Annotated in this window: 52 protein-coding genes and 1 tRNA gene (1 of these 53 running past the window's edge); 38 read left to right on the top strand and 15 right to left on the bottom strand. The window is 42.6% G+C overall.

The features are described 5' to 3' along the window. A partial coding sequence (locus KUG63_RS08735; protein ID WP_287554853.1) for a tyrosine-type recombinase/integrase occupies window positions 1-184 on the top strand: 184 nt, incomplete at its 5' end. 8 nt (window positions 185-192) lie between these two features. Here the strand turns inward: KUG63_RS08735 and KUG63_RS08740 are convergent. Further along, window positions 193-852: a DUF4126 domain-containing protein gene (locus tag KUG63_RS08740; RefSeq protein WP_015006869.1), complete on the bottom strand. Its 660-nt coding sequence runs from the start codon at window positions 850-852 to the stop codon at window positions 193-195. 133 nt (window positions 853-985) lie between these two features. Here KUG63_RS08740 and hslV point away from each other — a divergent pair, with 133 nt between their 5' ends. From hslV to KUG63_RS08785, 9 genes are all read left to right on the top strand, one after another. After that, window positions 986-1,537 (top strand): ATP-dependent protease subunit HslV, encoded by a 552-nt coding sequence (gene hslV, locus KUG63_RS08745; protein ID WP_035851044.1) that lies wholly within the window; start codon window positions 986-988, stop codon window positions 1,535-1,537. Window position 1,538: 1 nt separating this feature from the next. Beyond that, the gene (gene hslU, locus KUG63_RS08750) at window positions 1,539-2,861 is read left to right on the top strand and encodes an ATP-dependent protease ATPase subunit HslU (protein WP_015006867.1); all 1,323 of its coding nucleotides are present in this window, start codon (window positions 1,539-1,541) and stop codon (window positions 2,859-2,861) included. A gap of 7 nt (window positions 2,862-2,868) precedes the next feature. Next, entirely contained in the window at window positions 2,869-3,225 is a 357-nt protein-coding gene (locus KUG63_RS08755; protein WP_015006866.1) for a gamma-butyrobetaine hydroxylase-like domain-containing protein, read from the top strand. A 26-nt stretch (window positions 3,226-3,251) separates the two neighbouring features. Next, the gene (gene ubiE / locus KUG63_RS08760; protein WP_015006865.1) at window positions 3,252-4,001 is read left to right on the top strand and encodes a bifunctional demethylmenaquinone methyltransferase/2-methoxy-6-polyprenyl-1,4-benzoquinol methylase UbiE; all 750 of its coding nucleotides are present in this window, start codon (window positions 3,252-3,254) and stop codon (window positions 3,999-4,001) included. Between the two features lie 5 nt (window positions 4,002-4,006). Next, on the top strand, window positions 4,007-4,642 hold the full coding sequence (locus KUG63_RS08765; RefSeq protein WP_041932861.1) for an SCP2 domain-containing protein: 636 nt from the start codon (window positions 4,007-4,009) through the stop codon (window positions 4,640-4,642). 1 nt (window position 4,643) lies between these two features. Continuing rightward, window positions 4,644-6,290, top strand: coding sequence for a ubiquinone biosynthesis regulatory protein kinase UbiB (gene ubiB, locus KUG63_RS08770; RefSeq protein ID WP_016390881.1), 1,647 nt, complete (start codon window positions 4,644-4,646; stop codon window positions 6,288-6,290). A gap of 52 nt (window positions 6,291-6,342) precedes the next feature. Next, window positions 6,343-7,134 (top strand): DUF429 domain-containing protein, encoded by a 792-nt coding sequence (locus tag KUG63_RS08775; RefSeq protein ID WP_287554857.1) that lies wholly within the window; start codon window positions 6,343-6,345, stop codon window positions 7,132-7,134. A gap of 94 nt (window positions 7,135-7,228) precedes the next feature. Then, a complete protein-coding gene (locus KUG63_RS08780) occupies window positions 7,229-7,591 on the top strand; it encodes a YajD family HNH nuclease (RefSeq protein ID WP_015006861.1) in 363 nt (120 codons plus the stop codon). A 63-nt stretch (window positions 7,592-7,654) separates the two neighbouring features. Continuing rightward, window positions 7,655-8,086 carry an ester cyclase gene (locus tag KUG63_RS08785; RefSeq protein WP_015006860.1) on the top strand — a complete coding sequence of 144 codons (432 nt, stop codon included), beginning with the start codon at window positions 7,655-7,657 and terminating at the stop codon, window positions 8,084-8,086. Between the two features lie 117 nt (window positions 8,087-8,203). On the opposite strand, the gene KUG63_RS08790 is transcribed toward KUG63_RS08785, so the two are convergent. After that, the gene (locus tag KUG63_RS08790) at window positions 8,204-8,737 is read right to left on the bottom strand and encodes an aromatic-ring-hydroxylating dioxygenase subunit beta (RefSeq protein ID WP_015006859.1); all 534 of its coding nucleotides are present in this window, start codon (window positions 8,735-8,737) and stop codon (window positions 8,204-8,206) included. Continuing rightward, window positions 8,737-10,092 (bottom strand): aromatic ring-hydroxylating dioxygenase subunit alpha, encoded by a 1,356-nt coding sequence (locus KUG63_RS08795; protein ID WP_015006858.1) that lies wholly within the window; start codon window positions 10,090-10,092, stop codon window positions 8,737-8,739. Before KUG63_RS08795 ends, KUG63_RS08790 begins: the two co-directional genes overlap by 1 nt. A 190-nt stretch (window positions 10,093-10,282) precedes the next feature. On the opposite strand from KUG63_RS08795, the gene KUG63_RS08800 reads away from it, so the two are divergent. The 18 genes from KUG63_RS08800 to cobB all read left to right on the top strand — a co-directional run bounded on the left by KUG63_RS08800 (window position 10,283) and on the right by cobB (window position 33,346). Continuing rightward, window positions 10,283-10,456: an oxidoreductase-like domain-containing protein gene (locus KUG63_RS08800; RefSeq protein ID WP_083857000.1), complete on the top strand. Its 174-nt coding sequence runs from the start codon at window positions 10,283-10,285 to the stop codon at window positions 10,454-10,456. A 99-nt stretch (window positions 10,457-10,555) separates the two neighbouring features. Next, window positions 10,556-12,559, top strand: a complete 2,004-nt coding sequence (tkt, locus tag KUG63_RS08805) for a transketolase (protein WP_020931954.1) — start codon at window positions 10,556-10,558, stop codon at window positions 12,557-12,559. A 12-nt stretch (window positions 12,560-12,571) separates the two neighbouring features. Continuing rightward, a complete protein-coding gene (locus tag KUG63_RS08810; RefSeq protein WP_020931955.1) occupies window positions 12,572-13,543 on the top strand; it encodes a type I glyceraldehyde-3-phosphate dehydrogenase in 972 nt (323 codons plus the stop codon). Between the two features lie 19 nt (window positions 13,544-13,562). After that, complete coding sequence (locus tag KUG63_RS08815) at window positions 13,563-14,738, top strand: phosphoglycerate kinase (protein WP_020931956.1); 1,176 nt, start codon at window positions 13,563-13,565, stop codon at window positions 14,736-14,738. 192 nt (window positions 14,739-14,930) lie between these two features. Further along, the gene (locus KUG63_RS08820; protein WP_287554862.1) at window positions 14,931-16,496 is read left to right on the top strand and encodes a vWA domain-containing protein; all 1,566 of its coding nucleotides are present in this window, start codon (window positions 14,931-14,933) and stop codon (window positions 16,494-16,496) included. A gap of 62 nt (window positions 16,497-16,558) precedes the next feature. Beyond that, window positions 16,559-17,275 (top strand): hypothetical protein, encoded by a 717-nt coding sequence (locus tag KUG63_RS08825; protein WP_015006852.1) that lies wholly within the window; start codon window positions 16,559-16,561, stop codon window positions 17,273-17,275. A gap of 299 nt (window positions 17,276-17,574) precedes the next feature. Next, a complete protein-coding gene (locus KUG63_RS08830; protein WP_015006851.1) occupies window positions 17,575-18,660 on the top strand; it encodes an alkane 1-monooxygenase in 1,086 nt (361 codons plus the stop codon). A 385-nt stretch (window positions 18,661-19,045) separates the two neighbouring features. Further along, window positions 19,046-21,481: an efflux RND transporter permease subunit gene (locus KUG63_RS08835; RefSeq protein WP_287554864.1), complete on the top strand. Its 2,436-nt coding sequence runs from the start codon at window positions 19,046-19,048 to the stop codon at window positions 21,479-21,481. 34 nt (window positions 21,482-21,515) lie between these two features. Next, complete coding sequence (locus KUG63_RS08840; protein ID WP_015006848.1) at window positions 21,516-23,813, top strand: efflux RND transporter permease subunit; 2,298 nt, start codon at window positions 21,516-21,518, stop codon at window positions 23,811-23,813. Further along, window positions 23,810-24,586, top strand: a complete 777-nt coding sequence (locus tag KUG63_RS08845; RefSeq protein ID WP_015006847.1) for an outer membrane lipoprotein-sorting protein — start codon at window positions 23,810-23,812, stop codon at window positions 24,584-24,586. Before KUG63_RS08840 ends, KUG63_RS08845 begins: the two co-directional genes overlap by 4 nt. Before the next feature lie 17 nt (window positions 24,587-24,603). Beyond that, window positions 24,604-25,791, top strand: a complete 1,188-nt coding sequence (locus tag KUG63_RS08850; protein ID WP_015006846.1) for a hypothetical protein — start codon at window positions 24,604-24,606, stop codon at window positions 25,789-25,791. Between the two features lie 138 nt (window positions 25,792-25,929). Further along, window positions 25,930-26,268, top strand: coding sequence for a P-II family nitrogen regulator (locus KUG63_RS08855; protein WP_015006845.1), 339 nt, complete (start codon window positions 25,930-25,932; stop codon window positions 26,266-26,268). Next, a complete protein-coding gene (locus KUG63_RS08860; RefSeq protein WP_015006844.1) occupies window positions 26,269-27,567 on the top strand; it encodes an ammonium transporter in 1,299 nt (432 codons plus the stop codon). A gap of 86 nt (window positions 27,568-27,653) precedes the next feature. After that, window positions 27,654-28,277: a glutathione S-transferase family protein gene (locus KUG63_RS08865; RefSeq protein WP_015006843.1), complete on the top strand. Its 624-nt coding sequence runs from the start codon at window positions 27,654-27,656 to the stop codon at window positions 28,275-28,277. 133 nt (window positions 28,278-28,410) lie between these two features. Next, window positions 28,411-30,495, top strand: coding sequence for an elongation factor G (gene fusA, locus KUG63_RS08870; protein WP_015006842.1), 2,085 nt, complete (start codon window positions 28,411-28,413; stop codon window positions 30,493-30,495). Window positions 30,496-30,568: 73 nt separating this feature from the next. Beyond that, entirely contained in the window at window positions 30,569-31,807 is a 1,239-nt protein-coding gene (locus tag KUG63_RS08875; protein ID WP_287554878.1) for a glycosyltransferase, read from the top strand. Window positions 31,808-31,809: 2 nt separating this feature from the next. Then, window positions 31,810-32,655, top strand: a complete 846-nt coding sequence (locus KUG63_RS08880; protein ID WP_287554880.1) for an NAD-dependent epimerase/dehydratase family protein — start codon at window positions 31,810-31,812, stop codon at window positions 32,653-32,655. After that, entirely contained in the window at window positions 32,642-33,346 is a 705-nt protein-coding gene (cobB, locus tag KUG63_RS08885) for a Sir2 family NAD+-dependent deacetylase (RefSeq protein WP_015006839.1), read from the top strand. The genes KUG63_RS08880 and cobB overlap by 14 nt, the downstream gene beginning before the upstream one ends. Here cobB and KUG63_RS08890 read toward each other — a convergent pair. The 4 genes from KUG63_RS08890 to KUG63_RS08905 all read right to left on the bottom strand — a co-directional run bounded on the left by KUG63_RS08890 (window position 33,338) and on the right by KUG63_RS08905 (window position 38,093). Further along, on the bottom strand, window positions 33,338-34,861 hold the full coding sequence (locus KUG63_RS08890) for an FMN-binding glutamate synthase family protein (RefSeq protein WP_073023200.1): 1,524 nt from the start codon (window positions 34,859-34,861) through the stop codon (window positions 33,338-33,340). The genes cobB and KUG63_RS08890 overlap by 9 nt on opposite strands. 7 nt (window positions 34,862-34,868) lie before the next feature. Continuing rightward, window positions 34,869-35,462, bottom strand: coding sequence for a DoxX family protein (locus tag KUG63_RS08895; protein ID WP_287554882.1), 594 nt, complete (start codon window positions 35,460-35,462; stop codon window positions 34,869-34,871). Between the two features lie 48 nt (window positions 35,463-35,510). Then, window positions 35,511-36,458 (bottom strand): bile acid:sodium symporter family protein, encoded by a 948-nt coding sequence (locus KUG63_RS08900; RefSeq protein WP_016390901.1) that lies wholly within the window; start codon window positions 36,456-36,458, stop codon window positions 35,511-35,513. A gap of 372 nt (window positions 36,459-36,830) precedes the next feature. Continuing rightward, window positions 36,831-38,093 carry a 6-phosphofructokinase gene (locus tag KUG63_RS08905; protein WP_287554884.1) on the bottom strand — a complete coding sequence of 421 codons (1,263 nt, stop codon included), beginning with the start codon at window positions 38,091-38,093 and terminating at the stop codon, window positions 36,831-36,833. Window positions 38,094-38,360: 267 nt separating this feature from the next. Here KUG63_RS08905 and KUG63_RS08910 point away from each other — a divergent pair, with 267 nt between their 5' ends. Both KUG63_RS08910 and KUG63_RS08915 read left to right on the top strand, forming a co-directional pair. Further along, window positions 38,361-40,265, top strand: a complete 1,905-nt coding sequence (locus tag KUG63_RS08910; protein WP_287554885.1) for a LapD/MoxY N-terminal periplasmic domain-containing protein — start codon at window positions 38,361-38,363, stop codon at window positions 40,263-40,265. Between the two features lie 24 nt (window positions 40,266-40,289). Beyond that, on the top strand, window positions 40,290-40,991 hold the full coding sequence (locus KUG63_RS08915; protein ID WP_015006833.1) for a transglutaminase-like cysteine peptidase: 702 nt from the start codon (window positions 40,290-40,292) through the stop codon (window positions 40,989-40,991). Between the two features lie 96 nt (window positions 40,992-41,087). Here the strand turns inward: KUG63_RS08915 and KUG63_RS08920 are convergent, their stop codons facing one another. The 4 genes from KUG63_RS08920 to KUG63_RS08935 all read right to left on the bottom strand — a co-directional run bounded on the left by KUG63_RS08920 (window position 41,088) and on the right by KUG63_RS08935 (window position 46,704). Then, window positions 41,088-42,473: a TolC family outer membrane protein gene (locus KUG63_RS08920; protein ID WP_287554887.1), complete on the bottom strand. Its 1,386-nt coding sequence runs from the start codon at window positions 42,471-42,473 to the stop codon at window positions 41,088-41,090. Between the two features lie 85 nt (window positions 42,474-42,558). Next, window positions 42,559-43,152, bottom strand: a complete 594-nt coding sequence (locus KUG63_RS08925; RefSeq protein ID WP_287554888.1) for a response regulator transcription factor — start codon at window positions 43,150-43,152, stop codon at window positions 42,559-42,561. A gap of 116 nt (window positions 43,153-43,268) precedes the next feature. Next, window positions 43,269-44,540: an HlyD family type I secretion periplasmic adaptor subunit gene (locus KUG63_RS08930; RefSeq protein WP_287554889.1), complete on the bottom strand. Its 1,272-nt coding sequence runs from the start codon at window positions 44,538-44,540 to the stop codon at window positions 43,269-43,271. Between the two features lies 1 nt (window position 44,541). After that, window positions 44,542-46,704, bottom strand: coding sequence for a type I secretion system permease/ATPase (locus tag KUG63_RS08935; RefSeq protein WP_287554890.1), 2,163 nt, complete (start codon window positions 46,702-46,704; stop codon window positions 44,542-44,544). A 40-nt stretch (window positions 46,705-46,744) separates the two neighbouring features. Between KUG63_RS08935 and KUG63_RS08940 the strand changes: the two genes are divergently transcribed. From KUG63_RS08940 to KUG63_RS08955, 4 genes are all read left to right on the top strand, one after another. Further along, the gene (locus tag KUG63_RS08940; protein WP_287554891.1) at window positions 46,745-47,164 is read left to right on the top strand and encodes a hypothetical protein; all 420 of its coding nucleotides are present in this window, start codon (window positions 46,745-46,747) and stop codon (window positions 47,162-47,164) included. Window positions 47,165-47,285: 121 nt separating this feature from the next. Further along, a complete protein-coding gene (locus tag KUG63_RS08945) occupies window positions 47,286-47,693 on the top strand; it encodes a response regulator transcription factor (RefSeq protein WP_041230539.1) in 408 nt (135 codons plus the stop codon). 9 nt (window positions 47,694-47,702) lie between these two features. Further along, a complete protein-coding gene (locus KUG63_RS08950; RefSeq protein WP_015006826.1) occupies window positions 47,703-47,939 on the top strand; it encodes a type I secretion C-terminal target domain-containing protein in 237 nt (78 codons plus the stop codon). 103 nt (window positions 47,940-48,042) lie between these two features. Next, window positions 48,043-49,917, top strand: coding sequence for a retention module-containing protein (locus tag KUG63_RS08955; protein WP_287554892.1), 1,875 nt, complete (start codon window positions 48,043-48,045; stop codon window positions 49,915-49,917). Between the two features lie 531 nt (window positions 49,918-50,448). Here KUG63_RS08955 and KUG63_RS08960 read toward each other — a convergent pair. Further along, window positions 50,449-50,525, bottom strand: a tRNA-Arg gene (locus tag KUG63_RS08960). A 122-nt stretch (window positions 50,526-50,647) separates the two neighbouring features. Here KUG63_RS08960 and KUG63_RS08965 point away from each other — a divergent pair. Beyond that, window positions 50,648-51,127, top strand: coding sequence for a c-type cytochrome (locus KUG63_RS08965; protein WP_287554894.1), 480 nt, complete (start codon window positions 50,648-50,650; stop codon window positions 51,125-51,127). A gap of 1 nt (window position 51,128) precedes the next feature. Here the strand turns inward: KUG63_RS08965 and KUG63_RS08970 are convergent, their stop codons facing one another. From KUG63_RS08970 to KUG63_RS08980, 3 genes are all read right to left on the bottom strand, one after another. Beyond that, entirely contained in the window at window positions 51,129-53,132 is a 2,004-nt protein-coding gene (locus tag KUG63_RS08970; protein WP_287554895.1) for a UvrD-helicase domain-containing protein, read from the bottom strand. Between the two features lie 62 nt (window positions 53,133-53,194). After that, complete coding sequence (locus KUG63_RS08975) at window positions 53,195-54,709, bottom strand: YifB family Mg chelatase-like AAA ATPase (RefSeq protein WP_287554896.1); 1,515 nt, start codon at window positions 54,707-54,709, stop codon at window positions 53,195-53,197. 42 nt (window positions 54,710-54,751) lie between these two features. Beyond that, entirely contained in the window at window positions 54,752-55,000 is a 249-nt protein-coding gene (locus KUG63_RS08980) for an accessory factor UbiK family protein (protein WP_020162663.1), read from the bottom strand. Window positions 55,001-55,210: 210 nt separating this feature from the next. On the opposite strand from KUG63_RS08980, the gene KUG63_RS08985 reads away from it, so the two are divergent. From KUG63_RS08985 to KUG63_RS08995, 3 genes are all read left to right on the top strand, one after another. Continuing rightward, the gene (locus KUG63_RS08985) at window positions 55,211-55,903 is read left to right on the top strand and encodes a TorF family putative porin (protein ID WP_287554897.1); all 693 of its coding nucleotides are present in this window, start codon (window positions 55,211-55,213) and stop codon (window positions 55,901-55,903) included. A gap of 298 nt (window positions 55,904-56,201) precedes the next feature. Then, entirely contained in the window at window positions 56,202-56,540 is a 339-nt protein-coding gene (glnK, locus tag KUG63_RS08990) for a P-II family nitrogen regulator (protein ID WP_015006817.1), read from the top strand. Window positions 56,541-56,564: 24 nt separating this feature from the next. Beyond that, a protein-coding gene (locus KUG63_RS08995) for an ammonium transporter (RefSeq protein WP_015006816.1) crosses the window boundary here: on the top strand, window positions 56,565-57,671 show its 5' portion. The gene runs 171 nt beyond the window's last position; only the first 1,107 of its 1,278 coding nucleotides appear in the window; it begins with the start codon at window positions 56,565-56,567; its stop codon lies off the right edge, out of view.

The following is a 57,671-nucleotide window of genomic DNA, read 5'->3' on the forward strand; positions in this document are numbered from 1 at the left end:
ACATATGTTACGACACTCATTTGCGAGTCATATGTTGGAGTCAAGCCAAGACCTTCGAGCGGTGCAAGAATTATTAGGTCACAGTAATATTAGTACCACGCAAGTATACACCCACTTAGATTTTCAACACCTAGCGTCGGTTTACGATAAAGCGCACCCAAGAGCTAAGCCGAAAAAGAAATAAGTTTTGGTTTAGTCTGGCTTTGGCAATTTACCATCCGAGGGTGTCTCTAAGATATCATTGTTAGAGGGGCCAAATAGCTTGCCTAAAAATGTAAATACGCGTTTTATTGCGCGCCATAATTTTGGTAGTGCCCAAATCATCAAGAGGATAAATAAAACTAAACCGACCATAAAAAAGGTCGGATGTTGGATGGATGCCCAAACACCTGCAAAAACGGCGATATCTTCCATAATAGAGGCGGTCCAGTTGGTGAACGGTTCGGGTGATGTGTTTATTAACGCACGGCTACCTGTTTTTGTAGCATGCGTCGCACCAGCTAAGCTTCCACCAACGATGGCTGCTGCAATTTCAGCGGCAGGGCCAATGTCACCAATAGCACCAGCAGCTAGCAGAGCGCCAGCAGGAATTCTCACGAAAGTATGGATGGTATCCCAGCCGGTATCTACGCCGGGCACCTTATCGGCAAAAAACTCAACTGCATACATTAATCCAGCAGCGGTCATTACTAGCGGGTCCGCTACAATCAATAAATCAGGCGGCAAATCAATATGACCAGTATGCGCTAAGTAACCAAGGGTTAAGAGTGTAGCGTATAAATTGATACCGCTCCCCCACGCTGCGCCCATGCTCAAGGCCAGTGTTTGAGAAATTTGGTTTAATTCATCCACAATAATCACTCCCTGTTTTACACATTGGGTAAGAATATCATAAGAACTATGAATACTAGCTAAACAAATAGGGATGCACGCTAAGGCATGATTATTGTGTAAAATAAAGGGCCAATAGTTTAAATGAGAGATTATCGTGGATTTTAGAGGAACAACAATCGTCTCTGTGCGACGAGGTGATAGTGTCGTAATAGGTGGTGATGGGCAAGTCACCTTGGGCAATACGATTATGAAAGGAAATGCTCGAAAAGTTCGTAAACTTGCAAGTGGGGATGTTATTGCTGGCTTCGCGGGTGCAACAGCCGATGCATTCACCTTGTTTGAGCGTTTTGAAGGCATGCTTGAAAAGCATCATGGTAATTTAACCCGCGCGGCGGTTGAAATGGCTAAAGATTGGCGAACAGACCGGATGCTGCGTAAGTTGGAAGCGCTACTGGCAATTGCAGACAGTAAAGACTCGCTGATTATTTCGGGTAATGGTGATGTGATTCAACCGGAGCAAGATCTTATTGCCATCGGTTCAGGTGGCCCCTTTGCACAATCAGCAGCCAAAGCGTTATTAGAAAATACAGAATTGAGTGCCCGTGAGATTGTAGAAAAATCACTCAATATTGCCGGCGATATCTGCATTTATACTAATCATAACCAAACGATAGAAGAATTAACGTCCGAGGGAAAGAAGTAATATGAGCCAAATGACACCAAAAGAAATTGTGCATGAACTTGATAAGCATATTGTAGGGCAGAATGCGGCAAAACGAGCCGTAGCTATTGCCTTAAGAAACCGGTGGAGACGCTCACAAGTACCCGAGAATCTACGCAGTGAAATTACGCCCAAGAACATTTTAATGATTGGTCCAACAGGCGTTGGTAAAACAGAAATAGCGCGGCGTTTAGCAACCTTAGCCAAAGCGCCATTTATAAAAATTGAAGCAACTAAATTTACCGAGGTGGGTTATGTCGGTAGAGATGTTGATTCTATTATACGTGATCTTGCTGACATTGCCGTTAAAATGACCCGTGAAGTCGAGATGGGAAAAGTCAAACGTAGAGCGGAAGATGCAGCCGAGGACAGAGTGCTAGACCTTTTATTGCCGCGTGCTGAAAGCGTAGATACAAGCGATACAACGGGTGATGCAACACGACAAAAATTTCGTAAAAAGCTGCGTGAAGGTGAATTAGACGATAAGGAAATTGAAGTCGAGATAAGTGCGCCTAGCGTGGGTGTGGAAATTATGGCACCTCCTGGTATGGAAGAAATGACCAACCAGTTGCAAGGGATGTTTCAAAACATGTCGGGTGATAAAAAGAAGAAACGTAAAATGTCCATTAAGCATGCTTTGGTGGCGATGGTCGAGGAAGAAGCGGCAAAACTGGTTAATGACGATGAGCTAAAGCACAAGGCAATAGAAAACCTAGAGCAAACGGGGATTGTGTTTTTAGATGAGCTGGATAAAGTGTGTAAACGAGGTGATAGCGGCGGTGCCGATGTTTCTCGTGATGGCGTTCAGCGTGATTTGTTACCCTTAGTTGAAGGGAGTACCGTTACGACTAAGTATGGCCCTGTTAAAACAGACCACATTTTATTTATTGCCTCAGGTGCGTTTCATGTGTCGAAGCCTTCAGATCTTATTCCCGAGTTACAAGGCCGATTCCCTATTCGAGTTGAGCTAGATGCGTTGGTAGCAGCGGATTTTGTGCGTATTTTGACAGAACCAAATGCTTCGTTAACAGAGCAATATTCAGCCCTATTAGCAACTGAAGAAGTTAATTTGCAGTTCACAGAAGATGGGGTGGCACGGATTGCAGAAATGGCCTGGCAAGTGAATGAAGGCACTGAAAATATCGGTGCTCGTCGTCTGCATACAATTTTGGAGCGTTTATTGGATGAGATTTCATTCCGCGCACCGGCAGGCTCACCGATAGATGAAGTGATCGACGCGGCGTATGTGGACGAGCACTTAGGTGAGCTTGCTTCAGATGAAGATCTTTCGCGTTATATTTTGTAGGTAAAACATGGTAGCGATAACAGATTTGGTGCTAGACCAAAAAAACAGGGAACTGTCATTGAGTTTTGATGATGGTAGAACAATAAAATTGAGTTGCGAATACTTACGCGTATTTTCACCCTCAGCAGAAGTACGTGGGCATGGCCCTGGGCAAGAAGTGTTACAAGTTGGCAAAGAATCGGTCAATATTGTTGCGATAGAACCAGTGGGTAATTATGCCGTTCGCCTTGTGTTCAGTGATGAGCATGATACAGGCTTGTATTCATGGCCATTTCTTATTGAATTGGCAGAGAATAAAGAAGAAAACTGGCAGGATTATTTGAACAGGCTTGAAGCAGCCGGCCATCAACGTCAGACATCATAAATCAGCGCGGTTATAAGGGTTTTACTATGGTAGATAAAACGACAACTCATTTTGGTTTTAAAGATGTTCCCGTTGCAGAAAAAGTAACTAAGGTTCGAGAAGTTTTTGACTCGGTTGCACCGTCGTACGACATTATGAATGATTTAATGTCGATGGGTGTTCACCGGTTGTGGAAACGCTTCACCGTAGAGATCGCGAACGTAAAGCCGGGGCATGTGGTGCTTGATCTGGCCGGAGGAACAGGAGACCTGTCAGCACTGTTTGCTAAACGAGTTGGAAAAACCGGCAAAGTTGTTTTAGCAGATATAAATGAAGCAATGCTACGGGTAGGCCGTGATCGAATGATCGATAAAGGTCATATTTCAAACATTACCTACAATTTGGCAAATGCTGAGTGTTTGCCCTATGCCTCTAATCAGTTTGATCGGGTTTGTATCGGTTTTGGACTAAGAAATGTTACAGATAAAGAGGCCGCATTGCGTTCGATGTTTGATGTACTTAAACCGGGTGGTCGCTTATTGATTTTAGAGTTTTCAAAACCAACCAACCCACTTTTAGACAAGATTTACGACGCGTATTCATTCAAATTATTGCCTAAAATTGGTGAATTAGTTGCGAAAGATGGTGATAGCTACCAGTACCTCGCTGAATCAATTCGTATGCACCCAGATCAATCCACGTTGAAAGGTATGATGGAAGAAGCTGGCTTTGAGCGTTGCCAAGTGAACAACTTAACGGGTGGTATTGTGGCAGTTCATACGGGATATAAGCTGTAGCTGTTGTGTCATTGGTCAGCCCTTTTTTGAAACCATTGCAAATAGCGGTGAACCGTTATTTGGATTACGACCCAGAGGTTCCTAAGCAGCTAGCTAGGATGGAAGGTCGAGTTATTGAATTACATTTTCAGCAACTAGAGTTAAGCCTTTATATGATTATCAGCGCAGATGGGCTTGATATTCGAGAGGTATTTGAGGGCAAAGCTGATGCCACTATTTCAGGCACACCATTAGCATTGGCGATGATGAATATACAGTCATCAACCTCTAGCTTATTGTCGGGCGATGTGGTGATAGAGGGCGATACTGAGTTGGCTGCTCAATTCCAAACATTTCTTAAGGCGATAGAGGTTGACTGGGAAGAGCCATTATCGAAGATAACAGGTGATGTATTGGCTCATCAATTTGGAAACCTCGTTCGTGATGTATCGGGTTGGGTTCGAGAAACAACGAAGACAACCGCCATTAATGCATCAGAGTATGTTCGAGAAGAACAAAATATATTGCCCTCTAAATTTGAAGTGAATAAATTTAAAGCGGGTGTGGATGACTTAAGATTATCTGTTGAGCGGCTAGAGGCAAAAGTCCAACGCTTGATGGCGGCGAAGCTTAACCTAGAAAACGACTCAAAAAGGAAGTAACGTGATAAACCCAACAACGGCCTTTCGGCTCATTCGAATTCAGCGTGTGTTGTTGCGTTATGGTCTCGATGAGTTTGTATTTAATTTACATTTATTTAGGCCGTTACGTTATTTAACCTATTTATCCCCTAGCTATTTTTTAGGTAAACGAAAGGGTTCGCGTGGTGAACGTCTTCGTAAGGCACTAGAAGATTTGGGGCCTATTTTTGTGAAGTTTGGCCAAATTTTATCAACACGGCAAGACTTATTGCCGCCTGATATTGGCGAAGAGCTGTCGCGCTTACAAGATAATGTTCCACCCTTTGCTGATGATTTAGCGCGCCAGATTATCGAAAGCTCGTTAGAGGTTCCGATAGAAGAGGTGTTTTCGACTTTCTCACCTAGTCCCTTGGCATCAGCCTCTGTGGCGCAAGTGCATACAGCAACATTGCATACGGGCGAAGATGTTGTTGTCAAAGTGCTTCGTCCGGGAATTGAAAAAATTATTAATTCAGATGTGGGTCTGTTATATACCCTGGCGGAACTTGCTAATAAATACTGGGGTGAGGCCAAACGGTTAAAACCCTTAGATGTGGTTAAAGAGTTTGACCATACCATTCATGATGAGTTGGATCTTGTTCGAGAAGCCGCGAATGCCTCGCAGTTAAGACGAAACTTTGAGCATTCAGAGCACCTTTATGTGCCCGATGTGTACTGGGATTATACGCGCCAAAATGTGATGGTGATGGAGCGAATCTATGGCACACCAATAGGCAAAATAGATCAATTGCGTGAAAAAGGTGTTGACTTAAAGTTACTTGCCGAACGGGGCGTGGAAATATTTTTCGCACAAGTATTTCGGGATAATTTTTTTCATGCCGATATGCATCCGGGTAATATTTTCGCCTCTGATGATGCAAAATACCTTGCGGTGGATTTCGGTATTATGGGAAGCGTGACGCTTGAAGACCAGCGCTATTTAGCAGAAAATTTTCTGGCCTTTTTTCAGCGTGACTACCTCCGTGTGGCGCAATTGCATATTGAATCGGGCTGGGTGCCTAAAGAAACCCGTGTTGATGAGTTTGAAAGCGCGATTCGTGCAGTGTGTGAGCCGATATTCGAAAAGCCGTTAAAAGAAATTTCGTACGGTCATTTGCTCTTACGCCTTTTTCAAACGGCGCGTCGTTTCGATATGGAAGTGCAGCCACAACTAGTCTTGTTACAAAAAACTTTATTGAATATTGAAGGCTTAGGTCGACAACTTTATCCAGATTTGGATTTATGGCAAACCGCTAAACCGTATTTAGAGGAATGGTATAAAAACAAAGTAGGGCCAAAAGCGACCTTCAATAAGTTAAAAGAACACCTGCCGATGATGGGGGAAAAATTACCAGAGTTGCCAGAGATGATGTACCAAGTACTCAGTGATGCTTCAAAAGGTGAGCTTGAGGTTAAGTGGAGATCAGCGCAACTAGAAGAAATAAAGCAGCAAATGGCTAAAAATCACCGTAAGAGTATTATGGCAATTTGTGGTGGGAGTTTACTGATTTCAGCTGCGGTTATTTTAGGCTTAGATGGTTTTTCGCCGTTAATGCTGGGTGATGCGCCGTTAACTACTTGGGTTTTGGGTGTGCTGGGTGGAATATTACTGTTTAACGCATTAGACTAAACTTTCACGTTATTTTCACTCAAGGCGCTTAAGTTGGCGAAAAGAGGTTTTAGTGACGAGAGGTTCTGAGCATTTAGCGGCTACTAATAATTCTGTATCAATCATTGGTATAGATTGCGCGACGCAATCAAATAAAGTGGGTCTTGCGTTAGGCTCTGTTTCGAACGGCATATTAAGCATAGAGAAGGCTAGAAAGGTAGCTAAAAACGAATCTGTTGCTAATGTCGTGTCCAATTGGATAAAAGAACAAGGCAATGTTAAGACCTTAATAGCACTTGATTCCCCCTTAGGCTGGCCAGTAAAACTGGGCGAAGAGTTAATCGGCCATATGGCGGGCGCTTTGCTGAGTACCGATGCCCACCAGATGTTTCGCCGCAGAACAGACTTTTTTATAAAAGAAAAAGCAGGGAAGCAATCTTTAGATGTGGGTGCTGACCGTATTGCTAGAACAGCGCATGCTGCCTTGATGTTAATAGATGAGTTAACGGATCAGTTAGGGACGACAATCCCTTTGGCTTGGTCCGCTGAACTAGTTGACCCTATTAGTGCGATAGAGGTTTACCCTGCGGTAACTCTGAAATCTTGCCAGCTTCTCCCAGCAACAAGTTATAAGAAAGAAATCAGCAAAGAACGAAGCTGGATTTTTGATGGTCTTAGTCAGTTAATGAATGTATCAGAAATGGATAAAGAATTAGTTATCGCCGATGATGATATTTTGGATGCAGTGGTTTGTGTGCTAGCAGGTTATCACTTTATTCGTGCTGAAAGTGAGGGGCCGCGAACCAAGCAGGAACGAGCATTAGCAGAAAAAGAAGGCTGGATTTGGGCGAGAATGCCTCGGTGATTTTGCTGATACTCGAGCACCAATTAAAGTGATAACAGTATTTTCAATAAGACAGTGTTGGTATCGGTTGTTGAGAACTTTTGAGGAGGCATAAATGCCAACAGATAAGTTGAGTAAAACAGTGGATCAGGTTGTTAGTAATGCTCGAAAAGATCGTGAGCAACGAGATACTGGTTACCGTGCGAAAGCGTTAAAAATGTACCCTTGGATTTGTGGTCGTTGCGCAAGAGAGTTTTCTCAACAGACGCTGCATGAGTTGACGGTACACCATCGAGATCACGATCATGATAATAACCCTGAGGACGGGAGTAATTGGGAGTTGTTATGCGTTTACTGCCATGACAATGAGCATTCAAGGCAACTTGATCATCAATATGGCTCATTAACTGAAGATAAAACTAAAGAAGAGTTAAGGCAACACCCCTTTGCAGGGCTGGCAGACTTATTAAATAAATAACCCCTCCCAACGCTATTATTACTTTATGCTAATGAATCAATAATAAGAAAATAAGGAGAGAGAATGTCTGAGGTTAATAAAAAAATTGTTAGGGAGTTTTTTGCAGCGATGGACAGCAAACGCTTTGATGATATGAGAGATTTACTGCACCCAGATCATTTGTTCCACTTGCCGATGGCAAAAGAACCGTTGGATAAAGATGCACATATGATTATGAATATGAAGCTGCAAGAGTCAATGACAGATTTTGATCGACACTTTTATGATCAAATTGCTGAAGGTGACAAGGTGGTTAGCAGAATGAAACTACGCATGAAACATGTTGGCGAGTTTAATGGTGTTGCACCGACGAATGAATATGTTGACCTAGACGCTATTCATATTATGCGAATAAAAGATGGGTTGAATATTGAAGAGTGGGATGCAGTCGATTTTGTGCCTTTTCTTAAAGCATTGGGCTTTATTCCAAAAGACTCGAAAGGCCCTTGGGATTAAAGAGTAAGAGTTCACATATGATGTAATGGAGATAGCTCGGTTGCAGTGCTTAATGAGCTGGTCTAAGAAACGCCTATTGTTTTAAAATAACAATAGGCGTTTTTTTATTTAGGTGAATTAGAAGAAGAAGTTAAGGTTACTATCTGGGACGACAGTGTGATTAAACAACATGCTTCTTTTAGCCAGCTTGAGGCTATTGTCTTCAAGGCGCCAAATATCATCGCGCGATACCACCATGCGCTTTTCTACGCCATCCAGTCGGCTTCTAAGAACGGTAACAACAGAGAGAACGTTCCATTCACCCTCAACCTCTGTAGGGAACACCTCTATATTAGACACTGCGTGGTTTATCATGTTTTGAGGGTTCTCAGACCAAACGAGATTTGTCGCAAAGCGAGCAATACGTAGCTCTAATTGTTTTTTATAGTCATTAAAAATATTTGCGTCGAGAGGTTTGATGGCCTGCTTTTTTTCTTCACGTAAATAGCGAGCGGGTACGGGCATATAGTAATAAATATCGTCCGTTAGCATCGCTAGCCATTGGTCATACTCTTCATGGTCAAGTAGACGCGCTTCTTTATACAGAAGTGTTTGGAAGGTTTGGTAGGTGTCCGCATCAACAGCATTTTTAAAAGGAGATGGTTGACTCATTAGTTTTGTCCTCTTGTTGCATTTGCTTCTTCTAGGCTGTTGTAGTTTGGAACGGCGCTCCAATCTTTTGCTGCCATCATTTCTTGCCAGCGACGGTAGAAATATCGTTGGTTTTGTTCACCAACAAGGCCGTCACTAACGACGCCAGGCATTTCAGGGTGTGAGTACTCTTTGCCTAAGCCCATATTGGTGTATACATCTTTTTGGCGGGTTTGTAGGCCTCTGTTTTGTGAAGTACAGGCGGCAAAGTTTTCACCATCATCGTTATCAAACATGCCGGCGGCGCCAAATGTTCGGCAAACATTGTCGAGCACAGTTTGTTTTAACTCGTCTGACATCTCTTTATCAACCATCGCCCACGTCCACATTTCCATTTTTCCTGGACCTTTTGGATGATAAACACGGAACCAATTAAGCCCCGGTAACATTTGCACATTGGGGAAAATAGTCATGTTGATTTGCGAGCCCCAAAATTGCTTACCACGCGTTTCGCCAAGGCGTGAAATAACAGTCTCTCGGTTTTCTTCAAGGTAGCTAACAGGTAGGCTTGGGTCAGGGTAGAACGCATAACCAGATTGTCCATCTAGGGATGAAATAATCGAGTGACCATTCATACCACCACCAGCCATAGCGGTTGAACTGTCCACTTTAGTATTGCCTAGAGAAAGACTTTCAATGTCCATTGAGGTAGCAACAGTCATAACACCTGCATGAGCCCAGCCAATATGATAGCCATCGCCGCAGGCGTTTTCGACAGGCAGTTTCCAGTTGACAGGGTATTCAACTTTTTGCGTTGAGCCGATTAACTCGGTGCCTTCTGGCATGGCGTCGAGCCAAACATCTAAGTACCATTTCATATCACCCAAATAATCATCCAAAGTCGGTGATTCTGGATCAAAGTTACCAAAAATTAATCCTTTATAGCTATCTACCTTGCAAACAGGGTGTAAGCCAAATTTGGATTTATCGAGTTCATTGTAATAAGCATCCTCTTCCAGCGGGACAGATTGAAGCGTGCCATCTGCGGCAAAGCTCCACCCATGGTAGCTACAAGTAAACTGCTTGGCATTGCCTTTATCTGCCTTACAAACACGGTTGCCGCGATGGGTGCAGGTGTTAAGGAAGGCTTTGACTGATTGGTCTTTTTGGCGAATAACGAGGACCTCATCTTCACCCATAAAGGTCCTAAAATAGTCACCTGGATCAGGTATTTGGCTTTCGTGCGCTAAAAATAACCAGCATTTGCCAAAGATTCTTTCTTGTTCTTGCTCATAGATGTCTTGTTCATGAAAAATAGATCTACTTTGTCGACCAGTTGTATTGTCGACCAGTTGGCTAACGTCCACTTTACCCATAATGTTCCCCTTATGTGTTGAATTTGAGAAGGATGATTAATAACTATCCATCTAGTATATATTTATCGTTCAATGCTTGTCTAACGCTTGGTTGGTAAAAACGATGAGGTTGGGCAAAAGATTGATCCAAGGCATTTTTTCTAAAAAGAGTAATCGATAACTTAATTTAAGCTGCCATAATATTAAGGTGATGGCTGTGATACCAAAAAAAATACTAAAACCCAAACGCCCAGAAAATGATGATTGTTGTGGTGGAGGGAGCTGTTGCCCGTGCGTTTGGGAGGACTACTTTAATCAACTGGATCTATGGAATGAGCAGCAAGTTAAGGAAAAACTTGATAATACGTTAGATAAGACAGACTGACTAACGCTATATCTTCTTAACGCTTCAGTGTAAAATTCACCATTTCAAAATTAGTGCGTTACGCGCTGATTATCAATCGATTAACAATAAGCAAAGATCATGAGCCCAAGACCTTCTCGTCAAACACTAGCGAATGCTATTCGTGTCCTTAGTATGGATGCTGTCCAACAAGCCAACTCAGGACACCCCGGTGCACCGATGGGGATGGCAGATATTGCAGAAGTACTATGGAATGACTTTTTGTCGCATAACCCAGCCAATCCACACTGGGTGAATAGAGATCGCTTCGTATTATCGAACGGTCATGGCTCGATGTTGTTATATTCGTTATTGCATTTGTCGGGTTACGATTTAGATATTGAAGACATTCGTAATTTTCGTCAGCTGCACTCTAAAACACCGGGTCACCCAGAATACGGATATGCGCCAGGGGTAGAAACAACGACAGGTCCTTTAGGTCAAGGTATTAGCAACGCGGTGGGTATGGCTTTAGCTGAAAAGGTATTAGCTGCACAATTTAATCAACCTAACTTCAAGGTGGTTGATCATTACACGTATACCTTTATGGGGGATGGTTGCTTGATGGAGGGCATTTCGCATGAAGCATGTTCTTATGCGGGTACGCTTGGCTTAGGCAAATTAATAGCGTTTTGGGATGATAACGGTATCTCGATTGATGGCGATGTAGAGGGTTGGTTTACCGATGATACGCCAGCACGTTTTGAAGCCTATGGTTGGCAAGTAGTTCGTGATGTAGATGGGCATAATGCTAATGACATCAAGCAGGCGATTGAGCAAGCACAAAAAGAAACGAATAAACCCACGTTAATTTGCTGTAAAACAGTGATTGGCTCTGGTGCGCCTAATAAAGAAGGGACGCATCATGTACATGGCGCTCCATTGGGTGCCGAAGAAATAGCCGCTACCAGAAAAGCATTAGGTTGGACAGCGCCTGCCTTTGAAATTCCAGCTGAGGTAAAGAATGCGTGGGATGCAAACGATAAAGGTGAACAAGCAGAAGCTCAATGGGAAGAGTTATTAGAAGCTTATGTGGCTGAATACCCAGACCTAGCTGATGAACTATTGCGTCGTTTATCGGGTGAGTTAAGTGCTGATTGGGCAGAAAAATCAGAGGCATTTGTGCAGGCAGCGCAGCAGGCAGGTGAAACCATTGCCTCACGTAAAGCATCATTAAACACACTTAATGGTTACGGTCCTTTATTGCCCGAGCTTTTAGGGGGATCAGCTGATTTAACTGGCTCTAATTTAACTAAATGGTCAGGGTGTACAGATGTTGATGGGACGAATGCCAACGGCAACTATCTTCATTACGGCGTGCGTGAATTTGGCATGAGCGCAATTCAAAATGGCATTGCATTACATGGCGGCTTTATTCCTTATGGTGCAACGTTTTTAACATTTTCTGATTATGCTCGTAATGCTGTGCGTATGGCTGCATTGATGAAATTACGAAATATTTTTGTTTTCACGCATGACTCGATAGGGTTGGGTGAAGACGGACCAACACACCAATCGGTTGAGCATGTCTCAAGTTTACGGTTAATTCCAAACTTAGATGTATGGCGTCCGTGTGATGCGGTTGAATCTGCTGTTGCATGGAAGTATGCGGTTGAAAATGAAAGCACGCCGTCAGCGCTAATTTTTACTCGTCAAAACGTACAGCACCAGCCACGCACAGCTGACCAAGTGGCGGCTATTTCAAAAGGGGGTTATATCCTTAAAGATTGTGAAGGTGAGCCGCAGGTTATTTTAATGGCTACGGGGTCTGAAGTTGAATTAGCGACAACCGCTGCTGACGTATTAGCAGCAGAAGGCGTTAAGGTTCGCGTACTATCTATGCCGTGTACAGACCTTTTTGATAGACAAGATATGGCGTATAAAGAATCTATATTGCCTGCCTCAGTAACAGCAAGGGTAGCGATAGAAGCAGGATCAACAAGCCTTTGGTATAAATACGTGGGCTTGCAAGGTGCGGTGATTGGCTTAGACCGTTTTGGTGAATCGGCTCCGGCTAAAGAATTGTTTGAATACTTTGGCATCACAGCGGAAAAGTTAGTCGAAGCAGCAAAGAACTTAATATAAGTTTCTAAACTCATGGGTATTCGTATAGCCATTAATGGGTTTGGTCGAATTGGGCGCAGTGTACTCAAGGCACTGTATGCGTCTAACCGTCAAGAGCAGATTCAGGTGGTAGCCATTAATGACATTGAGTCATTTAGCACCGTAGCCGAGCATGTAAAAAATGATTTATCTGGGCTGAACATAAAGCTGTCTACTGATAAGAACACCCTGCTGATGGCAGGTAGGGATGTGCATTATTCGTCACAGGCAAACCCTGTAAAACTGCCTTGGAAATCGCTGAATATTGATGTAGTGCTTGAGTGTACAGGGCAATTTACTCAAGCAGAATCCGCCCATATGCATATTTTGGCAGGGGCTAAAAAAGTCCTTATTTCTGCCCTATCAGATGATAAGGTTGATGCCACGATAGTGTACGGTGTAAACCAGGCAGATCTAAAAGCAGAACATAAAGTCGTTTCAAATGGCTCTTGCACATTAAATTGTTTAGCCCACATGGTAAGTGTTTTAGATGCTGCGATGGGCGTTGAGTACGGTTTAAGCACAACTTTACATGCTTACGATGATAGGCATGAGTCAATGGTTGAGCAAATACCCATGATTCCAACTAAAACAAATTCACCAAACTCTATTGGCCTAGTGTTGCCGCACATGAAAGGAAAAATAGATGGGCTTTCTATTCGCTTATCTACTATCAGTGTAGCGATGCTGGATGTGACCTTTAGCAGTAAAAATCAGACAACAGTCGCTGAGGTTAATGAGCGAATGCGGCAGGCAGCCAGTGCTAGTCTGCAAGGGGCGCTTGGTTATAGTGAGGAAAATGCAGTGTCAACAGACTTTAGCGCTCATCCTGCTTCGTGTGTTTTTGATGCTACGCAAACTAAGGTGACATCAGGTCGGCTCGTTAAGGTCGTTGGCTGGTTTGATAATGAGTGGGGCTTTTCAAATCGAATGCTGGACACCGCGCAAGCGATGATGACGAATTAAGAAACATAAAGGAACTCAGATGACGATTATAAAGATGCAAGATATAAATTTATCTGGCAAACGCGTACTGATCAGAGAAGATTTGAATGTGCCTATTAAGGCAGGGAAAGTAACCAGTGATGCGCGTATTAGGGCTAGTCTGCCAACCATCCAACAGGCGCACAATGCAGGTGCGGTGGTGATGTTAATGTCACATATCGGGCGCCCAATTGAAGGACAGTATGATGAGACCTTTAGTTTGAAACCAGTGGCAGAGCATTTGTCTACCTTGTTGGGAAAACCAGTGCGCTTAGAAAAAGATTGGTTGGATGGGGTCAGTGGTCAGCCGGGTGATATTATTCTTTGTGAAAATGTACGTTTCAATGTTGGTGAAAAAGCAGATGACGAAGTGTTGTCGAAAAAAATGGCCGCTCTATGTGATGTGTTTGTGATGGATGCGTTCGGCACGGCTCACCGCGCACAAGCCTCAACACATGGCGTTGCCAAATTTGCACCGATTGCATGCGCAGGTCCGTTATTATCAGCTGAATTAGATGCTTTAGGTCAGGCACTATTTGAACCGGCTCAGCCGATGCTGGCGATAGTAGGTGGTGCAAAAGTGTCGACTAAATTGACGGTGCTGGACTCGATGTTAGACAAGGTTGATCAACTAATTGTTGGCGGTGGTATAGCGAATACTTTTATTGCCGCTCAAGGTTATTCGGTTGGCAAGTCGTTGTATGAGCCAGACTTGATTGATGAGGCGAAAGCGTTAATGTTAAAAGCAGAGCAGAATGGTGCGAGCATCCCGGTTCCGGTTGATGTGGTTTGCGGTAAAACATTTTCAGAAGCAGCACAAGCGACAGTCAAATCAGTCAAAGATGTTGAAGAGGATGACTTAATCCTAGATGTTGGCCCTCAAACAGCTGCCCAATATGCGGGTATCGTTAAAGCGGCCGGAACAATTGTTTGGAATGGACCTTTGGGCGTGTTCGAGTTTGACCAATTTGCAGGTGGAACAAAGGTATTATCACAGGCAATTGCAGACAGTGATGGTTTTTCAATTGCAGGTGGCGGCGACACGTTAGCGGCAGTGGATAAGTACGACATTGCCGATCAGGTTTCTTATATATCAACAGGTGGTGGTGCTTTCTTGGAATTTTTAGAGGGTAAGGCCTTGCCTGCGGTATCAGTTTTAGCTGAACGTAGCGCCTAAAACCAGAGCTGTTGGCGCGTTGTTGCGCCTTTAACAACGTTATTTCAGAAAATCTTGTTATATTTTGGTGCCATTAGCGAGCGCCTATTTCTTGCTGCACGGTTTATATTTAAGTTATTTGAACGCTTGCCGATATACACTTTACCTACATAACCAATTTCACGGCTGCTTAAATAGCGCTTAACTGAATTTATGAAAAAGATTACGCATTTTTCCCTAACGTGTTTATTACTTTTTGCCTTGATGGTCACATCTGTTCAGGCCGTAGATTTTAATAAAAATAATGCCATCGAAGTTCGCGTCTTGGTCGATGTGTCCGAGAGGATGAAAATAAGTGACCCAGAAAACCATAGAATATCGGCGCTCAAACTGTTCATCAATCTCTTGCCGAATAATGCAAACGTTGGTATTTGGATGTTTGATGAGATGCCAACAGAGATCATGAAAGCGGGTAAATCCGGTATTTCGTGGAAAACGCAGGCTCTTAAGAATGTAGAAAAAATTCAATCATCTAATAAAACAGGGGATATTGAAAAAGCGCTTGCGGTGGCTTCGCTGGATTGGGTAGAAAAAGACAAGAATGCACGTCGGCACATTGTTCTTTTAAGCGACGGAAAAGTAACGTCAGGAAAACTCATGAAAGATAATGTGGCGTCTAAAGAACGAATACTCAATTACCAGGTAGCGCGTTTAAAGGAAGTTGATGTTAGTGTTCATACGGTTGGATTTTCTGATGATGCGGATCTTGGTTTTTTAGAAACAGTGGCTAATGAAACACTCGGTTGGTTTGATGTGGCCAAAACAGCTGCACAGCTAGAACGAGCATTGCTGAGGGTTAGTAAACGCTTGGTTGAGAGAAATAGTATCCCATTAATTGCGAATACATTTACAGTTGATGAAACCGTAAGACAATTCACCGCAGTTGTTTTTAGAAAAAAAGGCTTTGGTACTACCCAGTTGGATGACCCGGAGGGTATGGATTTTGGACGTAGCAGTAATAGAAGCGGTGTTAGTTGGCACCGTGAAAAGAAATATGACATTGTGACAGTCACTAAGCCAATGGCTGGTGAGTGGAGGTTGATTGCAGCGGCTGATCCAGACAATGAAATCTTCATCACCACGAATTTGCAAATGGCTGTTGAAAACATGCCAAAAGAGATTTTTTCGGGTTCCGATACACGCATTAGAATGCTCATGACAGACAAAGGTAAGCTTCTGAAAAATAGCAATCTGTTAGATGTTATCGATGCGACGGTCGAGATTATAAATCAACGAGGGGACAAAGAAGTGCTTCCAATGCAGTTAGATATGATCAACGGCGGGTATTTTTTTGTTGATATTGGAAAAAACCTTAAGGTCGGCCCTTATGAGCTAATAGTTAGGGCTGTTGGAAATACCTTTGAGCGGATAGAAACGCTGTCTTTTTATGTCAAACAAAAGCCTAAAGTTAATTATGTGGAAATCAACCCGGTGTTCGATAAAGTACTTGAGCAAGCCGGTATTGTGCTGCCTGAAGAGGGGCTCACAGAGCAGCAGATTTTTCAATGTCCAGATTTGTCCAGTATTGTAGCGGGCGAAGAGGGTGAGCTTGAACCTGTTGTTGAGTCAGTAGAGGAAGCATCAAATTGGGCCTTAACCAGCGGGGTCGTATTGCTTGTTAATATAGTGTTAGCTGTGGCTGGTTTTTTTGGCTTTAAGTTATTTAAGAAGAAAATGACCGTTAAGGATGAGCAGTTGAGCAAAACGTTAGGGGTTTAAGGCGGCTTGTGACAAACCAGGCGGCGAGTAATATTAACGCGATGAATAAACGGAGTATTTAAATGAGTGAGTCGTTTTTAATTTTATTAATTGAGTTGGTATTTGTTTTAACAGCGATTGTTGGCTTGCTTTTGTTTAAAGTCTATAAGAAAAAGGAAGCCCTACAGAGTCAGATCACAGGGCTGGTTAAAAAGGTCGATAAAGAAGCGCAAGGCAGAAAAGAAACACTAGAAAACACGTTCAAAGCACAGGGAATTGCAGCTGATCAAGCAGGGCAAAACGCCGACCGCTTGGTGGGTGCGGAAGCCAATTGTGTTAAAAAGTTTGCGGTAGCGCAACTTAGTTTAGACTCGAAGGATATTGCTTCCTTTTCCGAAGCCGTTTATGGCTTATCAGCAGAGCACTTGGATGTGGGGTTATTAAATGCTGAGATTCTTTCATCAACACAAGTTCCAGTTGCTCCAGTGGTACAGCCAGTTCAACCTGTGCAGACAACAGTTGGTAGCGAACAAGAATCGGTTCAAGTAAATGATGATATTGAAGTCTCGCTTGATCTCGATGCGCTAGCAGACTCAGATAGTGCTGACGATGATGCTGGTGAACAGTCAGAGTCAGATGTAAAGAGTGTTAATACGGCGACACCAACCATTGAGCCAGAGGCTGAAGAAGAGCTTGAAATAGGTCAGCTTGACGGACATGTTGAGGTGTTGCGTAGCCCTGATACAACGGAAGATTCGGATGAACCCGTTGAAGAAGAGGCTGAGTTAAAAAAAGATTGAATAATCAGTTAGAGCTGGCGTAAAAAGTGATTGGAAACACAGCGCCTTAGGTTAACCCTGTATAAGAATTCGTCAAATAATCCGCTCATAATAGGGGGCTAAATACTACTTAGTTAGTGTTATAGGGTGCCTCCCATCCCCAATAAACCTTCGTTATCTATATAGACTTTAACTTGTTGCGGCATAGAGCCCCCAGACAGTAGATATTTGTAAACAATAGTATTAGTTACGAGCATATATTAGAAAAAAATGATATAAATACTATTTTTAATAAGTCATTAGATGTTGGAGAGCTGAAAATGGAAAAAACAAAAAATAAAGTGGTTGCCCCACGCTATTTTTCAGGGTCGTTAATGTTAATGTTGGGCGTGTTAGGGTTTTATCTTGGTGGCCTTTGGGTTTGGTTAGGCACAGCGGCGTTTATTTGTCTTGTTGTGTTGGATGTAAGTTTGCCTCGTGATGAGCAGTTGCATGATGTTCGGGCGACAGGCTTGCAGCATTTCGTCCTTTATTGCCAGTTACCATTAATTGTCATGCTCTGGTTAATGTTTGCCGATATGTTGAGCACGTCGAGTGGTAGTGTGCTGGAGATTATGGGTGGTATTTTTTCACTGTCCTTTTTAACTGCGCTGGGTGGTTTGCCTCCAGCTCATGAGCTGATGCATCGTCATGGTACATTGGATCGCTTTTACTGTACTTTGTATCTCACAGTGTTCTTACTCCCGATGAATGATCTCGGGCATGTTAAAGGTCACCATTTGAAGGTCGCTACTTCTGAAGACAGTGATACACCTCGCAGAGGTGAGTCGGTTTATACGTTTGCCTTTAGGTCTTTATGGGGACAAATGAAAGACTCGATTGAGATTGAAAAAGGCCGTCTGAAAAAAACTAAAACTTCTTTTTGGTCGCCTCAAAGCCGTTTCTTTCAATCGGTTATATTAATGTCGACTTGGTTGATTATTTGGTTTTCGATTGCAGGTATTCAAGCCTTGCCATTGTATATATTAACTATGATTATTTTTTATCTAGTGCTAGGTGGCTTTAACTATACTCAGCATTATGGCCTGATCCGAGTTATTGGTGAGCCTATTGAAACGCGACATTCATGGAATCAACTAAAGCCATTAAGCCGAGCGCTTTCATTCGAAATATCTAATCACTCTGAGCACCACTTAAAACCTACGCGTTTTTATACGGACTTGCAGCCATACCCAGAAGCACCACAGCTACCGAGTATAGCGCTATGCTTTATTTGCGCATTTGTGCCGCCTATTTGGGAAGCTAAAATAGTTAAGCCTCAATTAGCTATTTGGGATGAAAAAATGGCTAATGAAGCTGAGAAAAAGTTGGCTGAGGAAGCCAATATTAAAGCTGGTTGGGTATAGATTAGAGGGATAGAGCTATACAGTGGGAATGGGCTCGCCCCTTTGTAAGTTTTAGGTTTTCCGTTTTTTTTAATGTTAGGGTTTAAAAAAACGGGGAGGATGACGGAAGACTTTGGGGTGTATGCTTCCAATTTATATGGTTATGTCTCAAGTACGTCAAATATTATTGAAGTTGTTGCTTTTAACAGTTGACCAGCTAGGGACTCACCTTGCTATTAATACCTTGGTTATGGCCTAAGGCGAGAAAAATATGGAAATTGTTAATAAAAAGGAAGATGAACTATCTATTTGCACATTTTTTTTGTTAAAAAACTAACAGCAGCATGGCTGCTCTATAGATAATTTATAGAAAGCGGCTTGGTGACTACGGCTTCTTGGGTAATTTTTGTGCACTCACCTTTATGCATCATCAAACATTAGAGCAGCTAGAAGAACGCCTGAGCAGTGTGCTCAATTTAATTATTATAGGTTTAAAAGTAAGAGACTAATCATGCATCGTTTAGAAACAAATTTTAGTGAATGGGTTATACGTTACCGTGTAGCGATTATAGTGTTAAGCGTGTTAGTCGTCATTGTCTCTGGGCTTGGTGTTCAATACCTTGGGTTTACGCCGGATTATAGAGTTTATTTTAGAGACGATAGCCCACATTTGATGGCGTTTAATCAGAATGAAGCAACCTATTCTAAATCGGATAATGTGTTTATTCTTATTGCGCCTGAAACAGGCGATGTTTTTGAAAAGGAAATATTAACCCTCGTTGAGAACCTGACGGAAGAGGCATGGCAAATACCTTATTCTTTAAGGGTTGATTCAATTCAGAATTTTCAAAATACGTATGCAGAAGATGATGACCTTATTGTAGAGGATTTGTATGCAGAGGCCAGCTCATTAGAACAGGACGATATTCAGCGGGTTAAATCGGTGGCGCTAAGTGACCCACTTCTTTATAAGCGGATTATCTCAAAAGATGGTGGTGCAACAGCTGTTAATGTAACGATTGAATTCCCCGATATTGAGCCTGAAGAAGAGTTACGTGAAGTAGTGGCTCATGCACGTGAATTGGTAAAAAAATACCAAGAAAAATACCCCACAGTAAAGTTTTATATAACAGGGATGGCATTTATGAATAATGCCTTCGTTGAGTCTGGTCAAGGGGATGGGGAAACACTTTTCCCGATCAGTTTTGTGGTGATGGTTTTATTTCTAACCATATTATTACGCAGTGTTAGTGCAGTGTTCGGGGTGACCTTGGTTATTTTTATGTCAACCGTCGTAGCCTTTGGGTTGGGTGGTTATGCTGGGGTTCTGTTGGCACCCGCATCAGTGGCGTCTGGGCAAATGATTATGGTGTTGGCGGTAGCTAATAGTGTGCATATGCTGGTCACCTTCATTTTTGATTTGCAACATAATGTGGCGAAAACAGAGGCGTTAAAAGAAAGCTTGCGGATTAATTTAGTGCCTATTTTCTTGACCAGTGTGACCACGATGATTGGCTTTTTGGGGATGAATTTTAATGAATCAGCACCGTATAGAGATTTAGGGAATTTGGTGGCGGTTGGTGTTTTTGCATCGATGGTTTTTTCGCTGACTTTTTTACCAGCCATCATGAGTTTTTTGCCCGTACGAATTAAGCCCGGGGAGGATGCGGCAGTCCCTTATCTAGAAAAGTTTTCAAGGTTTTCTATTAAATTTCATCGTCCATTATTACTGTTAATGTGTGTGGTGGCCATTTTGTCAGCCGCAGCGATACCGCTAAATACATCGGAAGAGCATTTCACTACGTATTTTGACCATAGCGTACAGTTTCGCGTTGATTCGGATGCAACTCTGGATATTATGGGTGGCACGTTTCAGCTGACATACTCCCTTCCTGCCAACGAAAAGGGCGGAGTGAGTGAGCCAGAATATCTTAAGAATTTAAAAGCATTTGCAGATTGGTATCGAGAGCAGCCAGAGACTATCAATGTCTTTGTTTTTACCGATACCATGCTGCGGCTGAATAAAAATATGCATGGGGATGACCCTGCTTGGCAAAAATTACCAGAAAGTCGTGATTTGGCTGCGCAGTATACGCTGCTGTATGAGATGTCATTACCTTATGGTTTGGATTTGAATAATCAGGTTAATGTGGACAAGTCAGCCACGCGGATGGTCGCGACCGTCAGGGATATGACCAATAACGAACTGATGGCGCTTGAGGAAAGAGCACAGGCTTGGCTAAAAGCAAATGTTCCCAGCACAATGACGACCATTGGTACCGGCACCTTGATGATGTTCTCGCATTTGGCTGATACTAATACCACCAGCATGATCGTTGGATCGGTGCTGGCACTGATTCTTATTTCAGGTATTTTAATGGTGGCCTTGCGCTCGGTTAAAATGGGCCTGTTAAGCTTGGTGACCAATATATTGCCCGCAGGGGTTGGTTTTGGGCTTTGGGGCGTGCTCAGCGGCGAAGTTCATATGGGCCTATCGGTAGTGGTCAGTATGACGTTGGGTATCGTGGTGGATGACTCGGTGCATTTCTTAAGTAAATATTTGCGTGCCAAACGCGAAAAAGGCTATTCGACAGAAGAGTCCATTACATACGCCTTTACTCATGTAGGCAAAGCATTAGGCATTAGTACGCTCGTTTTAATAGCTGGTTTTGGTGTGCTGATGGCATCGCACTTTGCGATGACGACTGATATGGCGCTGTTAACGGTATGGATTATTGTCGCCGCCCTAGCCGCAAACTTCTTATTCTTGCCGGGTCTATTGTTAAAGTTTGATAACAACAAAGAGAAGGTGTTGCAGCAAGACGCTAATGAGGGTGTTTGATTTGTTAATAAAGATGTTAGAGAGAAACCGTTAGATGGAACGTTTAGAAGGCTATTTTAGTCAGTGGGTTATTAAGTATCGTGGATGGATTATTGCAGTTAGCCTATTGGTGTTGCTAGCGGCTGGCAATGGTGTGCAGTATTTAGGGTTTGATAATGATTACCGTGCTTTTTTTACCGATGATAACCCTGAGTTATTGGCTTACGATAAGGTTGAAAATACCTATACAAAGTCAGATAACGTCTTCATTTTAATTGAGCCAAAAACAGGCGATGTTTTTCAGCCAGAGGTGCTTAAGCTTCTCGAAGAGCTGACAACATCCGCTTGGCAAACCCCACATTCTAGACGTGTGGATTCGCTGCAAAATTTCCAGAATACCTATGCAGAAGACGATGATTTAGTTGTTGAGAGCTTGTATGAGGAAGCCGAAGATTTACTGGCTGTGGATATCGAAACAATTAAGCAAGTCGGTTTGTCAGACCCGTTACTATTGAAGAGGTTAGTCTCTGCCGATGGCCGTGTTACGGCATTGAATATTACCATTGAATACCCAAAAGTTGACGCGGATAAAGAGCTAAAAGACGTTGTGTCTAGCACACGTGACATGGTGGCTAAGTTTGAGAAGGCTTACCCTAATGTTAATTTTTATATTACCGGCATAGCGTTTTTAAATAATGCCTTTGTTGAAGCGGGGGAGAATGATTTATCCTTGTTAGTGCCGGTAAGTTTGCTTTTGATGGTTGTTATTATGTTTGTGTTATTGCGCAGCCTTAGTGCAGTAATAGGCATTACATTGATCGTTATTTTTTCCGATGTTATTGCCTTGGGTTTAGGCGGTTATGCCGGCATAAAATTAACACCCGCTTCTATTTCATCGGCGCAAATGATTATGGTACTAGCGGTTGCTAATAGTGTTCATTTGCTGGTTACTTTTATGTATGGCTTGCAGCATAAAGTTCCAAAGCAAGAGGCTTTGCTTGAGAGTATACGGATTAATTTACAACCTATATTTTTAACAAGCGCCACCACGATGATTGGTTTTTTATGCTTGAACTTTAGTGAATCCCCACCTTTTAATGATCTAGGTAACTTAGTGGCAGTGGGTGTGTTTGTTTCCTTTTGTCTGTCGCTAACTTTTTTACCAGCGATGATGAGTTATCTGCCAGTCCGCGTGAAAGCGGGAGAAGATATTGCTGTAGAGCGCTTAGCTTCTTTTTCTAGGTTTGTTATTCGTTACCAAAATATTATATTGTTTTTGTCAGCAGGGGTTGTGTTGGTTGCAGCTTATGCTGCTACGTTAAATAAACCAGAAGAGCAATTTCTTAAATATTTTGATGAGTCTGTAGAGTTTAGAGGTGATTCTGATTTTGCTAATCAATCCGTTGGTGGTCTATTTCAAATATCGTTTTCTTTACCAGCTGAAGGTAAGGGCGGCATTAGTGATCCGCAATATCTAGAGCATTTAGCGCTGTTTGCCCAGTGGCTTAAAGAACAACCAGAAATTATTAATACGTATGTTTTAAGCGATACCTTAAAGCGGTTGAATAAGAATATGCATGGGGATGACCCCGCTTGGTATAAGTTGCCAGAAAGTAGAGAAATGGCTGCGCAGTATTTACTGTTATATGAAATGTCATTGCCCTATGGTTTAGATTTAAATAATCAGGTCAACATTGATAAATCAGCTACCCTTTTGGTAGCGGGTGTAGAGGAGATGAGTAATGTTGAGCTGTTAGATTTTGAACAGCGTGTGCAACAATGGATGCAGGACCATTTGCCCGCAAGTATGCAAGCAAAAGGTTCAGGGGCGATTTTAATATTCGCCCACCTGACAGAAAAAAACATCAAAAGCATGCTTAGTGGCTCTATATTGGCGTTAGTGCTTATCTCGATGATTCTAGTTTTTGCACTTCGTTCTATCAGAATTGGCTTTTTAAGTTTGGTGCCGAATTTGGTCCCCGTCATTATTGGTTTTGGTTTGTGGGGCTTATTGTATGTTGAGGTGAACATGGCCTTGGCATCGGTCGTCAGTATGACTCTGGGTATTGTGGTAGATGACACGGTGCATTTTTTAAGTAAGTACTTACGTGCCAAGCGTGAAAAGGGCTATAGCACTGAAGAATCGATTACCTATGCGTTTACCCACGTTGGCAAAGCGTTAACTATTAGTACACTGATCCTTAGTGCTGGCTTTGGTGTTTTAATGATGTCACCTTTTGCGCTTAATTCAGACATGGCCACGTTAACTACATGGATTATTGTGATTGCGTTAGTGGTGGACTTGCTGTTGTTACCTATTTTATTACTCAAACTAGATAAGGAAAAAACATGAAAAAATTAGTCAGTTTATTGGTGCTTTTGTTGCCGTTAATGGCCAGCGCGCAAACGCCGGAAGAAAAAGGCATGGAAATAGCGGTAGAAGGTGATAAGAGGGATGCAGGTTTTGGCGATATGACGTCAGATATGGTGATGACACTAAAGAATGCAAATGGTGATGTCAGTATTAGAAAAATGCGATCTAAAAACCTTGAGGTAGAAGGCGACGGCGATAAGGGCTTAACTATTTTTGATGAGCCAGCTGATATTAAAGGCACCGCTTTTTTATCCTTCACACATATTTTAGAGGCAGATGATCAGTGGTTATATTTGCCAGCTTTAAAACGAGTAAAGCGTATTTCATCTAAAAACAAATCAGGCCCTTTTATGGGTAGTGAGTTTGCCTTTGAAGACTTATCATCTCGTGAGGTGGCAAAGTTCAGCTATTTGTACTTACGCGATGAAGTCATTAATGGTGAAGAGGTGTTTGTTGTTGAATCTAAGCCTAACTATAAGTATTCAGGATATACGCGTTTAATTGCTTGGATTAGTAAAGAAAAGTATCAACCGTTAAAAATTGAATATTATGATCGTAAAAATACCTTGTTAAAAACGACGACAGCAACCGGCTACCAGCAGTATATGGGTAAATATTGGCGGCCTGATTCATTAAACACGGTGAACCATCAAACAAAAAAAGAGACGCGCTTGGATTTTTCAAACTACGAGTTTCAAAAAGGTTTGTCTGATCGTGACTTTAATAAAAGCAGCTTAAAACGAGCGCGCTAATAACTGAGTACAAGTCAATGAGCTTTAAAAAAGCAATGGTAGGCGGCCTGTTGGTAGGCGGGGTCGCCTTCTTATCGTCCGGTTTCGCAAGCGAGTGGTCTGGGTATGTAGCGGGGGAGTATCGCTATTTCACGCAGTCAGCTCTAGATCAGCAGCAGTTTAATGACGCAAGCGTATCGTTTTCAGCCGCGCCGGAGTTTTATCACAGTTGGAATGATGGCGATGATGCCTTTATCTTTAGCTCATTTTTTCGTTGGGATGAGCAAGATCCTCAACGCACACATATAGATTTGCGTGAGCTGATGTGGATTCATGCCGAGCGAGACTGGGAGGTGCGCTTAGGTGTTGGCAAAGTGTTTTGGGGGGTGACTGAATCACAGCACTTAGTGGATATTATTAATCAGTCCGATATGGTTGAAAACTTTGACGGTGAAGATAAGCTTGGACAAACCATGCTTAACTTGTCGCTTATTAAAGACTGGGGAACAGTTGATTTATTTGTACTGCCGGGTTTTAGAGAGCGAACTTTTTCAGGCAATGAGGGGCGTTTTCGCCCAACACCGGCGATAGACGATCATACCGCTTATCAATCTGATTCTAAGGATAAGCATGTGGATTATGCTGTGCGCTGGAGTCAAACGTTTGATGATTGGGATGTTGGGGTCTCCCACTTTTATGGCACGAGCCGTGAGCCAAGAATTATTCCTACAGCGACCGCGGGTGGTATCGCGTTGGTTCCTTTTTACGACCTTATTAATCAAACCGGCCTAGACGTACAAGCAACGCTCGATGAGTGGCTTTGGAAGGTTGAATTGATACACCGTAGTGGACAGGGTGAAACATTTAACGCGTTTACAGGTGGTTTTGAATATACTTTTGTGGGTGTTATGGAGTCTGCTGCTGATGTTGGTCTGATAGCGGAATATTTGTACGATGATCGCGGTGCAGACGTTGCTTTTGATAATGATATATTTGTGGGTGCTCGTTTAGCAATGAATGACGCGGCGTCAAGTGAGCTATTATTTGGCGTTATTGCTGATGTTGACCAAAACACTCAGTTCTATAGCCTTGAGGGAAGCCGGCGTATTGGTGTTAGTTGGGTATTAAGTGTAGAGGCGCGATTCATATCCGCTGCTAGCAATGATGCACTTGCACCTTTTCGCCAGGACGATGTTATTCAACTGGAGTTTGCACGCCACTTTTAATCAACCCTTGTTGCCAATTTTTAATTGATAGCCGCTTTTGCTAAGAGGCGGCTATCAACAGTTTGCACCAAAATAGGTTGATGAATGCTCGGCTTTGATGCAGAATCGAAAAATTAAATTAATAATAAAAGGTTTTGTATGAAATTAATAACAGCCATTATCAAGCCGTTTAAATTAGAAGATGTGCGAGAGGCTCTATCTGCTGCGGGATTTGAAGGAATTACTGTAACAGAAGTTAAGGGTTTTGGCCGTCAGCGCGGCCATACAGAATTATATCGTGGGGCTGAATACGTCGTTGATTTTTTGCCAAAGGTAAAGTTAGAGATTGCGGTTTCGACAGAGCAGTTAGACAGTGCAATTGATGCAATTATTAATGCGGCGAATACTGGAAAAATTGGCGATGGCAAAATTTTTGTAACGAATCTAGAAAGAGCAATTCGAATTCGTACCGGAGAAACAGGCGTTGAGGCTTTGTAAATGAAGATCAGGGGAATTGATAGCTGTCTCTTTTTAAGTCTGTTGTTTTTGCCGACTTTAGCCAGTGCTGAGGAATTAAACGGTGCCAATACTGCATGGATTTTAACGTCTACAGCACTTGTGCTTTTTATGACCATCCCCGGCCTATCAATGTTTTATGCGGGACTGGTACGTACTAAGAATGTACTGTCTGTGTTTATGCAGTGCTTTATGATTACCTGTGTCTCGTCTGTATTATGGTTAATTGTCGGTTATAGTCTTGCGTTTGGCGAAGGTAATGCGTGGATTGGTGATTTATCAAGGGTGATGTTTTCTGGTATTAGCCGTGAAACGTTGTCGGGCGATATTCCAGAAGCATTATTTGCAATGTTCCAGATGACCTTTGCGGTTATTACTCCTGCATTGATCGTGGGTGCCTTCGCAGAAAGAATGAAATTTTCTGCGATGCTGTTATTCAGTGCTATCTGGCTGTTGGTTGTTTATGTGCCCGTTACCCATTGGGTTTGGGGTGGTGGTTGGTTAAGCGCATTGGGTGTTTATGACTTTGCCGGTGGTATTGTTGTGCATATCACAGCCGGTGTTGCGGCCTTAGTGGCAGCACTTGTTATTGGCCCTAGGAAAGGCTTCCCAGCAACAGCAATGCCTCCTCATAATTTAACAATGACGATTGCTGGTGCAGGTATGCTCTGGGTGGGTTGGTTTGGCTTTAATGGTGGTAGCGCCTTGGCTGCCAATGGTGATGCAGCAATGGCCATCATTGTGACGCATATTTCCGCCTCTATGGGGGCCTTTACCTGGATGGCTATTGAGTGGAAAAGATTTGGTAAACCCAGTGCTTTGGGTGCCGTTACCGGGATGGTTGCAGGTTTAGGTACGATTACACCTGCGTCAGGTTTTGTGGGCCCAGGTGGTGCGCTTATCATTGGTTTGTTGGCGGGAATGGTTTGTTTTGGCGCCACACAGTACATTAAGCGTGTGTTGAAGATTGATGATTCATTAGACGTTTTTCCCGTGCATGGTGTTGGGGGGATTTTAGGGTCCTTAGTAGTTGCTGTGTTTGCATCCACCCAGTTAGGTGTTTTTAGCGGTTATGGTTTTGCCGATGGTATTACAACAATAGCAGGCCAGTTATCTGTTCAAGCAATTGGTGTAGTAACAACCATCGTGTTTACAGCTGTCTCCACCTACATTATTTTGAAACTTGTTGGTGCTTTAACCGGCGGTCTGCGAGTGGATGAAGAAGCGGAGCAGCAAGGACTGGATGTTGTTTCGCATGAGGAAACGGGTTACAACCTGTAAACAAAATAAGCGAGATAAAAAGCCCGGCTTAGCCGGGTTTTTTATGCGAGGTCTGGACACGCTATAAGAAAAATTAGGAGAGCACGATGATTAAATTATATGGTTACCCAAGGTCGAGAAGCACGCGTGTAGTTTGGATGCTGGAAGAGTTAGGTGTCGATTATGAGTACATCAAAATAGAGTTGTTAAAAGGAGCTGGGCAGGCGGAGGATTATCTAAAGGTTCACGCAGATGGCAAGGTGCCAGCGATTGATGACGACGGTTTTGTACTAACAGAATCAGCGGCTATTATGACGTACTTGGGAGATAAGTATCCTGCGTCAAATTTAGTGCCAATGCCAAATAGCAAGCAAAGGGCAAAATATGACGAATGGTGTTTCTTTGTGCTCACAGAGTTAGAGCAGCCGTTATGGACGACTGGAAAGCATACGTTTGTTTTTCCTGAAGAGAAGCGTGTACCGGAAATTCTTCAGATTGCGCGTTGGGAGTTTTTAAAAGCTTGTAAGGTATTGGCGCAGCGTTTAGAGAATAAAACGTTTGCCTTAGGTGAGTCGTTTTCTGCAATTGATATTCTAGTGGCGCAGACGCTTCTTTGGGCAAAGGCGTTTGATATGCCCACCGGCTCTAAAGAGTTAGACGCTTACCGTGACCGAATTAGCGCAAGGCCATCACTCGGTAGAGTCGTGGATAGAGAGACGGCGGCGAATTAATAATAAATTCTGGTCTATTCATAGACTTAACTTAGGTGCTACAATAGTGAGTTCATTCAAACTACTTAACTTTCGGTGTAAGCGTGGAAGCGATGTTTGGATAACATTTTATTAACTTAACCTTCGTAGACTTATGACTGACTTATCCAAATACAGAAATATTGGTATTTTCGCCCACGTGGATGCGGGTAAAACCACCACGACAGAACGTATCTTAAAATTAACCGGCAAAATTCATAAAACGGGTGAGGTTCACGATGGTGAAGCGACAACTGATTTTATGGAGCAAGAAGCTGAGCGTGGAATTACGATTCAATCTGCAGCAACATCTTGTGAGTGGAACGGTCACCGCATGAACATTATCGACACACCGGGACACGTTGATTTCACAATCGAAGTGTATCGTTCTTTAAAAGTGCTTGATGGTGGTGTGGGTGTTTTCTGTGGTTCTGGTGGTGTTGAGCCTCAGTCAGAAACAAACTGGCGTTATGCGAATGAATCTGAAGTAGCTCGTGTTATTTTTGTGAATAAGCTAGATCGTATGGGTGCTGATTTCTACCGTGTGGTTGATCAAGTTGAGAATGTGCTGGATGCTAATCCATTAGTCATGGTGTTACCAATTGGTATTGAAGATGACTTCACAGGTGTTGTTGATTTGTTAACACGTAAAGCATACGTTTGGGATGATTCTGGTCAGCCTGAAAACTACACAGTGAGTGAGCCTCCAGCTGACATGGCTGATAAGGTTGAAGAGTACCGTGAAAAGCTTATTGAAATGGCGGTTGAGCAAGACGATGACTTGATGGAAGCATACCTTGAAGGTGAAGAACCTTCTATGGACGACATCAAACGTTGTATCCGTAAAGGAACAATCGCACTTGACTTCTTCCCAACATATTGTGGTTCTGCCTTTAAAAACAAAGGTATTCAATTAGTATTGGATGCAGTTGTAGACTTCTTACCGAATCCAACAGAAGTGAAACCTCAACCAGAAACAGATGACGAAGGTAAAGAAACAGGTAATTTTGCGATCGTTGACGAAAAAGGTCCATTACGTGCGTTAGCATTTAAAATCATGGATGACCGTTTTGGTGCCTTAACATTTATCCGTATCTACTCAGGGGTAATGAATAAAGGGGATACTGTTTTAAATACCTTTACGGGCAAAACGGAACGAATTGGTCGTCTAGTTGAGATGCACGCCGATGAGCGTATTGAGCTAGACGGTGCTGTGGCTGGTGATATTGTGGCTGTTGTAGGCATGAAAGATGTACAAACAGGTCATACATTATGTGACCCTAAAAACCCAGCAACCTTAGAACCAATGGTATTCCCTGATCCAGTGATCTCTATTGCTGTGTCACCTAAAGATAAAGGCGGCTCAGAAAAAATGGGTATTGCGATCGGTAAAATGATCAAAGAAGACCCATCCTTCCGTGTTGAAACAGACGAAGACAGTGGTGAAACTATTCTTAAAGGAATGGGTGAACTTCACTTAGATATTAAAATCGATATTCTTAAGCGTACCCATGGTGTTGATGTTAGCGTGGGTAAACCACAAGTGGCGTACCGCGAAACCATTACTAAGCGCTTAGAAGATAGCTACACACATAAGAAACAATCAGGTGGTTCAGGCCAATTTGGTAAAATTGATTATGTTCTAGAACCAGCTGAAACCGGTGAAGGCTTTAGTTTTGAATCAAAAGTAACCGGTGGTAATGTTCCTCGTGAATACTGGCCTGCGGTTGAAAAAGGCTTCGAAAAGCAAATGGCAAAAGGTGTGTTAGCGGGCTACCCTTGTGTAGACGTTAAAGTAACCTTAATGGATGGTGGTTTCCATGCAGTGGATTCATCAGCCGTTGCGTTTGAATTAGCAGCGAATGGTGCGTACCGTCAATCTATGCCTAAAGCAGGCGCGCAGTTAATGGAGCCGATCATGAAAGTGGACGTGTTCACACCAGACGATCACGTCGGTGACGTTATTGGTGACCTTAACCGTCGCCGTGGCATGATCAAGTCTCAAGATGCGGGCGCAACAGGTGTACGTATTAAGGCTGAAGTACCACTTAGCGAAATGTTTGGTTACATTGGTGACTTACGTACGATGACATCAGGCCGTGGTCAGTTCTCTATGGAGTTTGTTCACTATATGCCTTGTCCTAAAAACGTGGCTGAAGAAGTGATTAAAGAAGCCAAAGAGCGTGAAGCTAATAAATAAGTTAGTACGCGGTAAATAATAAAAGGGCTGGTTTTTACCGGCCCTTTTTTATGCAACACTATAAAATAAACGTATGAAGGTATTAATTGTCGCCGCTCTTTGGCCAGAGCCTACATCGTCTGCAGCGGGCCGGCGAATGATGGATTTATTAAAGCAGTTTCACGCGCAAGGCTGGTCCATCACCTATGCTTGCACAGCAATGGCGTCTGAGCATTGTTACCCGCTTGAGTCGCTCAATATTAAACGACAAAGTATTGCGGTTAATGATGCTACATTTGATGTATTTATCAGCAATTTATCGCCAGATATCGTTCTGTATGACCGCTTTATGGTGGAAGAACAATTCTCTTGGCGGGTAGAAAAGCATTGCCCAACAGCGATGTCGATGCTGGAAACATCAGACCTACACTGTTTACGCAGTGCACGTGAGATAGCAGTAAAAAAAGCTAGGGAGTTTAAGCAGGCTGATTTAATGAACGATGTCGCTTATCGAGAGATTGCGAGTATTTTGCGTACAGACCTAACATTAATTATCTCAAGCTATGAGATGACGTTATTGAGCTCGGTATTTAAAGTGGATGAGTCCTTGATTCATTACCACCCCTTTATGGTAGATACTAAAGATGCCCAGAATAAGGCTAACAATTGGCCTAGCTATGAAGAGCGAAACGGCTTTATCTGTATTGGTAATTTTAAGCACGCGCCAAATTGGGACTCTGTGCAGTATTTAAAGCAAGAAATATGGCCGCGTATTAGGCAGCAGTTATCGGCAGCAGAGTTATTCATTTATGGTGCCTATCCACCCCCCAAAGCGTTTCAGCTGAATAAAGAAAAAGATGGTTTCTATATAAAAGGACGGGCAGATAATGTAACAACCGTGATGCAACGTGCGCGAGTATGTTTAGCGCCGTTGCGTTTTGGAGCGGGCTTGAAAGGCAAATTATTAGATGCGATGGAGAACGGTACGCCGAGCGTTACCTCATCAGTAGGGGCAGAGGCTATGCATGGAGATTTGCCATGGAACGGTTTTGTTGAAGATGAGCCGCAGGCGTTTGCAGACTTAGCAGTGAAGTTGTATGCAAATAAGTCGATGTGGCAAACATGCCAATCGCAAGGTATGGATATATTGCAACAGTGTTATTCATCAACACGGTTTATGCAGCCGCTAATAGAAAGGATTATATCGGTGAAAGATCAGTTAGCCGCCCATCGTCAGCATAACTTTCAAGGTGCTATGCTGAAACATCATTTAATGAAAAGCACAAAATACATGTCTCTTTGGATAGAAGAAAAAAATAAAAGAAAAGAATAATTATGGCGAAAATCATGGTGATGGGGTGTGGTGATGTAGGCATGGGGTTAGCTGAAAGGCTGGCGGCGACAGGGCATGAAGTTACTGGGGTGAGAAGAACCTTGCAGACTCAGTCCTCAGATATTCATTTTATTCAGGCAGATGTGACGAATGCTGAACAGGTGGGTGCGTTAGACTTTAATGTTGATGGCCTTGTTTATATATTGTCTCCTACAGGGCGAGACATTTCTGCATACAAAGATGTGTTTAAAATAGGGGTAGAGCAGGTGCTAAGTGCATTAAAACAGCAAAACCCGACGCTACCGATATTTTTTATATCATCCACAAGGGTATATGCTCAGCAACAAGGGGAGTGGGTGAATGAACAGTCAGTAACAGAGACAATGGACGAAAGAGGGCGGCTTTTGTTGCAAGCTGAAGGCCTGTTTTTAGCATTTAATGAGCATGCAACAGTGATTAGGTTTTCTGGAATTTATGGGCGTTCAAACTACTTTATAAATCAGCTTAAAAGAGGCATAGAGATTCAAAAAGTCCCTCCATATTATACAAACCGAATTCATCGAGAAGACTGTATCGGCGTACTTGAATTTTTGCTAACTAAGCAGTTGAATGGTGAAGGCTTAGAGCGTATTTATTTGGCCTCTGACCTAGATCCTGCCGAAAAATGGAATGTGGCAAGCTATATCACAAAAAAACTAGGGTTAGCCTCTTGTAGTGCAAAGATATTAGATAAAACGGCTAGTCGTAATAAGCGAATAGATAGTCGGCAATTAACCGAGGGCGGCTACCAGTTTAAGTATGCGAGCTATGAACAAGGCTATGAGGCTTTGATGAATGAAGAACGCTAAATCAATCGTTATATTAACCGGTGCAGGGGTATCGGCGGAGTCAGGCATTAAAACCTTTAGAGCCAGTGATGGGCTTTGGGAAGAGCATAGAATAGAAGAGGTGGCTACGCCTGAAGGCTTTGCAAGAAACCCGGCATTGGTTCACCGTTTTTATAATATGCGTCGGCAGCAGTTATTAAGTGGCGAGGTGAAACCAAATGAGGCGCATCTTGCAATCGCTGAGCTAGAAAAAAACAATGAACTGTCTGTATTAGTGGTAACGCAGAATATAGATAATTTACATGAGCGAGCAGGCACAAAAAATATTATCCATATGCACGGCGAGTTATTGAAGTGTTTTTGTAAGCAGAGCGAAAAACGATTTACAGTTTATGAAAATTTAAATGAAGACTCGGTGTGTGAGTGCTGCGGACAACAAAAGACCCTGCGACCAGATATCGTTTGGTTTGGCGAAATGCCCTATCAAATGGATGAGATTTACAGAGCGATTATCGAATGTGACTTGTTTCTGTCAATAGGGACATCGGGCAATGTATATCCTGCTGCAGGTTTTGTAGAAATGGCTAATCAAGCCGGAGCCCATACAGTAGAGCTTAACCTTGAGCCCTCTCAAGTTGAGTCAGAGTTTAAAGAAAAAATCTATGGCCCTGCAAGTGAAGTCGTTGCAAGCTACTTACGCCAATTAATGTAATTTAATAGCGGTGTCAGGGTAAGGCTGTAACTCGTTTAATGGAATGGACATGCCATCTGGCATGACGATACGAGCGTGGTGCCGGTGTAAGCGTCTTGGCCCTGAAACACCGCACGAATGAGCAATAGTAGACACCTCTTTAACTAAGTTCTTTTGATAATTAGCAACGCGATTTGCTTTATTCGCTGGATCGAGACCACGTTGTAGGTCACGGTTGTGTGTAGTGATGCCCGTTGGACAGGTGTTTTTATTGCATTGCAGGGCTTGTATGCAGCCGAGAGCAAACATAAAACCACGTGCTGAGGTGATAAAGTCAGCGCCTGCGCACAAAGCCCAAGCGACCTCAGCAGGGTTAATACGTTTGCCGGAAGCGATAATACGAATACGTTTACGAAGGCCATATTTAAGAAGGGTATTCTCAACCGCTGGTAATGACTCAGTAAGCGTTAGCCCGACATTATCAATTAATGACATAGGCGCTGCACCGGTTCCGCCATCGCCACCATCAATAGTGATAAAGTCGGGAGCGGATTCTTCGCCACGAGAACAGATTAATTCACACAGCTCCTCAAGCCATTGCCACGAACTGACAACGGTTTTAAAGCCAACCGGTTTGCCGGTTACATGGCGGACATGTTCAATTAAATCCAAAAGCTCAGTGGTTGAATTAACATCAACGTGACGGTTTGGGCTGATTGAATCCATACCGGCGGGTATGCCACGAATATCGGCAATTTCTTGGCTGACTTTTAAACCGGGTAAAATGCCTCCCTTTCCTGGTTTAGCCCCTTGGCTGAGCTTAATTTCAAACATTTTAACTTGATGGTGTCGGGCAATCGATTCGAGTTTCTCATCACTTAATTGTCCGTGCTGATCGCGAACGCCATATTTAGCAGTGCCAATTTGAAAAACCAGGTCACAATCACCTTCCAAATGGTAAGGGGACAGGCCACCTTCGCCGGTGTTATACCAACAGCCGGCTTTTTTAGCGCCGTGTGAAAGCGCCTGTACTGCAGGCTTGGAAATAGCGCCAAAACTCATTCCCGAAATATTAAAAACCGATGACGTTGAATATGGTTTGTTGCAATAGGGGCCTATCATGATTGGGCCTAAGGCAGCGTTTTCATGTTCCAGTTTTGGAAAGGGGCAATTAACGAAAATAATAGCACCGGGCTGTCGTAGGTCTTTGGTTGAACCAAAAGCTACGGTGGCATCTAAATTTTTCGCAGCCCGGTAAACCCAGCTACGTTGAGCGCGGTTAAAAGGCAGTTCTTCACGGTCCATGGCAAAGAAATATTGTCGAAAAAATTCGCCTCCCTTTTCAAACAAGAACCTAAAGCGGCCTATGAGCGGGTAGTTTCTTAAAATAGTCGATTTTTTTTGCGTGCGGTCTTTGACGTAAAGAATAACCGAAAGTATGAGGAATGCGGTCAACGCAAAGACAAAGGCAGCACTTAAGAACTCAATGGATCTTGATAAATAAAGTGCAACATTCATTGAAAATAGACTATCCATAATTTAATTATCCCTTAAATTTTTTAGCAATCCAAAAATCTAAACTAAGGTATTTTCCCGCACCCATAAAAAATAGTACAAGTAACATGATGAAATAAGTGCTCGCAAATTCAATACCATTATTCAAGATAACGACACTACCATTCTCGGTGAGCCAGTTGTAATTCCCGTGTTCATGAAGAATCTCTTTTGCAACGTTGAGACGCTCAACAGCGCCACGAGTTCGCTCATTGGCAAACAAGCCGCTGCCTTCAGCAATGGCTAACCAACCATTGGGTAAATGCACGGTCACAGCAGCAACAGCCATGGTGATCATTAACGGAATAGAAACCCACCTAACAGCAAGCCCAATAAGTAAAAGAACGGCGCCAATAATTTCTCCCCAAGTTGCAGCAGCAGCCATAAAATAGGGGAAAGGTAAGCCCAAGCCATAATCAGCATTGCCAAACCAGTCGACAGTGCTATCAAAAGCCGCTAATTTTTGGGTGCCAGCGAGCCAAAAAATGGGTGCAAGATAGAGCCTTAATGCCAACGGTGCCAAAAAATCCACTGAGCGAGTACTATTTAAGACAGATTGAAGTTTGTTAATACATTTAATCATGGGTAGTCCTTAATTTATTTCGGTCAGTAAAATAGACCCATTGATAAACTAAGTTCTTTCTGCCTCGTTTGTTAACGCGTTTAACCGTTGTTTGTGGCGTAGCCAAGCGCTAGCACCCGCACCGGTTAGGATGCACCAAACAGCAAACAACGCACCGGGTAAGGCTGTTTCGGGGGAAAAGTGTTTAAGGGCAAGTGCCACGCCTAAGCCCGCATTCTGCATGCCGATTTCTATCGCGAGTGTTAAGCGATAAGGGGCGCTAAAGTGAGAAAACTTTGCAATGCTCCAACCGAGTAAATAACCCAGTGCATTGACGGAAATAATAACTAAAAACAACTCAGGGGTAATGCTATTTAAACGGTCGTGGTTAGCAGCAACGGCATAAGCGCAGATAATAATAATGGCCAGTGAAGCCATAGAAGGGGCGAACTCAATGAGCGGCCTTGCATGTTGACCTAGGGTTTTTCTAATCAGCATGCCAAAGGTGAGTGGCAGTAAAACCGTTAGTAAGATGGTTCTCATCATCGGCCAAAAGGGAATTGGCAGGTAAGTGCCGCCTAACCATTCAACTAATAATGGAGTTAAGGCAGGCGATAAGAATGTTGCTATGGTGGTGAGCGTGACAGAGAAAGCGACGGCTCCGCCGGCCAAGAATACGATAACATTACTGGCCATTGCGCCGGGTGCGCAACCGACAATAATAACGCCTAAAGCTATTTCTGCTGGTAAACCGGCCAACCAAGCGGCGGTCGCGCCGAGTAGGGGCATAATACTGTATTGGCTTAAGATACCAATTAAGATCGGTTTGGGAGTTTTTATTGTTGTTTTTAATTCATCAGGTTTTAACACTACGCCCAAGGCAAACATAGAGGCGGCAAAAAACCAGAGAAAATAATCTTTAAAAATTAAAAAAATAGCGGGTTGATAAAATGCGATCACAGCGCATATGAGCGTTAATGGCGCCATGCCGCGAGAAATGAGGTTAAGTAGTTTCATGGGCTTAAGGATAAGTGTTTAGCAGCAAATAACACAGCTATTTATGGATTAAACGCGGCAATAGCAGTGTGGGTTCGATAGTATTTTGTATGTGGAATGTGGTTTATGCAATAGAGAGTAAGGCGGTTGATAAGGGCATTAAAAGACTATCGCTTAATTTAGCTGCCTCCTTCATCAATTGACGGGCTGGTTCGCCATCCTGTAACCAAGATTACGCATGGTTAATGAGCGGCCAGTCGCTAGCTGTAAGCGCTTATAGTGCTCACAGGGAATCGAGGACTAAGTGATTTTCTGCCTAATAAGAAATAATTAGTTTGCTTAAATAGGCAGGTAACGTCATCGTCTAATAGAAGGTAAGTATTGTAGCGTTAGTTACAGGTCAAACGGCTCGTTAAGTATTTTTTCAACCGGTAAGTTTTTCAAGCGAACGTATTGGGGGAGGCCATTAACGTAAGGAGGAGAGTCTTCACCCATAATTAAAGGTCGCAAGTATTCTTCACATTCAGCGGTAATGCCAAAACCATCTTCACTGATGTAATGCGGAGGAAGCATTTGCTCAATATTAGCAACGTCTTTTAATTCGCCAACACCTATTTCCCATTGGTATGGATTATTGCTGGTGCGAACAATGGTTGGCATGACAGCGGTTTTTCCGTCAAGCGCCAGCTCAACCGCGGCTTTGCCCATCGCATAGGCTTGGTCTACATCGGTTTTAGAGGCGATATGGCGTGCGGCACGTTGTAAATAATCTGCCACAGCCCAATGGTATTTGTAGCCATGGGCAGTTTTAATCATGTCAGCAACTACCGGAGCGACACCACCTAGTTGGGCATGACCAAAGGCATCACGGGTGCCAGCCTCCGCTAAAAACGTTCCGTCAGGATTCCTAACTCCTTCAGAAACAACGATGCAGCAGAAGCCATGTTTTTTAACAGTGCTCTCAACTTTGGTTAGAAATTTTTCTTGGTCAAACGTAATCTCAGGAAACAAAATAATATGTGGTGACTCACCTTCTCTTTCAGCTGCCAACCCACCAGCTGCGGCAATCCAACCCGCATGCCGGCCCATTACTTCAAGTACAAATACCTTGGTTGATGTGCGTGCCATTGAGGCAACGTCAAAGCCAGCCTCACGTATTGAAACTGCCACATATTTGGCAACGGAGCCAAATCCTGGGCAGTTATCAGTAAGCGGTAAATCGTTGTCGACAGTTTTTGGAATGCCGATACAACGCAAGTCATGTCCTAATGATTGACTTAATTGGGAAAGTTTATGCGTGGTGTCTTGTGAATCACCGCCGCCATTGTAAAAGAAATAACCAATATTATGAGCTTTGAAAACAGCAATAAGACGTTCGTATTCAGCGCGGTTTTCTTCAAAGCTTTTTAATTTATAACGACATGAACCAAATGCACCTGAAGGGGTATAACGTAAGGCGGCAATATCTTCATCAGACTCTAACGATGTGTCTATAAGGTCTTCGGTCAAGGCGCCAATAATGCCATTACGGCCTGCGTATACCTTGCCTATTTTATCGCCATGTTGACGTGCAGTTTCAATGAGCCCGCAGGCGCTTGCATTGATAACAGCGGTGACACCGCCAGATTGAGCGTAAAAAGCATTTTTAGTGGTCATATATCACCAGATAATTTGTAGAGGGCGCATTATAAATGCTGAATGATCATATCGTCAGCATATTTGAAAAACAGTGGTGATTAATAAGCTATGTAATGCGGGTTAGCCTGAACTTTTGTTTAGAATAACAGAAACAATTGGCGCTTAACGTTTAAGGAATAATGCCAGATTTGCGCTATAGTTAAGAACGTCTGGCGGTGATGCGTTGACTTGCGTTAACGATTGAGTCATTGCCGATCAAAAACCTACTTGAGAAGGTGTATAAGCATGTCGTTATCTAAACAATTACTGATTCTTATCTCTGCGCTATTTCTGATTATTTTCAGTGTGAATTTTGTATTGAGTGTAAACAATATAAGAAGCTATTTGGAAGGGGAGTCACAAATTCATGCGCAAGATACGGCGACCTCATTGGGCTTATCACTTAGCCCCTATATGGTGGACACTCAAGACCCCGTACTTGAAACAATGATGAAAGCAATATTTGATCGTGGTTATTACAAGGAAATTAAGCTGGTTGATGTGACAGGGCAGAGTTTGGTAACACTGAGGAATGATAAAACATTTGCTTCAGTTCCTCAGTGGTTTATTGATTTTGTGCCCATGCAAACAGCTCGTGCCGACAGTGAAATTAGTTCTGGTTGGAGTATCAGTGGCACTATTTCGGTAACAATTAATCCTGGCTATGCGTATTTTAAACTTTATGAGCAAGTGAAAACGAGTTTCTATTACTCGCTTATGGTTTTTGCTGCATCGATTGTTTTGTTGTTGTTGGTGTTGCAAATAACCTTGTCTTCGCTGAAAAGAATTGGCGTCATGGCAGAAACGATATCGACAGGGCATTTCGATATGATTAAGCGCTTACCTTGGACAACTGAGGTTCGAAAGGTGGCTTTGTCGATGAATGTAATGTCTAAAAAGTTAGAACGTGTCATTCAAAACCTGAACACAAAACTAGAGAACATTGGTAAGAAACTTCAACTGGATGAGTTGACTGGGTTAAGTAAAAAAAGCAGTTTTGAACTGAGGCTGAAAGAAGTGCAAAGCTCACATGAAGAGGCTTTTGTTTTTATGATAAAAATAGATGCTTTAACAAGTTTAGTCAAAGAGTTAGGCCCTGATACGATAGATCAATTTATTAAGGATTTTGCTGAAATATTAAAATCAAAAACGAGCGTTGACTCTTCGGTGGATATCGACGCATATCGTTTTTTTGGTTCAGAGTTTGTGTTGTTAATGCGCGGTGCAACAGTTGATCAGTCAGAAAGATTAGCTCGATCATTAAGCACTTCATTTACTGAATTGGGCGAGCAATATAATAAAAAAGATATCGCACATATAGGCGTTGCGGCCTTTGACCCATTTAGTCCGAAAAACAATATTTTGTTGGCTGCTAATGAAGCGTATGAACAAGCGCAGCTTATTGGTGCTAATAGCTACTACCTTCGAAAAGGTAAAGATCGAGCGAAGGATATGGCTGAATGGAAGGAGTTGGTGTTTGATATTGTTGATAATGATGACTTTAAAGTCTCCTATGTCAGCACAACGGAGAACCTCCAAACGGCGGATGTGTTGATGCAAGATGCCTTTTCTGAAGCACTTGATAAGAATGGTGATGTGCTTTCAATTGGCACCTTTGTTTCGATAGCCGAAAAGTTTGTAAAGATTGTAGACCTCGATAAAGGGGTGGTGTCTCGAGTCATTGATCATATCAAAGAGAGTAATATTTCCAATCAAATAGCCATTAACTTATCCAGCAGAACGGTAAAGAGTAGTGATTTTAGGGGCTGGTTGACAGTTTTGTTAAATCAAAACCAGACGGTTGCAGGTCAGTTAGTTTTTAGCTTGTCGGCGTATGCCGTTAATAAAGAGATTGGTGTGTATAAAGAATTTATTCACTTTATACGTAAACATAATGCCAAGGTTCTTATTAAGCGATTCGAGACGCAGTCAATGTTGCCCCAGGCAGTTAAAGAGTTAAAGCCTGACTATATTCGTCTGGCCCGAGACCTTGGTAACGGTATTGCGCAGGATGTTGAGAAACGTGAGTTTGTAAAAACAATGCTTGAAATAGGAGAGTTATTAGATATTCAGGTGTTAGCAGAGAATATTCAGGCCGATGAAGACATTGCCTGTTTAACAAAAATGGGTGTTTTAGGCGCTAGTCGTTAGTCTATAAAACGATTGATCTGCTATATGAACACGATCTGCCAACAAGCGGTTGCCAACAGGGGTTCTAAGCGTCCGTGCAGCGCTTGGTTACAGCTTATCGTTTTTTTGTTTTGCTTGGTGGTTGTTGTGGTCTCTCCAGCGGCACTAAATTTTAGTTCAGAGCTTATCGCCAAGGTGGAAATGAAATATGGTAAGCATGCGTCAAACAGGGTGTTAGCCTGGCAAGGCCTGATTCAGTCGGCAAAAAATCTACCTGAAAAAGAAAAACTGGAGCGGGTTAATGACTTCTTTAATCAACAGCTTGAGTTTGTGGATGATGATGAGTTATGGGGATTAGTTGATTATTGGGCAACACCATTAGAGGCCTTATCTAAAGGGGCGGGGGATTGTGAGGATTACTCAATTGCTAAGTATTTTACGCTTATTGAGTTGGGTGTCCCAGACAGCAAGATGCGAATCACCTATGTGAAGGCCATTGAGTTGGATCAAGCACATATGGTGCTGACGTACTTTGAAAAACCAGGCAGTATTCCAGCGGTGTTAGATAATTTAAAACCAGCTATTTCTCCGGCATCTATGCGGCGAGACCTATTACCTGTCTATAGCTTTAACGGTTCGGGTCTATGGTTGGCAAAGTCGCGAGGGACCGGAAAGAAATTGGGAGGTTCGGATCGTTTAAATAAATGGGGAGGTTTGAAAAGCAGAATGAGAGTTAATAAATTCTAGTTCTCTAATAGGAATTTGGATTATATGTTTTAAAAGTAAGTCAAAAAAAAGCCATCAACAAAAGTTAATGGCTTTTTAGTTTGTTTACGTTAGTAACTACTCAGTGGCTGCTGAATAAGTAGGCGTTACTTTTCCTCTTTGTGAAGCGCCAATCCAAGGTTGAACCTCGGGTAAGATGGCAGTCTCTTCAGGTAATGAAATGTTGAGGTAATTATTTAATGCGCCTGCGCTGGCAAGGATTCTGAATTGTGAGAATAGCTCGTCGTATTTAGCATTAGTGTAAGCGCTTTTAGCAACAAACATTTCGTTAGCAGAGTCTAGTAAATCTAATAGCGAACGACGACCAATATTAAATTGCTTTTGGTAAGCTTCATTACTTTTAATGCTTGAATCACGGTGGCTTTCAAAAAACGCCATTTGATTTTTCACCGTTTGATGAGCAATCCATGATAGTCGCATACTTTCTACGGCTTGGCGGTATGTGTTATCTCTTATACTTTTTGCCTGATTGACCAGTTGAGCGGTTTCTTTACGACGAGCAGCATCTTTACCACCGTTGAATAAGTTGTAACGCAAGCGAAGCATTGCAGAGGCATCTTCATTGACCTCTTCAATACCATCAATATCTTTGTTGTGCGTAGCGCTGAGCTCAAGATCAACACGTGGTAAAAAGGCTGTTTTTGCTGTTGCGTGCTGTGCAATAGCGGATTTAATATCTGAATTTGCTGACTTTAAAATGGGGTGGTTAGCAATGGCGCTATCAACCGCTTGGTCGAAGGTGGCTGGTAAGGCGTCTTCAGGTGGAGTGATAGGTTCTAACTCGGAAGGTAAGCGGCCAACTATTCTTAAATAAGCGGTCTGAGCGTCTTTTAAATTACCCACTTCTGATAAAACATTTTTTTGCGCTAGTGATAAACGGCCTGTTGATTGCTCGACATCTGCCCTGCGCCCAACACCACGACTACTCCGTGAGGAAATTTGTTCGTTGGTGCTTTGGTGAACCGCTAAGTTTTCTTCAGCTAATGCCAATAGTTCTTCGCGACGTAAAACATTAATATAGGCTTCAACCGCGTTGAGGGCAGTAATTTCTGCTTGGCCAAAAACTGTATAAGCACGAGAGTTTGTTCTAGCCGTTTGGCGGTTAACCTCACTGGCCGTCGCAAACCCGTCGTAGATCATCTGTCTGACTTGGATAGAGGCTTCATCTCTACCAAGAGATTTTGACTCAGAACCATCTGCCTTTGTTGAAGAGTTGAAAGAGCGCTCCCAACCAGCACCAACAGCAATGTCTACAGTTGGAAAGTAGCCAGCTTTAGCCTGACTGATTTCCTGCTCAACGGCTAAACGTTCTGATTTAGCCGCTTGAATTTCTGGGTTTTCATTGATAGTGTATTGAATTGCATCTTGCAATGTCTCAGCACTTGCTGAATGAAGGCTGAGTGCCAAAATGCCACTTACAGCTATTTTTAGTTTAAGGCTCATAGTTTCCTCTAGGTTTAATTTTTATATATAGAAATCATATGATTAGGCTCCGTTAACTCGAAGTTAACTTAAGCGTAAAGTCAGGTCAACCATAATCTTTGATATATAGCGCTAAATGTAGCCTGTCGGCCACATTTAGCTTTTTGAAAATGGATGTTAAATGGGCTTTTACTGTTCTTTCAGAAATACTTAAACAATTCGCAATAGCTTTATTGCTTTCACCATCTCGTATCATGTTAGCGACTTCGCGTTCACGAGAAGATAACATGTTGATCAACGCTGAAGACTCAATTGATTTTTGGCTATCAAGTATTTGTGCTGGTACGGGTTTCATTTTAATTAAAGTGCCAATGACCCTAGGAACTAGGTGACGTTGAATCCAAATCTCTCCTTTTAGGACGCTGTTAACGGCTTGCAATAACAACTTAGGTGGTTCTAATTCTCCGCAATAGCCTGCAGCACCATTAACTAAAGCATTAATTTGTTTGTTTTCAGACCAGCCTTTTCCAACGATAAGAAAGTGTGCTGGGTGGCTGGAAAATATGTGAGCTAGCTTTTTATCGACGTCAATCATTTGCGAATCGATCACAACGACAGATGCGTCTTTAAACTCCTGTGTATTAACGGCGGTGTAAATGTCAAAGTGACTAATAAGCGCATGTGACCAGAGTTTGATCAAGGTCGAATTGTTAGAAAAGATAGCGACGCGATGCATGATTTATTAAGACGTTGTTTGCTTACGGTTTAATTAGGTTAAAGTGAAGAAGGGTAGGGTTGTGGAGCGGTGAATGCATGTTAACGTTCTCTTAGAGCGCGATCTCTCGCTTTTAAAATAGGCTTAAGGATATAATCTAACACAGATTTTTTGCCAGTCAGAATATCAACATTTGCGGTCATACCGGCGATAATATTCAACTTTTCACCATTTTTTTCTAAATAGTTCTTATTGGTACGTAGGCGAATTATATAATAACTTTCACCATCTTCTTCATTAATGATGCTATCGGCGCTGATATGTTCTAGTTTCGCCTCGAGTCCACCGTAGATAGAAAAGTCATAAGCAGTTAGTTTTACCATGGCTTTTTGTCCAGGATGGAGAAAGGCGATGTCAGCCGGCCTAATTTGGGCTTCGATGAGAAGTTTGTCTTCTAACGGAACAATTTCAACTAAGTCCATGCCAGGCTGAATAACCCCGCCAATGGTGGCTACTTTTAACTGTTTAATAATGCCTTTTACGGGTGAGAGCACGCGAGTTCGAGTCACGCGATCTTCTAGTGCTAAGGTGGATTCACTGGTTCTATCTAACTCGGCTTTAGTTTGGTTGAGCTCCTCTAGAGCCTTGGTTTGAAAGCTTATTTTAGTTTCTGCTAATTTATTTCTTGCTTCGGTTAATTGGCCATATATTTCGTTAAGTTCTCGTTTGATACGAAGTAACTCAACTTTAGACATGGCGCCTTCATCCACTAGGGGAGCTGACATATCTAATTCTTCTTTTAAGAGTGAGTAGCTTCTTAAGCGTTGGCTAATTTGTTCGCGTAAAAACTTGGTGCTGGCATTAAACTCGCTGCGGCGAGAATCAAAGAGTTGTTTTGCATTGTCGGCAATCTCAGGCGCAATGCTGATAACCTCAGGAGGTATAACGAGCGGTTTGTTTTCGACTTCTGCTGATAAACGCGCCGTGGCGGCGAGTAATTCATAAAATTTAAGTTTGTTTTCATTGAGAGAGGATGAAAATCTAACGGCGTCGAGTTGCAGCAGTGGTTGACCTTTTTCTACCGTTTGGCCTTCTTTAACCAAAATTTCAGCCAAAATACCACCTTCCAAGTTTTGGATGACTTGAATTTGACTCGATGGTGTCGTTTTTCCTAAGCCTCGGGTTACTTCGTCGAGCTCAGCGAAGCTAGCCCAAATGAGGGCTATAATGACGAAGCTAAAAGACACCCATAAAAGTAGGTGGCTTCTGGTCGAGGCACCATATAGGCTGACGGCATTGACATCGGTGATATAAATTCGATCTTCTGGGTGGAGCTGGTGCTTCATGTTGCTCACTGATATTTTATCTGACATGTTAGCTTGAAACCTTGATTTGACCCTTCTTTAAGGCTTCGAGCACTTTTTCTTTGGGACCATCGGCCATAATTTTAGAGCCGTCCATTACGATCAATCGATCAACTAATGTTAACAAAGAGGCCCGATGAGTGACCAAAATAAGCGTTTGTGTGGCCAGTTGTTTCGCTAAGTTTTGCTTGAACTGTTCTTCCGTACTGTTATCCATCGAGTTGCTAGGCTCATCCATAATATAGATGGGCGGGGAAAGCAGTAAAGATCGAGCAACAGCAACGCTCTGTCTCTGCCCGCCAGATAAGGCGGCGCCACGTTCACCCACCGGCATATCAAACCCTTTTGGGTGGCGATTAACAAATTGGGTAACGCCAGCAACTTCAGCGGCATGTAAAATAGAGGCATCGTCGGCATAGCGCGAGCCAAGCGTGATATTGTCTTTAACGCTGCCAAACATTAATGAGATATCTTGTGGTACATAACCAATTTGTCTGCGAAGGTCGCTAGGGTCAATTTGTCGGATATCCGTGCCATCAATTAAAATGGAGCCTTCTTGTGGTTCATACATACCAAGCATGAGTTTCTCAATGGTGCTTTTGCCAGAACCGATGCGACCAATGAAGGCGACGCGTTCGCCAGCTTTTATATTAAATGAGATATTATCGAGCGCTTTAACGGGTTGCTCAGGGTAGCTAAATGAAACGCCCTTAAATTCAATATCGCCCTTGAATGTAGGGCGGTGTAAGTATTTCTTACCCGGCTCACGTTCGACCGGTAACGACATCATTTTGGTTAAGGTATCCAACGATGCGCGAGCTTGGTGGTATCGAGTGAGCAACGACGCGACTTGTCCAACAGGTGCTAACGCACGGCCCGTTAATATAGTGCAGGCAATCAAGCCACCCGTAGTAAGGTTACCTTCCGATATTTTATATACACCAAAAATAACCACGGAAATGGATGCCATTTGCGTTAAAAAAGCGGTTATGTTAACGGCAATAGAGGAATAAAAACGTGATTTAAGGCCAAGACGGGAAATCTGTCCTATGTTTTGTTCCCATTTGCCCTGCATTTGCCCTTCTGCGCCAGCGCTTTTAATGGAGTCTAAATTGCTTAATGATTCAACTAGCGTAGCGCCTTTTTGAGCAGAATATTTAAATAGCTCATTGATGGTGTTTTTTAGTGGTTTTTGAACGATAACACCGACCAGTATCGCCAGTGGTAAAACAGTTAACGGGACGAGTGCTAAATCCCCTCCGAGCATGTAGATAACAGTTAAAAATATAAATAGGAAAGGCAGGTCAATTAAGGTGGTGAGAGTCGCCGAGGTGAGAAAGTCTCTAAAGGATTCAAACTCACTCAAGTTGTTGGCAAAGGCGCCTACAGACTTGGGGCGGTTTTCCATCTTAATGCCCATTACTTTTTCAAAAATAGTGGCGGATAAAATGACGTCGGAGCGTTTGCCTGCAACATCAATAAAATAACCTCGTAACCCTTTCATAATGAAATCAAAAATGAAAACTATGGTAACACCAATCGCCAGCACCCAAAGCGTTTCTAAGGCGTGGTTGGGTACTACTCGATCGTACACATTCATTATAAATAGTGGAGATGCTAGAGCGAATAAGTTGATGAGTAATGAGGCTGCTAGGGCCTCACCATAAATTGGCCAAGATTTGAAAATAACATCCCAAAACCAGTGCGTTGCTTTAGGAATAACAGAGTCGGCTGTTTGCTCATCAAACGTATGACTGATTTGAATAAAGAAGGCAGAGCCGGTGTACATATCTTCCAAGACATCTAAAGCGACAGTTTTCTCACCACTGTCTGTTTCCGGTAAGACAAGCGTGTAAGTATCTGTTTGCTTTGAGACTAATACGCAAGTTTTATTGTCTTTTAATAATAAAACGGCCGGTAAAACTAAGTTAGATATTTCCGTCAAAGGACGGCGTACTAAACCCGTTGAAAACCCTGCGCGTTGGGCGGCTCTTACAAAAAGAGCGGGCGTTAACTTATTATCAACCAAGGGTAAGCCAGAGGTTAACGAGTCAGCGGAATGGGGTGTGTTTAAGAGTTTGCACACAGATAATAGTGCCAATAATAAGGGGTCATCTTGGCTTGTTATAACGGTGGCATTTTCAGTGTTTTGTTTATGCGCGACGATGGTCATTTTTTATCCATATTGTGTGAAATAAAGCTCCAGCGTCCTGTTGAGTGTAGAAAGTTTGATTATTGGTTTTGATTTAGTGATACTAGAACAAATTTCAGAAAATGCAATCGGAGCTACCAATATGCCTTATGTTAATCGCAACGAGCACGGCGAAGTGACGGAATTATTAGATGTCTGCGATAAGGCTAATGGAGAGTGGCTTGATGTCGGCCATGCGGATGTTATTGAGTTTCTAAGAAAACCATCTCAAGCCAATAAGCTTAAGGAATCTTTGAGCCGCTCTGATAGTGAAATGGTACGTGTGGTTGAGGATTTGGTAGATATGTTAATGGAAAAGCAGGTATTCGTTTTTACTGAATTGCCAGAGGCGGTGCAAGATAAGCTTAATAAACGTAAAAAATTACGCCATGATGTTAATGCCTTAAGTAATCTCATTGGGGATGACGATAATATCTTGTAATCACTTCTTGTGGTCTTAAGGTATAAAAACTCAAAATTAGTACCTTAGTACAATAGCCAGTCTCAAGCGGCTGACCTAAAATTCCGGTTAACTTAGCAGCAATGAACGTTTGGCCTCAACAATGATAGATGCACTGGTAATCGACACAACAGATCAAATCACCTCATTGTTGTTAGGTGATAATGCTTGTATTCAAACGATTGATGATGAGGTTAAGGCATTGAATGTCATTGATAACGCGGCATCAGTCGTTGTATTGCTGCATTACAATGTACGAAAAGAGCAAACTGAAGAATATGTAAAGTTAATCGTTAACACTAACGCAAAAAGCAAGGTTGTTGTTATCGCTGACAAGCTTGATGAAGAGACGGTATTAGCATGCTTACTGGCTGGTGCGCAAGGCTATCAATCATTAAGCGGATTAAAGCAATATAGCAATAAACTATTGGCGGCCATGAATGCTGGTGAGGCATGGATAACGCGTCGAATGACCGCCACATTGCTTGAGACATTGCGGGCGCATAAATAGGACAAGATTATGGCAAATGATGTAACTAGTAACGAACCAGAGGCATTAGACCTGCTGGATCTGTTGGTTGACGAAAGCAATGATATTCTGAGTGATTATGTGTCTATTTCATTAGAAGCATTGAGTGAAGGCACAAAAATTAGTGTCACCACGGTGGAAGATCAGCCGGCAACCTACTCATCAACATTAACTGGTGTAACGTTAACCGACCTTCATTGTTTGGTCGATATACCACCAGAGTCATAAAAAATAAGTAAATTTAGTACTTTAGTACAATAGATAAACCAGTAAACGTAAGCAATACTCACTATTATTAAGAATGTAAAAACCAACGGATCGGAGAAACACCATGGCTAATGTAGGCACAGTACAATCAGTAACAGGGATTGTTAAAGTAATCGCAGAAGACGGAACGGAGCGCATTTTAAGCATAGGCGATACAGTCGCTGAAAATGAAAAGATTGTCACAGGCGACGGCGTTATCGTGATTGCCTTTACCGATGGTACTGTCTTAGACTTGGGTAGTAACTCAAGTATCGTGTTAAACGAAGACGTGCTCAATCAAGAAGGTGAGCAAATAGCGCAAAACCGAGCAGATGCCAACGACGAAGTTGCCGCACTGCAAGAAGCATTAGCAAATAACCCAGACTTTGACCCAACAGCGGAGCTACCAGCTACAGCAGCTGGGCCGGCCGCAGGCGGAACAGAGGGTAATAACGGTCACAGCATTGTCAGTGTGGATTATTTGAATCCAAAGGCGCCAGTAACATCAGGGCACGATACAACTGGAATAAGCCAAGAATTTTTACAACCAGATGAAGAGCTACCCCCTGTTGAAGATGAACCTGAGAAGCTGGATGAAGTGCCAACAATTAGCGTGACAAGTGGCATGGTTGATGAGCGAGGCTTGGAGACAGGTACAGGTGAACTATCTGACGGTGATGCTACTAATAATAGTGATGGGTCAGAAACAACCACGGGCATGTTTACTTATGATGTAGGTAGTAACACACCTGGACAAATTGAAGTTCAAGGCAAAGATGGTGCTTGGGTAGTTGTGAGCAATGGTAGTGTTATACAAGGTAATAATGGTGTTCTAACTATCAGTGAATCTGGTGGTGTCTATAGTTGGGGGTACACGCTAGAGAATAATGTAATGCATGCCGGCACAAATGTAACAGGTGTGAATGACCAAGTATTAGGTGAGTCTTTTTCTGTGCGTGTCTCAGGTTCAAACCCAAAGGCATCAGCAATGACTAAACTAGATATTGCTATTAATGATGATGGCCCTATTCTTGTGAAAGGGCAGTCTAGTGCAGAGGCCTCTGAGTTTACAATTGTTAATCATGATGAGGTCAGTTCGGCAGGCTACCATAATAGTTATGGCTACTATGTTAAAACACTGAACCCTGATGGAACGGTTAGCTCCAATTACCCAACTTCTGGGGTCATTATTGCCGCTGATGTCCACCATACTCATGCTGGGTTCGATCCAATAACGGTTACTGGTTATAGTCAAGAGCAGATAGGGTATTTTTTGATTCCTAATGGGGATCAGCTTAACAAGATAGATAATAATCAGACAGTTACGTTTCAAGAAGTAGGTGGGCAGTGGCAAGCTTTTGCAGGCGCGACACCTCTTTTGGGTAGAGGCTCTCATGTTCTATTTGATCTTGCAGAGCTCAATAAAGATGGCCAAGACCATATGGTTGATAACGGGCTAATCGGCAACCAAAACTGGGAGGACTTGCAGATTCCAAACGGAGATGGTGACTACAATGATGTCAATATCAATGTGGACTGGAGCAAAGTAACTGTTACAGGTGATGTGATAGATTCTGTAACGTTTGGAGCGGACGGTCCAGGAGCCATAGACTTTACTTTTGACGCAGGTGATATTGTATCCAGTGGTGCTCTGACTTCAAACGGGAATTCAATTACCTTTGTTGCAAAGGACTCGGACTCAGACGGTTTAAACGATCAGGTTCTCGGTACGGCACAAGGTGTTGACGTTCTTACAATCGACGGTATTTTAGACGGTGACTATGATATTAATATATTAGGCCCAATTGATGATGGGGCTGATGATGTAGATGTAGGTATCGATGTTCATGTTACTGCGTCAGATGGTGATGGTGACATGGTGGCATCGGTTTTAAATGTCAATATAAATTTTGACCTTAACCAAGTGTTGAGCGAATCAGAACCCATGGACTTACCTTGAGTTATAGGTTTGAGCAAGTAATGTGAGGTTAAAGATAGTAGGCTGGTTTGATTGAAGTGGTCGATTATTGCGAAGGTGGTTGGTTAAACGTATAAAAGCATGTGTTGAAATGTGCTTTAAGCACCTTTAAAATGTCTCGCATTTTCCTGATGGATGGTTCTTTGATTTTTATTAACTATAAAATGATTGACTAGCAGATAGGCGTTTAGCATTTTTGGTTAGATCGTATTGTGTGTTTATTTCTAATATTTAGGTTTGCTGGTTGTTGAGTTTTATTTATGCTTAAGTGTTTTCATAAGGCTGTATGCTGTATGAGTGACGTATAATATGACTTACCGAGAGATTCGAAATATTTTAATATCAACGGTCTTTTTTCTTTAATTCCTTTTTTTAGTGTGTGTCTACCAACGGAATCCTCGATGGTTTCGTCGCTATTAAGTTTTGTTTGGTAAAAATGTTATTAAGACCGAATTATGGCGACTATTTTACATGGGGAGTTAGATAACAAGAGTTATTGCGACAGGAAAAATTTGGTGCGCTCGGCGGGAGTCGAACCCACGACCTTCGCCTTCGGAGGGCGACACTCTATCCAGCTGAGCTACGAGCGCTTTGTATATTGTTGCAGTATTATAACGTGATATGTTGATAAAAGATTGAACTGTTTTTTCTTCGGGTTTATAGGCTAAGGGTTTATAATCCTGAAAAAATATCACTAAATTGGAGTTAGTACGTGAGTGAAGATAAGAAAATTTTAAGTGACCTAGGTGTCACGATAGGTGTGTTAGTTATTATTGCTATTGTAATTTCTTTTGTAGCGATTGGTTTGGTTGACGAGAAGCCAATGTCTGCAGCAGCAGAAAAAAAGGTTTTAGATAGAATTAAACCTTTAGGTGAGTTAGCAACAACGTTAGCCGAAGCTAAAAAAGCTAGTCCAATTGTTGAGCCGCCAGTGGTGGTTGCAAAGGAACCTATGTCCGCAGAGCAAGTTTATAATACGGCGTGTATGGCTTGCCATTCAACAGGAGTGGCGGGCGCACCTAAAACAGGTGATGTGGCAGCTTGGGCGCCTCGTATTGCACAAGGTGAATCAGTGCTCTTTGAGCACGCGACCAAAGGTTTTAAAGGCATGCCTGCACGAGGTGGTTCTGCTCAATTATCTGATGCAGATGTGACCGCAGCTATTGATTATATGGTTGAGAGAAGTCAGTAACTTAATTTAATAAACTTTTCATAAGGGCCAGGCTTTCCTGGCCTTTTTTCTTTTGTTCTTCTGGGTTTTTCTTTTGGACGGCGGCCCAATCTAAATCGTCGACGGGCAGTTCGGTTAAGAAACGGCTGGGTTCTGTTGATGAAACATCACCGTATTTCTTTCGTTGCGCGCAATAACTAAAGGTGAGCTGTTGTTGGGCTCTTGTAATGCCAACGTAAGCCAGTCGGCGTTCCTCTTCAATTTGTTCAGTATCAATACTATTTTGATGCGGCAGAATCCCTTCTTCCATGCCAATTAAATAGACGTAAGGGAACTCAAGTCCTTTTGCGGCGTGTAAGGTCATGAGTTTTATTTGGTCAGTTTTTTCTTCTTCCTCGTTGCGCTCTAAGCTGTCGAGCAACATCATGCGTGACACAATATCGCCCAAGCTGCGCTCTTCTTGTGACTTTTTAGCGCTGTTTTCAATCCATTTTATTAGCTCTAATACATTGTTTATTTTTCTTTCTGCCTGTTTGTCGCTATTGGCATGAGTTTTAATCCAATCGTAATACTCAATGTGTTGAAGCATTTCATGAAGGATGGCAATCGGGTCTTCTTGTTGTGTTCTATCAGATAAGCTAACAATCCAGTCGCAGAAAGAGCGCAGTTTGTAATAGGTTCGTTCATTTAACTGTTGTTCAAGCCCTATTTCAAAACAAGCATCAAATAAACTAATGTGGCGACTATTGGCATAAAGGGCGAGTTTTTCGACAGTGCTGGTGCCAATTTCACGGCGGGGTGTATTAATAACTCGGAGAAAAGCACTGTTGTCATCTGGGTTAATAAGCAGTTTGATATAACACAGGGTGTCTTTTATCTCAGCATGGGAAAAAAATGAAGTGCCGCCGCTGATGGCATACGGTAACGATAATTCCCGTAGGCTTTTTTCTAACAGTCTTGCTTGGTGGTTGCTTCGGTAGAGGATAGCAAAGTCAGCATTGCTGGCCCGGTGTTTAAATTTTATACGAGAAATTTCGGCCGCGATTTGTTGTGACTCCGAAAACTCATCTTTACATCTGATGACGTTAATTTTCTCATCACTTTTAATGTTGCTCCAAAGGTTCTTTTCATATAAATGCGGGTTGTTACTAATGAGTTGGTTAGCTGCTTTTAAAATACGTTGATTAGAGCGATAGTTTTGTTCGAGTTTAATGATCTCTAATCTAGGGAAATCCTTTTTTAGTGTGAAGAGGTTTTCTGGGTTAGCCCCTCGCCACGCGTAAATGGATTGATCGTCGTCACCAACGACGGTGAATTGTCCTATGGCGCCAACTAAATGCTTAAAAAACTCATATTGCGTGGTGTTTGTATCTTGATATTCATCGAGTAAAAGGTAACGAGTACTGTTTTGCCACTTTTCTAATACTGACGGGTGTTCGTTAAAAAGGACTAACGGCGTTAAGATTAAATCATCAAAATCGACCGCATTGCATACGCGGTTATATTGCTGATATTGTTCATATAATGCAGCAGCAAACTGCTGTTGAGCGTCTTCAGCTAAAGACATGGCTTGTGCTGGCAAGATCGCTTGGTTTTTCCAGTCGGATATTTGCCACGAAAGAGGTGATATTTGAGCTTTATCTAACTGATGTTGGCTATTATCTAAAATATCTTGTAGGACCTTAAATTTATCCTGTTCATCTAAAATGCTAATGTTCTTTTTAAAGCCAAGTGTTTGATACTCCTTGCGAATAATATCAAGACCTAGGGAGTGAAATGTTGATATGCGAATGCCTTTTGTTTTTTTTGACGAACAGAGTTTGTCAACACGTGAACGCATTTCTCTTGCCGCCTTATTGGTAAAGGTAACGGCGGTAATATGTTTGGCTTCAACACCGTTACTAATAAGGTGTGATATTTTTTCGGTAATGACGCGGGTTTTTCCGCTGCCAGCACCTGCAATAACAAGTAAGGGGGTGTCCGTTGTGATAACAGCTTTGTGTTGTTCTGGGTTTAGTTTGGGCACGGCGACTTAAAAGATGAGTTTGGGAGCAAATTTTACTCGTTCTTTATGATATTTTCAGCGCTTTATGTGACGCGTTTATCCATGCGGCGATAGCTTAAGGCTTCAGTTAAGTGGTGGCGTTGAATATTAGTTTGATGGTCCATATCGGCGATGGTTCGCGAGACACGTAAAATGCGATGATAGGCACGGTGCGATAAACCCAGTTTTTCAATTGCCTGCTCTAGTAGCTGATGATCTTCATCGCTTATTTGGCAATGTTGTTTGATTTGTGCAGTGGATAATAATTCGTTGAGTTGACCTTGTCGTTTTAGTGCTTTTATTTGCGAGTGTTGCACCCGTAAAGCAATTTGTGCACTACTTTGCTCACCTCCGTTAGTGCCTTTACGTAGCATTTCACTGGAAATACGGGGTACCTCAATATGCATATCAATTCTGTCGAGCAAGGGGCCGGATATTTTGTTTCGATAACGGCTGATTTGAACAGGGTTACATTGGCATCGTTGAGAAGTATCACCAAGGTAACCGCAAGGGCATGGGTTCATCGCGGCGATAAGTTGGAAGCGAGCAGGAAATTCTGTTTGGTGGTTAGCGCGGGAGATGGATATTTTTCCATTTTCAATAGGTTCGCGTAATACCTCTAATACTTTACGGTCAAATTCGGGGAGCTCGTCTAAAAATAAAATGCCATGATGCGCGAGTGATACTTCGCCGGGTTTTGGCGAACTGCCACCACCGACTAAAGCAACAGATGATGCGCTATGGTGAGGAGATCTAAAAGGAGGCATCCGCCACTGGTGAGTATCAAGGTTGTGCTGACTAATAGAGTAAATTGAGGCGGTCTCAATGGCCTCTTCTTCGCTTAGTAGCGGCAAGATGCTTGGTAATCGAGCTGCAAGCATTGACTTGCCGGTTCCTGGGGGGCCAAGCATTAATAGGCTGTGGCGTCCAGCAGCGGCAATTTCTAGTGCGCGTTTGGTGTGTTGTTGCCCGTGAACGTCTGAAAAGTCGAGAGTATTTATTGAGGGAGAGGTTACATCATTTTTAGGTTTAAAAAGAGGTAGTTCTTGCTGTCCATGAAGGTGCGAGCAAACAGCTAGCAGATGAGGAGCGCCAATAATATCAACACTTGAGATGAGCGCTGCTTCGTGTTGATTATGGGTGGGTAAGCAGAGTGTTCGATGGCTTGTTTGGCAGGCTATAGCTGTGGGTAATGCGCCTTTAATGGCTCTTAATTCACCGCTTAACGATAATTCGCCAAGAAACTCATAATCAAGCAGTTTGTCGTTGGGTATTTGGCCCGAGGCTGCAAGAATACAAAGCGCTATGGGTAAATCGAATCGCCCGCCTTCTTTGGGTAAATCAGCAGGTGCTAAGTTAATGGTGATGCGCTTAGCAGGAAACTCAAATTGACAATTGAGAATAGCGCTGCGTACGCGATCTTTACTTTCTTTAACAGCCGCCTCAGGTAAGCCAACAATATTTAGGCTGGGTAAACCGTTTGCTAGGTGCGCTTCAACGGTTACTAATGGCGCATTAATGCCAGTGGAGCTGCGCGTTAGAGTAGTAGCTAGTGACATGGTGGAATCCTTTCCTTAACAGCATGATTTAATGAGGAAGCTTTAGGTGTTATTGTTTTTCGTCAATTCATTAAGAGTTTGTTCAAGCGCATCTAACTTCTCACGTGTTCTCGCAAGCACAGCACTTTGTACATCAAACTCTTCACGCGTAACTAAGTCTAACTTAGCAAACTGTTGTTGCAAAATTGATCTAAAGTTTTTTTCGGTTTCACTTTTAATGCTTGCAAGGTCGTTGGGTAAGTGGTCGATCAGCGACTGGGTAATGCTTTCAATTATAGTTGGGTTAATCATAGCTATATAGGGTATATGAAATTTAGTTAATGCACCGGTTAGGTGCGTGAAAAACAAAAAAGGCCGTAATTAGTGCGGTTTTGTTGTTTTTTTTTTAGTAAAAAAGCTTGATTTTGGCCATTTGTGCTACAATAACAACAAATACCGTTTATGCAAAAAACACTTTAAAGCTTGGACGGTATCATAATTTATCAACAACAAGGAATGAAAATGAAATTATTAAAAACAACTGCAGTTGCTGGCTTATTGGTTGCTTCAAGTGCAGCAAGTGCTATCGAAATCAGCGGCAACGTTGCTTTAACAACAGACTATATCTGGCGTGGTATGTCTCAAACTGACGGTTCACCAGCGATTCAAGGTGGATTTGATGCGGACTTTGGTAACGGTATATATGCGGGTGCTTGGGGTTCAAATGTTGATTTTGGTTCTGATTCTGACGAAAGCATGGAGTTAGACCTTTATGCTGGTTGGGCTGGTGAATTCAAGGGCGTTGGTGTTGATGTTGGTGCTATTCATTATGCGTACCCTACATCAGGAACGGAGACTGATTTTACAGAGGTTTATGTAGGTCTATCAATGGGTCCTGCTTCTTTGACTCAGTATTTTGGTGTTGATTTAGGCAGCGATGACCTTGGTGATTACCGTTCAGGTAACTACACAGACCTAGGTCTTGATCTTGGCGAGTACAACGGTATCGCTTTTGCTGCTCATGTTGGCTACTATGATTTACAAGCTGACTCAAGTGACTACTGGGATTGGAAATTAGCTGCATCTACTACTTACATGGGTGTTGATGTAGAAGTTGCTTACACAGATGTTGATACTAACTCAGACAATGTAAGCGATGCACGTGGTGCATCTGACGATGCTGCATATGTATTAACTGTTTCTAAGTCTCTATAAGACTGAGTTCAAGCAGAGCTTCTCTGCTTATTTAACTTGTTTTACCCTAACGGGTAATGAGTTAAGCAGTTTAAAAACACCCCTCCTTGAGGGGTGTTTTTTTATGCCCAACGTAAATAATAAACTGGTTATAGCTGGTTCATTGGCTGCACTAATATGGGGCAATATTTGATTTTAGAGTTTTCCTCGCTCGGCTTTTTATCAGTTAACTATTTGAATATTAACGTTTTTTTAAATATGGCATGCCCTATGCATTATTATCCCCGTCAATAAGACATCAAAGAAAAGAGGAACAATAATGAAACTAGTAACAGCTGTATTAAAGCCTTTTAAATTAGATGATGTTCGCGAAGCGTTATCTGATATTGGGGTTTCCGGCATTACCGTCACTGAAGTTAAAGGTTTCGGTCGCCAAAAGGGTCATACGGAACTCTATCGTGGTTCTGAGTATGTTGTGGACTTTTTGCCTAAAGTAAAAGTTGAGATTGCCTTGTCAGATGAGCAAGTTGAGGAAGCAGTCGATTCAATTATTAAAGCGGCAAACACTGGAAAAATTGGAGACGGCAAAATTTTCATAACTGAGCTTGAAAAAGTTGTTCGTATCCGTACTGGTGAAACTGGCGCTGAAGCGCTTTAATTTAAATAATTGGAGGATCTCAACGTGGATCAAATACTAGAGTTACAATATGCGCTAGATACGTTTTATTTCTTAATGTGTGGTGCGCTTGTTATGTGGATGGCAGCTGGCTTTTCAATGTTAGAGGCAGGTCTTGTTCGTTCAAAAAATACAGCAGAAATTTTAACTAAGAACGTAGCGTTATTTGCTGTTTCATGCATTATGTATTTAGTGTATGGCTATGAAATTATGTATGGTGGCGGTGCCATGTTAAGTGGTATTGAGCTAGACGGCGCTGCAACTGCTGATGCTTTGACAGCTACTGTTTTAGCAGAATCAAAAGAAGCCGGGTTTGATGGCGGTTCTGTATATTCAAATGCCTCAGACTTTTTCTTCCAAGTGGTGTTCGTTGCTACAGCAATGTCGATCGTTTCAGGTGCGGTTGCTGAACGTATGAAGTTATGGGCATTCTTGGCCTTTGCTGTCGTGATGACAGGCGTGATTTATCCTATGGAAGGTTCATGGACATGGAACGGTGCAGATGTCTTTGGCATGTATAACCTAGGCGACCTTGGCTTTTCAGATTTTGCAGGATCAGGCATTGTACATATGGCTGGTGCAGCTGCAGCGTTAGCAGGTGTTTTATTGCTGGGTGCTCGTAAAGGAAAATATGGAGCTAATGGTGAAATTCACCCTATTCCCGGAGCAAACTTACCCCTAGCTACATTGGGTACATTTATTTTATGGATGGGCTGGTTTGGCTTTAACGGTGGTTCTGTGTTGAAGCTAGGTGATATCGCGAGTGCTAACTCCGTAGCGATGGTGTTTTTAAACACGAATGCTGCGGCCGCTGGTGGTGCGATGGCGTCATTAATCATGGCCAGAATAATGTTTGGTAAAGCTGATTTAACGATGTTATTAAACGGTGCATTAGCAGGACTTGTTGCGATTACTGCTGAGCCTTCAACACCGACTGCGTTGCAAGCTACTTTATTTGGTGCAGCTGGCGGTGTTTTGGTTGTCTTATCAATTGTGACACTTGACCGATTAAAAATAGATGATCCTGTAGGTGCTATCTCAGTACACGGTACTTGTGGCCTATTAGGGCTTTTATTGGTGCCGTTAACAAATGATGGTTCAAGCTTTTCTGGT

Source organism: Cycloclasticus sp., assembly GCF_019090545.1.
In the GTDB taxonomy this organism is placed as follows: domain Bacteria; phylum Pseudomonadota; class Gammaproteobacteria; order Methylococcales; family Cycloclasticaceae; genus Cycloclasticus; species Cycloclasticus pugetii.

Excerpts from the sequence above, each read along its gene's own strand:
- KUG63_RS08755 (WP_015006866.1), top strand. The coding sequence starts at position 2,869 with ATGGTAGCGATAACAGATTTGGTGCTAGACCAAAAAAACAGGGAACTG.
- KUG63_RS08800 (WP_083857000.1), top strand. The coding sequence starts at position 10,283 with ATGGCTGTGATACCAAAAAAAATACTAAAACCCAAACGCCCAGAAAAT.
- KUG63_RS08820 (WP_287554862.1), top strand. The coding sequence starts at position 14,931 with ATGAAAAAGATTACGCATTTTTCCCTAACGTGTTTATTACTTTTTGCC.
- KUG63_RS08955 (WP_287554892.1), top strand. The coding sequence starts at position 48,043 with ATGGCTAATGTAGGCACAGTACAATCAGTAACAGGGATTGTTAAAGTA.
- KUG63_RS08895 (WP_287554882.1), bottom strand. The coding sequence starts at position 35,462 with ATGATTAAATGTATTAACAAACTTCAATCTGTCTTAAATAGTACTCGC.
- KUG63_RS08935 (WP_287554890.1), bottom strand. The coding sequence starts at position 46,704 with ATGACCATCGTCGCGCATAAACAAAACACTGAAAATGCCACCGTTATA.
- KUG63_RS08950 (WP_015006826.1), top strand. The coding sequence starts at position 47,703 with ATGGCAAATGATGTAACTAGTAACGAACCAGAGGCATTAGACCTGCTG.
- fusA (WP_015006842.1), top strand. The coding sequence starts at position 28,411 with ATGACTGACTTATCCAAATACAGAAATATTGGTATTTTCGCCCACGTG.
- KUG63_RS08915 (WP_015006833.1), top strand. The coding sequence starts at position 40,290 with ATGAACACGATCTGCCAACAAGCGGTTGCCAACAGGGGTTCTAAGCGT.
- KUG63_RS08825 (WP_015006852.1), top strand. The coding sequence starts at position 16,559 with ATGAGTGAGTCGTTTTTAATTTTATTAATTGAGTTGGTATTTGTTTTA.
- KUG63_RS08945 (WP_041230539.1), top strand. The coding sequence starts at position 47,286 with ATGATAGATGCACTGGTAATCGACACAACAGATCAAATCACCTCATTG.
- KUG63_RS08930 (WP_287554889.1), bottom strand. The coding sequence starts at position 44,540 with ATGTCAGATAAAATATCAGTGAGCAACATGAAGCACCAGCTCCACCCA.
- KUG63_RS08865 (WP_015006843.1), top strand. The coding sequence starts at position 27,654 with ATGATTAAATTATATGGTTACCCAAGGTCGAGAAGCACGCGTGTAGTT.
- glnK (WP_015006817.1), top strand. The coding sequence starts at position 56,202 with ATGAAACTAGTAACAGCTGTATTAAAGCCTTTTAAATTAGATGATGTT.
- KUG63_RS08905 (WP_287554884.1), bottom strand. The coding sequence starts at position 38,093 with ATGACCACTAAAAATGCTTTTTACGCTCAATCTGGCGGTGTCACCGCT.
- KUG63_RS08780 (WP_015006861.1), top strand. The coding sequence starts at position 7,229 with ATGCCAACAGATAAGTTGAGTAAAACAGTGGATCAGGTTGTTAGTAAT.
- KUG63_RS08840 (WP_015006848.1), top strand. The coding sequence starts at position 21,516 with ATGGAACGTTTAGAAGGCTATTTTAGTCAGTGGGTTATTAAGTATCGT.
- KUG63_RS08900 (WP_016390901.1), bottom strand. The coding sequence starts at position 36,458 with ATGAAACTACTTAACCTCATTTCTCGCGGCATGGCGCCATTAACGCTC.
- ubiE (WP_015006865.1), top strand. The coding sequence starts at position 3,252 with ATGGTAGATAAAACGACAACTCATTTTGGTTTTAAAGATGTTCCCGTT.
- KUG63_RS08880 (WP_287554880.1), top strand. The coding sequence starts at position 31,810 with ATGGCGAAAATCATGGTGATGGGGTGTGGTGATGTAGGCATGGGGTTA.
- KUG63_RS08815 (WP_020931956.1), top strand. The coding sequence starts at position 13,563 with ATGACGATTATAAAGATGCAAGATATAAATTTATCTGGCAAACGCGTA.
- hslU (WP_015006867.1), top strand. The coding sequence starts at position 1,539 with ATGAGCCAAATGACACCAAAAGAAATTGTGCATGAACTTGATAAGCAT.
- KUG63_RS08890 (WP_073023200.1), bottom strand. The coding sequence starts at position 34,861 with ATGGATAGTCTATTTTCAATGAATGTTGCACTTTATTTATCAAGATCC.
- KUG63_RS08785 (WP_015006860.1), top strand. The coding sequence starts at position 7,655 with ATGTCTGAGGTTAATAAAAAAATTGTTAGGGAGTTTTTTGCAGCGATG.
- KUG63_RS08910 (WP_287554885.1), top strand. The coding sequence starts at position 38,361 with ATGTCGTTATCTAAACAATTACTGATTCTTATCTCTGCGCTATTTCTG.
- tkt (WP_020931954.1), top strand. The coding sequence starts at position 10,556 with ATGAGCCCAAGACCTTCTCGTCAAACACTAGCGAATGCTATTCGTGTC.
- KUG63_RS08985 (WP_287554897.1), top strand. The coding sequence starts at position 55,211 with ATGAAATTATTAAAAACAACTGCAGTTGCTGGCTTATTGGTTGCTTCA.
- KUG63_RS08795 (WP_015006858.1), bottom strand. The coding sequence starts at position 10,092 with ATGGGTAAAGTGGACGTTAGCCAACTGGTCGACAATACAACTGGTCGA.
- KUG63_RS08875 (WP_287554878.1), top strand. The coding sequence starts at position 30,569 with ATGAAGGTATTAATTGTCGCCGCTCTTTGGCCAGAGCCTACATCGTCT.
- KUG63_RS08830 (WP_015006851.1), top strand. The coding sequence starts at position 17,575 with ATGGAAAAAACAAAAAATAAAGTGGTTGCCCCACGCTATTTTTCAGGG.
- KUG63_RS08920 (WP_287554887.1), bottom strand. The coding sequence starts at position 42,473 with ATGAGCCTTAAACTAAAAATAGCTGTAAGTGGCATTTTGGCACTCAGC.
- KUG63_RS08980 (WP_020162663.1), bottom strand. The coding sequence starts at position 55,000 with ATGATTAACCCAACTATAATTGAAAGCATTACCCAGTCGCTGATCGAC.
- KUG63_RS08790 (WP_015006859.1), bottom strand. The coding sequence starts at position 8,737 with ATGAGTCAACCATCTCCTTTTAAAAATGCTGTTGATGCGGACACCTAC.
- KUG63_RS08975 (WP_287554896.1), bottom strand. The coding sequence starts at position 54,709 with ATGTCACTAGCTACTACTCTAACGCGCAGCTCCACTGGCATTAATGCG.
- KUG63_RS08860 (WP_015006844.1), top strand. The coding sequence starts at position 26,269 with ATGAAGATCAGGGGAATTGATAGCTGTCTCTTTTTAAGTCTGTTGTTT.
- KUG63_RS08855 (WP_015006845.1), top strand. The coding sequence starts at position 25,930 with ATGAAATTAATAACAGCCATTATCAAGCCGTTTAAATTAGAAGATGTG.
- KUG63_RS08810 (WP_020931955.1), top strand. The coding sequence starts at position 12,572 with ATGGGTATTCGTATAGCCATTAATGGGTTTGGTCGAATTGGGCGCAGT.
- KUG63_RS08845 (WP_015006847.1), top strand. The coding sequence starts at position 23,810 with ATGAAAAAATTAGTCAGTTTATTGGTGCTTTTGTTGCCGTTAATGGCC.
- KUG63_RS08850 (WP_015006846.1), top strand. The coding sequence starts at position 24,604 with ATGAGCTTTAAAAAAGCAATGGTAGGCGGCCTGTTGGTAGGCGGGGTC.
- cobB (WP_015006839.1), top strand. The coding sequence starts at position 32,642 with ATGAAGAACGCTAAATCAATCGTTATATTAACCGGTGCAGGGGTATCG.